General features: G+C 59.5%; 50 protein-coding genes and 1 pseudogene (1 of these 51 running past the window's edge). 30 read left to right on the plus strand and 21 right to left on the minus strand.

Features of this window, described 5'->3' with window-relative positions; translation table 11 throughout:
- Positions 1 to 1643 (plus strand): ATP-binding protein (locus GIW79_RS18560; RefSeq protein ID WP_169866684.1); only part of this gene is annotated, 1643 nt, incomplete at its 5' end.
- A 368-nt stretch (positions 1644 to 2011) separates the two neighbouring features.
- Here GIW79_RS18560 and GIW79_RS18565 read toward each other — a convergent pair.
- Positions 2012 to 2974, minus strand: coding sequence for a hypothetical protein (locus GIW79_RS18565; RefSeq protein ID WP_032902223.1), 963 nt, complete (start codon positions 2972 to 2974; stop codon positions 2012 to 2014).
- Between the two features lie 277 nt (positions 2975 to 3251).
- On the opposite strand from GIW79_RS18565, the gene GIW79_RS18570 reads away from it, so the two are divergent.
- From GIW79_RS18570 to GIW79_RS18595, 6 genes are all read left to right on the plus strand, one after another.
- Positions 3252 to 3470 (plus strand): hypothetical protein, encoded by a 219-nt coding sequence (locus GIW79_RS18570; RefSeq protein WP_032902222.1) that lies wholly within the window; start codon positions 3252 to 3254, stop codon positions 3468 to 3470.
- Positions 3471 to 4351: 881 nt separating this feature from the next.
- The gene (locus GIW79_RS18575) at positions 4352 to 5026 is read left to right on the plus strand and encodes a class I SAM-dependent DNA methyltransferase (protein ID WP_050587213.1); all 675 of its coding nucleotides are present in this window, start codon (positions 4352 to 4354) and stop codon (positions 5024 to 5026) included.
- A 13-nt stretch (positions 5027 to 5039) separates the two neighbouring features.
- Positions 5040 to 5969 carry an isopenicillin N synthase family dioxygenase gene (locus GIW79_RS18580; protein ID WP_032902221.1) on the plus strand — a complete coding sequence of 310 codons (930 nt, stop codon included), beginning with the start codon at positions 5040 to 5042 and terminating at the stop codon, positions 5967 to 5969.
- Between the two features lie 22 nt (positions 5970 to 5991).
- A complete protein-coding gene (locus GIW79_RS18585) occupies positions 5992 to 7362 on the plus strand; it encodes an NAD(P)-dependent oxidoreductase (RefSeq protein WP_081036805.1) in 1371 nt (456 codons plus the stop codon).
- Positions 7359 to 8462, plus strand: coding sequence for a mandelate racemase/muconate lactonizing enzyme family protein (locus tag GIW79_RS18590; protein WP_032902220.1), 1104 nt, complete (start codon positions 7359 to 7361; stop codon positions 8460 to 8462). Before GIW79_RS18585 ends, GIW79_RS18590 begins: the two co-directional genes overlap by 4 nt.
- A 41-nt stretch (positions 8463 to 8503) precedes the next feature.
- On the plus strand, positions 8504 to 9640 hold the full coding sequence (locus GIW79_RS18595) for an aromatic ring-hydroxylating oxygenase subunit alpha (protein WP_032902219.1): 1137 nt from the start codon (positions 8504 to 8506) through the stop codon (positions 9638 to 9640).
- Between the two features lie 312 nt (positions 9641 to 9952).
- Here the strand turns inward: GIW79_RS18595 and GIW79_RS18600 are convergent, their stop codons facing one another.
- Positions 9953 to 10939, minus strand: a complete 987-nt coding sequence (locus GIW79_RS18600; protein ID WP_232964618.1) for a LysR substrate-binding domain-containing protein — start codon at positions 10937 to 10939, stop codon at positions 9953 to 9955.
- Positions 10940 to 10948: 9 nt separating this feature from the next.
- Here GIW79_RS18600 and GIW79_RS18605 point away from each other — a divergent pair, with 9 nt between their 5' ends.
- Genes GIW79_RS18605 through GIW79_RS18620 form a run of 4 tightly spaced genes read left to right on the plus strand, consistent with a single transcriptional unit; the run spans position 10949 to position 17568 of the window.
- Positions 10949 to 11884, plus strand: coding sequence for a DMT family transporter (locus GIW79_RS18605; protein ID WP_032902217.1), 936 nt, complete (start codon positions 10949 to 10951; stop codon positions 11882 to 11884).
- Between the two features lie 37 nt (positions 11885 to 11921).
- Entirely contained in the window at positions 11922 to 16016 is a 4095-nt protein-coding gene (locus tag GIW79_RS18610) for an SDR family oxidoreductase (RefSeq protein WP_032902216.1), read from the plus strand.
- Positions 16017 to 16020: 4 nt separating this feature from the next.
- Entirely contained in the window at positions 16021 to 17028 is a 1008-nt protein-coding gene (locus tag GIW79_RS18615) for an NAD(P)-dependent alcohol dehydrogenase (RefSeq protein ID WP_032902215.1), read from the plus strand.
- Positions 17029 to 17058: 30 nt separating this feature from the next.
- Positions 17059 to 17568, plus strand: coding sequence for an adenylyl-sulfate kinase (locus GIW79_RS18620; RefSeq protein WP_232243903.1), 510 nt, complete (start codon positions 17059 to 17061; stop codon positions 17566 to 17568).
- Here GIW79_RS18620 and GIW79_RS18625 read toward each other — a convergent pair.
- Genes GIW79_RS18625 through GIW79_RS18635 form a run of 3 tightly spaced genes read right to left on the minus strand, consistent with a single transcriptional unit; the run spans position 17537 to position 20260 of the window.
- Complete coding sequence (locus GIW79_RS18625; protein ID WP_004574636.1) at positions 17537 to 18826, minus strand: ISL3-like element ISPpu12 family transposase; 1290 nt, start codon at positions 18824 to 18826, stop codon at positions 17537 to 17539. The genes GIW79_RS18620 and GIW79_RS18625 overlap by 32 nt on opposite strands.
- A 21-nt stretch (positions 18827 to 18847) precedes the next feature.
- Positions 18848 to 19360, minus strand: a complete 513-nt coding sequence (lspA, locus tag GIW79_RS18630) for a signal peptidase II (protein WP_003821921.1) — start codon at positions 19358 to 19360, stop codon at positions 18848 to 18850.
- A 3-nt stretch (positions 19361 to 19363) separates the two neighbouring features.
- Entirely contained in the window at positions 19364 to 20260 is an 897-nt protein-coding gene (locus tag GIW79_RS18635; RefSeq protein ID WP_004364974.1) for a cation transporter, read from the minus strand.
- Between the two features lie 95 nt (positions 20261 to 20355).
- On the opposite strand from GIW79_RS18635, the gene cadR reads away from it, so the two are divergent.
- From cadR to GIW79_RS18665, 6 genes are all read left to right on the plus strand, one after another.
- Positions 20356 to 20763, plus strand: coding sequence for a Cd(II)/Pb(II)-responsive transcriptional regulator (gene cadR / locus GIW79_RS18640; RefSeq protein ID WP_009403731.1), 408 nt, complete (start codon positions 20356 to 20358; stop codon positions 20761 to 20763).
- Between the two features lie 122 nt (positions 20764 to 20885).
- The gene (locus GIW79_RS18645) at positions 20886 to 21071 is read left to right on the plus strand and encodes an adenylyl-sulfate kinase (protein ID WP_232243906.1); all 186 of its coding nucleotides are present in this window, start codon (positions 20886 to 20888) and stop codon (positions 21069 to 21071) included.
- A 696-nt stretch (positions 21072 to 21767) separates the two neighbouring features.
- Positions 21768 to 22547, plus strand: a complete 780-nt coding sequence (locus GIW79_RS18650; protein ID WP_054897161.1) for a PhzF family phenazine biosynthesis protein — start codon at positions 21768 to 21770, stop codon at positions 22545 to 22547.
- 38 nt (positions 22548 to 22585) lie between these two features.
- Positions 22586 to 24415 (plus strand): gamma-glutamyltransferase, encoded by a 1830-nt coding sequence (ggt, locus tag GIW79_RS18655; protein WP_236453637.1) that lies wholly within the window; start codon positions 22586 to 22588, stop codon positions 24413 to 24415.
- A 271-nt stretch (positions 24416 to 24686) separates the two neighbouring features.
- Positions 24687 to 24929, plus strand: a complete 243-nt coding sequence (locus GIW79_RS18660) for a hypothetical protein (RefSeq protein WP_197986766.1) — start codon at positions 24687 to 24689, stop codon at positions 24927 to 24929.
- On the plus strand, positions 24916 to 25230 hold the full coding sequence (locus tag GIW79_RS18665; protein ID WP_019817027.1) for a helix-turn-helix domain-containing protein: 315 nt from the start codon (positions 24916 to 24918) through the stop codon (positions 25228 to 25230). The genes GIW79_RS18660 and GIW79_RS18665 overlap by 14 nt, the downstream gene beginning before the upstream one ends.
- A 22-nt stretch (positions 25231 to 25252) precedes the next feature.
- Here GIW79_RS18665 and ddlA read toward each other — a convergent pair whose 3' ends face one another.
- A complete protein-coding gene (gene ddlA, locus GIW79_RS18670; protein WP_054897164.1) occupies positions 25253 to 26350 on the minus strand; it encodes a D-alanine--D-alanine ligase in 1098 nt (365 codons plus the stop codon).
- Between the two features lie 162 nt (positions 26351 to 26512).
- Here ddlA and GIW79_RS18675 point away from each other — a divergent pair, with 162 nt between their 5' ends.
- Complete coding sequence (locus tag GIW79_RS18675) at positions 26513 to 27322, plus strand: AraC family transcriptional regulator (protein WP_236453640.1); 810 nt, start codon at positions 26513 to 26515, stop codon at positions 27320 to 27322.
- Positions 27323 to 27461: 139 nt separating this feature from the next.
- On the opposite strand, the gene GIW79_RS18680 is transcribed toward GIW79_RS18675, so the two are convergent.
- From GIW79_RS18680 to GIW79_RS18690, 4 genes and pseudogenes are all read right to left on the minus strand, one after another.
- On the minus strand, positions 27462 to 28037 hold the full coding sequence (locus GIW79_RS18680) for a flavin reductase family protein (protein WP_034128112.1): 576 nt from the start codon (positions 28035 to 28037) through the stop codon (positions 27462 to 27464).
- A gap of 60 nt (positions 28038 to 28097) precedes the next feature.
- Positions 28098 to 28529, minus strand: a complete 432-nt coding sequence (locus GIW79_RS29850; RefSeq protein WP_370712620.1) for a methyl-accepting chemotaxis protein — start codon at positions 28527 to 28529, stop codon at positions 28098 to 28100.
- Between the two features lie 108 nt (positions 28530 to 28637).
- Positions 28638 to 29414 (minus strand): annotated as a pseudogene (locus GIW79_RS29855) (PAS domain-containing protein); the annotation flags it as partial.
- Positions 29415 to 29510: 96 nt separating this feature from the next.
- Positions 29511 to 29843 (minus strand): DUF2790 domain-containing protein, encoded by a 333-nt coding sequence (locus GIW79_RS18690; protein WP_014716799.1) that lies wholly within the window; start codon positions 29841 to 29843, stop codon positions 29511 to 29513.
- Positions 29844 to 30069: 226 nt separating this feature from the next.
- Here GIW79_RS18690 and GIW79_RS18695 point away from each other — a divergent pair, with 226 nt between their 5' ends.
- From GIW79_RS18695 to GIW79_RS18705, 3 genes are all read left to right on the plus strand, one after another.
- On the plus strand, positions 30070 to 31389 hold the full coding sequence (locus tag GIW79_RS18695) for an OprD family porin (protein ID WP_054921782.1): 1320 nt from the start codon (positions 30070 to 30072) through the stop codon (positions 31387 to 31389).
- A gap of 337 nt (positions 31390 to 31726) precedes the next feature.
- The gene (locus GIW79_RS18700) at positions 31727 to 32401 is read left to right on the plus strand and encodes a heavy metal response regulator transcription factor (protein ID WP_060764123.1); all 675 of its coding nucleotides are present in this window, start codon (positions 31727 to 31729) and stop codon (positions 32399 to 32401) included.
- Positions 32398 to 33789: a heavy metal sensor histidine kinase gene (locus tag GIW79_RS18705; RefSeq protein WP_054897166.1), complete on the plus strand. Its 1392-nt coding sequence runs from the start codon at positions 32398 to 32400 to the stop codon at positions 33787 to 33789. Before GIW79_RS18700 ends, GIW79_RS18705 begins: the two co-directional genes overlap by 4 nt.
- Positions 33790 to 33932: 143 nt before the next feature.
- Here GIW79_RS18705 and GIW79_RS18710 read toward each other — a convergent pair whose 3' ends face one another.
- From GIW79_RS18710 to GIW79_RS18725, 4 genes are all read right to left on the minus strand, one after another.
- Complete coding sequence (locus GIW79_RS18710; protein ID WP_236453643.1) at positions 33933 to 37076, minus strand: CusA/CzcA family heavy metal efflux RND transporter; 3144 nt, start codon at positions 37074 to 37076, stop codon at positions 33933 to 33935.
- 18 nt (positions 37077 to 37094) lie between these two features.
- On the minus strand, positions 37095 to 38201 hold the full coding sequence (locus GIW79_RS18715; protein WP_236453647.1) for an efflux RND transporter periplasmic adaptor subunit: 1107 nt from the start codon (positions 38199 to 38201) through the stop codon (positions 37095 to 37097).
- 19 nt (positions 38202 to 38220) lie between these two features.
- A complete protein-coding gene (locus GIW79_RS18720) occupies positions 38221 to 39447 on the minus strand; it encodes a TolC family protein (RefSeq protein WP_054897169.1) in 1227 nt (408 codons plus the stop codon).
- A gap of 109 nt (positions 39448 to 39556) precedes the next feature.
- Complete coding sequence (locus GIW79_RS18725; protein ID WP_057977424.1) at positions 39557 to 40462, minus strand: cation diffusion facilitator family transporter; 906 nt, start codon at positions 40460 to 40462, stop codon at positions 39557 to 39559.
- A gap of 217 nt (positions 40463 to 40679) precedes the next feature.
- On the opposite strand from GIW79_RS18725, the gene GIW79_RS18730 reads away from it, so the two are divergent.
- Entirely contained in the window at positions 40680 to 42050 is a 1371-nt protein-coding gene (locus tag GIW79_RS18730) for a GntT/GntP/DsdX family permease (RefSeq protein ID WP_054921773.1), read from the plus strand.
- 3 nt (positions 42051 to 42053) lie between these two features.
- On the opposite strand, the gene GIW79_RS18735 is transcribed toward GIW79_RS18730, so the two are convergent.
- A complete protein-coding gene (locus GIW79_RS18735; protein WP_054897172.1) occupies positions 42054 to 43343 on the minus strand; it encodes an MFS transporter in 1290 nt (429 codons plus the stop codon).
- 186 nt (positions 43344 to 43529) lie between these two features.
- Here GIW79_RS18735 and GIW79_RS18740 point away from each other — a divergent pair, with 186 nt between their 5' ends.
- Positions 43530 to 44948: a short-chain fatty acid transporter gene (locus tag GIW79_RS18740; RefSeq protein ID WP_034128121.1), complete on the plus strand. Its 1419-nt coding sequence runs from the start codon at positions 43530 to 43532 to the stop codon at positions 44946 to 44948.
- A 38-nt stretch (positions 44949 to 44986) separates the two neighbouring features.
- Here GIW79_RS18740 and GIW79_RS18745 read toward each other — a convergent pair whose 3' ends face one another.
- Together GIW79_RS18745 and GIW79_RS18750 are read right to left on the minus strand one after the other, a co-directional pair.
- Positions 44987 to 45328 (minus strand): HepT-like ribonuclease domain-containing protein, encoded by a 342-nt coding sequence (locus GIW79_RS18745; RefSeq protein WP_057977427.1) that lies wholly within the window; start codon positions 45326 to 45328, stop codon positions 44987 to 44989.
- Entirely contained in the window at positions 45325 to 45615 is a 291-nt protein-coding gene (locus tag GIW79_RS18750; protein ID WP_032893707.1) for a nucleotidyltransferase family protein, read from the minus strand. The genes GIW79_RS18745 and GIW79_RS18750 overlap by 4 nt, the downstream gene beginning before the upstream one ends.
- A gap of 155 nt (positions 45616 to 45770) precedes the next feature.
- Between GIW79_RS18750 and acpA the strand changes: the two genes are divergently transcribed.
- The 3 genes from acpA (at position 45771) to GIW79_RS18765 (ending at position 49420) form a co-directional block, all read left to right on the plus strand.
- Positions 45771 to 47471 (plus strand): acid phosphatase, encoded by a 1701-nt coding sequence (acpA, locus tag GIW79_RS18755; RefSeq protein WP_236453652.1) that lies wholly within the window; start codon positions 45771 to 45773, stop codon positions 47469 to 47471.
- Positions 47472 to 47590: 119 nt separating this feature from the next.
- Positions 47591 to 48760 carry a hypothetical protein gene (locus GIW79_RS18760; protein ID WP_054897175.1) on the plus strand — a complete coding sequence of 390 codons (1170 nt, stop codon included), beginning with the start codon at positions 47591 to 47593 and terminating at the stop codon, positions 48758 to 48760.
- Positions 48761 to 48895: 135 nt separating this feature from the next.
- On the plus strand, positions 48896 to 49420 hold the full coding sequence (locus GIW79_RS18765; protein WP_034128124.1) for a hypothetical protein: 525 nt from the start codon (positions 48896 to 48898) through the stop codon (positions 49418 to 49420).
- Here GIW79_RS18765 and can read toward each other — a convergent pair.
- Positions 49417 to 50061, minus strand: a complete 645-nt coding sequence (gene can, locus GIW79_RS18770) for a carbonate dehydratase (protein ID WP_003188288.1) — start codon at positions 50059 to 50061, stop codon at positions 49417 to 49419. The genes GIW79_RS18765 and can overlap by 4 nt on opposite strands.
- A 138-nt stretch (positions 50062 to 50199) precedes the next feature.
- Between can and GIW79_RS18775 the strand changes: the two genes are divergently transcribed.
- On the plus strand, positions 50200 to 50604 hold the full coding sequence (locus tag GIW79_RS18775) for a serine kinase/phosphatase (protein WP_096144133.1): 405 nt from the start codon (positions 50200 to 50202) through the stop codon (positions 50602 to 50604).
- A 133-nt stretch (positions 50605 to 50737) separates the two neighbouring features.
- On the opposite strand, the gene rimI is transcribed toward GIW79_RS18775, so the two are convergent.
- Both rimI and GIW79_RS18785 read right to left on the minus strand, forming a co-directional pair.
- Positions 50738 to 51190, minus strand: coding sequence for a ribosomal protein S18-alanine N-acetyltransferase (gene rimI / locus GIW79_RS18780; RefSeq protein ID WP_054897177.1), 453 nt, complete (start codon positions 51188 to 51190; stop codon positions 50738 to 50740).
- Positions 51183 to 51929, minus strand: coding sequence for a hypothetical protein (locus tag GIW79_RS18785; RefSeq protein WP_060764114.1), 747 nt, complete (start codon positions 51927 to 51929; stop codon positions 51183 to 51185). Before GIW79_RS18785 ends, rimI begins: the two co-directional genes overlap by 8 nt.
- A 187-nt stretch (positions 51930 to 52116) precedes the next feature.
- On the opposite strand from GIW79_RS18785, the gene mksB reads away from it, so the two are divergent.
- Genes mksB through mksF form a run of 3 tightly spaced genes read left to right on the plus strand, consistent with a single transcriptional unit; the run spans position 52117 to position 56928 of the window.
- Positions 52117 to 53394, plus strand: a complete 1278-nt coding sequence (mksB, locus tag GIW79_RS18790) for an Mks condensin complex protein MksB (RefSeq protein ID WP_032893713.1) — start codon at positions 52117 to 52119, stop codon at positions 53392 to 53394.
- Positions 53384 to 54091: an Mks condensin complex protein MksE gene (gene mksE, locus GIW79_RS18795; RefSeq protein ID WP_054921767.1), complete on the plus strand. Its 708-nt coding sequence runs from the start codon at positions 53384 to 53386 to the stop codon at positions 54089 to 54091. The genes mksB and mksE overlap by 11 nt, the downstream gene beginning before the upstream one ends.
- Entirely contained in the window at positions 54088 to 56928 is a 2841-nt protein-coding gene (gene mksF / locus GIW79_RS18800) for an Mks condensin complex protein MksF (protein ID WP_034128127.1), read from the plus strand. Before mksE ends, mksF begins: the two co-directional genes overlap by 4 nt.
- A gap of 189 nt (positions 56929 to 57117) precedes the next feature.
- Here the strand turns inward: mksF and GIW79_RS18805 are convergent, their stop codons facing one another.
- On the minus strand, positions 57118 to 57671 hold the end of the coding sequence (locus tag GIW79_RS18805) for a PqiB family protein (protein WP_054921763.1). 1750 nt of this gene lie beyond the right edge of the window; 554 of the gene's 2304 nt are visible here — the last part of the coding sequence; the start codon falls outside the window, past its right edge; the stop codon is at positions 57118 to 57120.

The following is a 57671-nucleotide window of genomic DNA, read 5'->3' on the forward strand; positions in this document are numbered from 1 at the left end:
GTGACCGGCTGTTTCGGAACAGGCGGAAAATCGGTCACGTTGTTAGCGAAATGAGCGGTCACGCGTTAGCGAAATGGGCGGTCACGATGTACCGAAACGGGCGGTCACGATGGGCCGAAATACGCACTAATGGACGTACCTCAAAAAAACGGCGTCCGATCAAAGGCAAGAAAGGGATCGGAAAATTTGCTGGGTTGATGTCCGCTTCGGTGATGCGTCTCACCACAATGGCCCGTGGCCAACAGATTTCGTTCACGCTTGGTATTGAGGACCTTGAGTCGGCGTCCGATATTGAGCACTTGACGCTACCACTTGAGGTGAGCGAATGCAGCTTCGAAGATCATGGAACCTGCGTGACACTGACGCATCTTCGTCAAGGGCTACGTTACCCAAGTGCTGATCGACTACGCCAAGAACTGATCATGGAGTACGGTCGGCAGAAGGACTTCAAAATTATCATCAATGGTAAACCGCTGGGCATTGATGATCTTGAAGGCGAATTCACTGAGGTGCAAGGTACGTTTCCTGATGCGGGGGATGCAACTCTTCGTTTTGCCATTAGCAAAAAGAAAAGTGGTCTGAGACGCCCCGGCATTACTTTGATGGTGGAAGGAAAGGCAGTCGGTAAGCCTAGTTATTTTGGCTTGGAGAACAGTGATGAGATTCCTGCTCGTCTGCTGAGAAAGCTGTATGGCGAGGTCGAAGCTGACGGGCTGATGGACTATGTAACTGCCGGTTGGGACTCGGTAATCGAAAACAGCGAGGCTTACCTACAGATCGTCACCTTCGTGCAGGCAAATTTGGTTGAGGCTTTCCGCTCTACACACGGTATGGAAATGCGGATGGCGCATGCTCGCTTGCAAAAAGCGGTCGCCGGCCGATTGGAAAAACTGCCCCAGCACAAGCGCGAGTTTGCAGATCGAGCAATCAAGAAGGTTTTGAAAAAGTATTACGACGAACCTGCCCACAAGGTACAGGCTCTCGCATTTGTCGTTCTTGAGGCCGTAGAACGTACCGAATACCGCTCTATCATCGAGCATCTCGCTGAAGCAAATCGCGGCGATATCGTTAACCTTGCTGATGCGCTGGAGAGCTTTGGCCTTGCCGACATGGCCGTTCTGGTCGACCAAGCTAAAGCCAGACTGCAGTTCTTGGATGACTTGGAGCGCCTAGTCCGAAATGAAGGCTGCCTTGAGTCAACGGTACACAAAGCTATAGAAGTAAATCTTTGGATTTTGGGTGCTGCATTCACGATCTTTAGTTCCAATATCACTTTGAAACGGCAGATTGAGGAGCTGCTGAAACAGAAGTACTCCGGAGCGCTAGGCACGACCCGTCCAGACTTGCTGTTGAATGAAAGCCTGCTGGGGGAGTTCTTACTGATCGAGTTTAAGCGTCCCTCGCATCCTTTGAGCTTTGCGGATTACCAGCAAGCAACTCGGTATCGGCATGAGCTTACCGGGTATAGCGCTAAGCCAATAAAAATTCTAGTAATAGGAGGGCGGATTGATGGCTTCCCGACCCGAGAGCTTGAGCCTGGAGTCAGCTGCCTATTGTTTACAGATATTATTTCCACAGCACGCCGACAAATTGAATGGCAGCTTCAACGTGCACCGGGTTTTCCTGGCGCACTGCTGATGTAGGCCGTATTTTGTGGGTTTTGGACAGATTCCTGGCTCTAGCCTTCGGAATCCAGCAGCCCCGGGAGGGCTTGCCATTTTGGCTTGTGACAACACCTTAAGCATGGCCGAACGTTTCAGCCCAGGAAAACGAAGCAATTTACGGCATTGCATACCTGCATGACCGCGTGGTTTTTAAAGCCCAAAATAGAGCGCGGGCGGTACAAACATTGAATCACAACCCAACTGTATGTGCAGAATCCACAGCTGTTTTTCCGTTCATCCAGTCTGGCTATCAGAGCAAATCGGTCAACCGCTGAACTCAATACAGTCGTGCACACTGTGATGGGGGGGCACCCTCGAACACGTGAGTAGGAGGTACCTGCTCTGCGTTAGAGCAAGTAAATCTTCTCGTGCGCGCCACTCTTCCTGATTTTCGTCGTTTCGAACGCATAGTCATGTTCGTCAAAATTACACTCCGAAATAAAGTGAGTGTATTTCAAACTCTTCACGCGGGTCATGGCCTTGCTTTTACGCAGGTCCGTCGTTTTATTCTGAACATTCATTTCAGGTGAGAAGTAATTGATCAAACCGGCTTCGGCGGCGAGCACGAGATTTTCTTCCCCCAGGTTTAGATAGTCGTTAGGCTGTTTGATGGCCATGCCGTCGCGAGACGCCATCGCCTCGAATCGTGGCGTGAAGAAGTACAGATAGATTTCCGCTTCGTCCTCGCATTCTGCCTGGGCTTGCTGCACACGCTTGTGCCCGTCCATTCGGTCAGACAGCTCCATGGCCTTGCCGATGTACATGACTTCGTATTTTTCCGGAAGGTCATCGGTAACACGCAGCAGTTGATGAGCAAAGATGATATGCCTGTTTTTATCCTTGGGCGTCGGGTCCGCAGGTGTCAGGAAATGGTAGGCGATTGCCCGATCCGCGCGCTCCTTCTCCCCGCTTCCCGGCATGACGGCTGCGACCAAGGGCTCTCGCTTCAGCAGGCGCTCATACTCATCCGCGGACTTGACATATTGAATCATTGATTGCAAATGGGCCGGGGTCGGAAAGTATTTTTTATTGATAGCCGGCGCGCCATGCAGCAGTTGAGCAATGTTGACCTTGTGCGGGCGCGACAGCATGCCCTGCGAGGCATACTTAAACACGATCTGGCATTTTTTGCTTAGACAGACACTGGAAAACCGCGCTTTGCGTCGTTTGACAAGAAAATAGATTCGTCCACTTCTGAATCTATCCACTGCCTCTAGAGGTTCCTCGAATTCGCGATATAACTTTTCGGCCGTAATGAAAAACGCATCCACTAGATGAGATTTAAGAATTTTGAACGGTGGTTTTATCATGACTACTCCTTAGGCGATGTCATTCCATAACACCTGGCGCATCATACTGGATCGCCTCTGGCTTTTTTTGACGCTGAGTGACTGCCCCTGGCCGTTCACTGCTGGTCATGGTTGCGAGGGGTTGGGTCAAATCCATTACAATGGCTGGTTAGGTCGACTGCAAATGAGTCGTCAAGTCAGTGCAACTACCCAGGTGTCAGCGGATCTAGAGAAGTGGCCGCCAGCCAGCGGCGTGTTCAGCTAGTCTTCCCACACCAGTGACTCAAGGACGATCCCCATGCCAGATAACTCTGAAGCCAACATAGCCACAGCGGATGCTCTCACGCTGCTCCTGCACAACCAGCACGCCCTAGCAGCGGCCCTTGAAGAAGTGACCAAATGGATTTCAGAGAATGGAGTGGAAAGTGTCGCCGCTAACGCAATGGGGGCCATGGAAACGCTGGACAAAAATGCACGAGCCGTCACCGATGCGATTATGCGCCTACGCCTGTTATAGGCATCATCTAACGCCCGCTGCCCCTTGCAGGTACCGAAATGATTCTGCTGGATCAACCTGTAAGGAAAGTCAGTACTTATCGTGGATGGGAAGCAAGATTTTCAGATCTAATACAGGCGGGGCCAATGGAGTGCTATCTCGTGAGGTATTCCATTTGGTATCTCAATCAAAATACACAACTAATATTAACGATAATAATCAATAGGATAAATTACCGTTTCAGATTACCTTGGAAGATTGATCTGGCTTCTGCTCCACGACACGATGGTGCGTGCTGCCTAAAGGTTAGGACGAACCAGAGTCCAGCGGTTCGCTAGGGAAAATGGAATCGTCGTGCCTTGATGAACGTAAGGTGACCACAAGCTTATCCATAGCGTTCATCGTCAACGACGTCATAGACCAGCTTCGCTCTGCCCGCTTTACAGGTATGTATAGACCGGGGACATAGTGGTAAAGGATGCCCGCATCTTGCTGTCCAAAGGTCTTCGGCGGTAAAGGCAAAGGCTTTGCCATTCAGCAGAATTTTGTCCACCCAGCCCTTGTGCCTTGGCTACCAGGCTCGCCACCCGTGTGGCGCCATGATCGCCGAATAAATTAAGCAATAGCATGGGCGTGGTGCCCTGCCTGCATTAGCGTGATGATGGCTGAAGGTAAGGCGTCAAGGTACTGAGGAGTTTTCTGTCAAGGCAGGCTCATTGCTTCTTGATGATCAGCGGAAAATAAATGCAATGTATAACGAACAGTTAACTATAAGGAATAATCTGTAGGATAAGTCGTCTACCTGCTATTTACAGCGCCATAGTTGACGAATAAGAATAGCCCTCCAAGCAGCAACCACTGTTCAATTCAACCTGAAGATTAATTTTTTCGGAGAATACAGAATGGCCAGCGAAAACTACGCTATCAAAGGTGGCCGACCTTTACCGCCAACTTCCGTTAACCAGGCGCTTAACTTTGATCGTGACTATTCGCGGTTGAGGAATTATTACGAAACCTGGTCAGTCGATTATGACAACGATGTATCTGAAGAAAACTACTGCGGCCCCCGCATGCTCGGTGACCTCTTCGACTCGTTGCTCCCGGCCTCTGAAGCGCGCCGCCCCATGCGAATCATGGATGCTTGCTGCGGAACCGGTCTGGTCGGTAAAGAACTGATGCTGCGGGGATTTTCGCCTGTCGATGGTTGTGATTTATCGCCGGCCATGACTAACTTGGCGCGCGAAACCCGGGCCTATGCAACATTGTATGGTGGGGTGGATCTTACTGAACATAATCCAATGATCGCTGACAACCAGTATGACGCAACCTTTTGCTGCGGTGCATTTATCGAGGGCCATCTACCCACAGAGGCCATCCATGAGCTTATGCGAATCACAAAAAATAGCGGACTGATCCTACTGAGTACGCGCTGTACTTTTTATACAGCAGAACACTTTGACTCCCTACTGCATAAACTAACGGCCTCCAGACAACTTTCTGTATTGCCTTCGTTTATGAACGCCGCTTACTTGAACGACGTGCAAGCCCACTACTTGGCGTTTGCCGTCAACAAATAATCAGGAGTCGAACATGGATGTGCTCAATAGTATTTCCCTTGAGCGTCTTGAATCGACCCAAGCAGATTATGAAATCAGCTGTTTGCGCAAATGTTGCGTCAATGATGGATTCTTCTACCTGGCCGATCATGGCATACAGCCCTCGTTGATAGCGGATGCCTTGGACACCGCCCGCCAATTCTTCGCGCTGCCACTGTCCACCAAGAACCAGTTCTGCCAGGACCGGCAAGTGGTCATCCCCAAGACGTGCCGTGGATATGTCGATACGTTTGGCGAGACCTTGCATCCCCCCACCGGCCCGGATCGAAAGCAGCATTTCGACATGGGCCGGGAAGCGCCGGCCTGCGACTTGCCGTTTACCGGGCCGAACCTGTTGCCCAGCGAGGGTCAGGCCCCCGGCTTTGCCAAGTCCATGCTCGCTCTGCAACAAGAAGTACTGGACCGGGTAGTGCCCGCACTACTGCGCGGCTTGGCCCTATCCCTCGGGCTGGACCGTGATTTTTTCCAGGCGTTTTTTTCCAACCCGGTGCTGATCCAGCGCGCGCTGTATTACCCACCCTCGGGCAGTGGCGCGGGCAAGCACACCGACAACGGCATGTTCACCTTGCTGTTCCAGGACCCGCGAGATGCCTGCGCCCTCAGTGCCTTTTCACAAGGCCGCTGGATCGACGTTCCTTGCCGCGCCAACGAAGTGGTGGTGAATCTCGGCGATATGTTGATGAAGTGGAGCAACGGCCTGTTTACCAGTACGCCGCACCAGGTGATCCACCGTGCAAGCAGCGCCAGGGTGTCACTGCCGTTTTTTGTGTACCCGGACATTGATGCCGTGTTTACCCCGCTAGGCAGTGATCAAACGGTCGCCTGCCGGCAGGTCATGCTCGATAACTTCAATTCCATCTGGGTATCCGGCCAGGGCGCCGGCAGGGCGCGCGAGTTCGCTTGAAGCGGCCCACAGGAGAAGCGATATGCACACCGCAGAGCCAAACAAAATCGCCTTCATCGGCGTTGGAAATATGGGCCGGCCACTGGTGGAGCGTCTGCTGCTCGCCGGATACGAGGTTCAGGTGTATGACATCGACCCGACACGTGCGAGCTCCGTGATCGCTGCAGGTGCTCGCTGGAAGGCCACCCCCGCGCTGTGTGCCAGCGGTTGTGGGGTTGTCGTGACCTGCCTGCCCCTACCCCATCATGTGCTGGAAAACATGACCGGGCCGGAGGGTGCGCTGGCCGGGATGGCGGAAAATTCGGTATGGATCGATACCTCCACCACCGATTACCACAACACCCGGCATATCGCCGGACTGGCCCGACAAAAACACATCCATAGCCTTGAAGCCCCGGTCAGCAATCTGTCGCATATGGGGGTGGATTTCGCCAATGTGTGTTTCTACATCGGTGGCGACAAAATCGGTTATCAATCAAGTCACAGCGTGCTGGAGACCATGGGCCGCAAGGCATTTTATGTAGGTGAGATCGGCACCGGGCAGTCCGTCAAGTTACTGACCAACCTGCTGTTTTACGCCGCCACCGCCGTGTGGGCCGAGTTGCTGGTGCTGGCCCGGGCCAATGAGATCCCGCTGCACTGGTTCTGGGATTTCGTAAAAACCTCCCGCGGTAACTGCTTTGTCAGCAATCAGTTGACCCCGTTTATGCTCGACGCCAGCTACGACCATTCGTGCACCCTGGAGATCACGGTCAAGGACATGAGCCTCACCGAGGCGCTGGCCGATGAGTTGGGGGTGGCGATGCCCTTGGGGCGGATCATCGCTGATCGTTATCGACAGGCCGGAGCGCGGTTCGACACTCAGGACAATCACGTCAAGGTCGCAGCCTTGAGCGAACAGGAAAACAGCATTGCGCTTGCGCTGGCCGACTTCCAGGCACCCTCGCCCTACGGCGCCAATCGTAACTACCGACACAGCGGCGCTTTTACCGAGGATGCCTTCGGCCGGATCACCCCCACACTGCCGGGAACGTTCCACTCCGGCATCCGGTTTACCGACAACCAAAAGATCAAGCTGGCGACGCATCTGGTGGAATTCCTCGCCTGTATCAACCGGGTCATCCTCGGGGAGGCCGCTGAAATTGGCGGCGCCATGGGCCTGTCGCCCTCGCTGGTCACCCAGGTCGTCAACTGGAGCTGCGGCCCTAGTTGGGTGGCCGAACACATGGACAGCTACGAGCCGTGCTTCGACAGCATCGCGGTAGTCGATCAAAAACGCCATGAGCTAAAGCTGAGCGTTATCAACCGGATTTTCCAACAATCGATCCTGGATGTTGCCATCTCGCCCCGCATGGCGGGTCTTTCCGAGGCCGAGGGGGTACTTGTGCCATGAAAATAACGTCCATCAAGGTCTACCAGTTCGACGTCCCGCTCAAGGAAAAATACAGCCTCAGCGGCGGTCGCCTGCACTATGCCGCGCTGGATTCCACCGTGGTCGTGATAGGTACCGACAGCGGTTTGCTGGGGGTGGGTGAAAGCTGCCCATGGGGCGCCACCTACCTGCCGGCCTATGCCAGAGGCGTACGGGCGGGGATCGATGAACTGGCGCCCCATCTGATGGGGGAAAACCCGTTGCACCTGGACCAGATCAACGAGCGGATGGACGTGATGCTGCCCGGGCACCCGTATGTGAAAGCGGCAATTGACCTGGCGTGCTGGGACATTCTCGGCAAGCACTGCAACCTCCCGTTGTATGCCCTGCTGGGGGGTAAGTTCCAGGACTCGATTGCCTTGCAGAGCAGCATTCCCACAGACAACCCCGACCTTATGGCCACACACCTGGCGGCCGCCCGACAGCAGGGTTACCGCACCCATTCTTGCAAGGTCGGCACCGGTGTCGAAGAGGATGTAACGCGGATCAACTACCTGATTGCGCAGCGTTTGCCGGGCGAGGTGATTACGTTCGACGTCAATCGTGCCTGGACGGTGGCCGATGCCGTCGCGGTGATGAACAGCGTGCAGGATCCTACGGTGTGTTTCGAACAGCCCTGTGAGTCCATGGATCAGTGCCGCGCCGTGCGCGAGCTGACTCGTAATCCGATTATCCTTGATGAGTCTATTGTGACCCTGGCAGACCTGGCGTATGCCCAACGCCATAACATCACTCAGGTCATCGGGCTGAAAATCGGTCGGGTCGGTGGCTTGACCAAGGCCCGGCAACTGCGCGACTTCTGCATCCATCACGGAATCCAGATGAACATTGAGGACGTCGGCGGCACCTTGATTTCGGACAGCGCCGTCATGCATCTGGCCACCGCGACGCCAGCGCGTTTTCATCGCGCGAGCTGGAACTGCTGCCGGCACCACGATGTGCAATTGGCCACGGGTGGGTTCGATATTCGCCAGGGCCGCGCGTATGTACTGGACAGCCCGGGGCTGGGGCTCGAACTCGCCCCCCGGCATTTCGAATCACCGGTCGCGCAGTACAGTTGAGCGCCGCGGCCCTTTCCACCACGTTGATCCATGGAGGCTCCATGTCCAGCGCCCCATCATCCTTGCATCTGGCTCGCGGCTTCGACGCGGATCCCTTTGCATCCTTCACCTTACCCAGCGAACACTATGTGGATAGCCGGCTCTTCGAACAGGAAATGGAGCTGATTTTCTGCAAGACCTGGCAGTACGTTTGCCACGTTTCAGCCTTGGCCCAGGCCGGTGACTATTACGTCCGGGACCTGGGTCGCCAGAGTGCCCTGGTGGTCAAAGACAAGGACGGCGACTTCAAGGCATTCCACAATGTTTGCCAGCATCGTGCACACCGGCTCGTGGAGGGGAGTGGCCATGTGCCCGGGCTGTTGACCTGCCCTTACCATGCCTGGACCTATAACACCCAGGGCCAGTTGGTCAGCGCGCGAAAGTCCGAGCATCTCAAGGACTTCTGTACTGAGCAGGTGCAACTCGTGCCCATCCGGCTTGAGGTATTTTGCGGGTTTATTTTTATCAATTTCGACAGCAAATGCGCATCCATGCAAGCCCTGCTTCCCGGCCTGGAAGACTCCATAAGATCCTTTGCTCCGGCGCCGGAAAAATTGTCCCATGCGTATTCCAAGAACTACAGCGTGCAGTCCAACTGGAAAGTTTCGGTGGAAAACTATTCGGAGTGTTATCACTGCCCGATGTGCCATCCGACATTGTCCATGGCCACCCTTGATCTCAAGAGCTACCACTTGGCGATCCATGAGCATTACCACGCCCATGTCAGCCACGACAGTGGAACAAATCAAGGGTATACGATGAAGGAAACCTCACCACAGTCCCGTCAGTTTGGTGCATGGTACTTATGGCCAAACTTTTGCCTGGAGGTGTACCCAGGGGGCTATATGAATGTCCTGCACCACATCCCCATCGCAGTGGATCACACCTTGCAAGTGGTCGAATGGTTTTGCGATGCCGCCACACCCACTCGGGAAGAGCAGGAAGTCATCGATTTTGTAGCGGTTATTCGCGAAGAAGATGTGCCCCTGTGCGCTAGCGTCCAGCGGGGCTTGAGCAGTGATGGCTACCAGCAGGGACGTTTTGTCGTTGACCCGGGCCTGGGTGCTAATAGCGAACATGCCGTGCATGACATCCAGAAAAAAACCCTGGCGGCCCTTGGCCTGCTGACACCCTCTTAGGGTCTTTGAAAACGCCCCCTTGGGGTTTATGTCGAGAGCGAGGCTGCGATAGTGGTGTATCAGATGCCATAAGTACCGGCAGTGCTACCGTCGCCACCTAATAGTAATCTGGCCGTTGAGCCGTGCGCGTCTCCTTGTCGGAGCTGGCTTGCCTGAGGTGGTCGTTAATGATGACGTTGAATATCTGACACCCTGCGGTGTTCCAACTGCCGCTATCGCAAGCGAGCTCCTCAGCGAACGGTCCTGCGCTCTAGCTTTCGCTGTTAATCTGCCCTGCCTTATCAGCGAAGGACCGAACGCAGGCATTGCGCCTCAGTCACCAAAGGATGACTTCAACCAATCCAGCAACTGCCGGGCTGCCGGACGCAGGTTGGCGTCTCGCCATTTGTAGACGCTCAGAGCTTCCGGCAGATGGGTGGATTCGGCAAAGGGCCGTACCAGGTCGCCGCTGGCGAGCATTTTTTCGGTGGTCCGACGCCACCCCAATGCAAAACCGAACCCCTCGACACAAGCCTGCATCATCACTGGATAGCTGTCGAAGAATTTGTCCTTGGAGCCACCCGCCTTGATGCCGAATTCCAGCAACCAATCGTTCCAGGTGCTCCAGTCTTGCGGTACTGCAACGTGGTGCAGCAGCGGCAGGTTGGCCAAGTCCGCCAAGACCAGCGGCGTGCTGCCAAAAGAAGCGAGGTAGCGTGGGCTACATACCGGATAGATGTCATCGCTCAAGGTAAACAGCCGCGTGTGATCGCCAGAAGCCCGGCCTGAGGTCTGGATGGCGATATCAAATTTTTCAGCGGTTGCGGTGATGGGCTGGGTCGATGCGTTAAGGCGCACCTCCAGATCCGGGTACTTCCTATGCAGCGCGGGAATATTGGGCGTCAGCCAATAGAAAGCTTCGCACAACTGTGCCACTAGGACTACTTCGCTGCTTTCCCGGCCTTTTTTCAGATCTTCGGCTTGCGACGCAATACCCAGGAATGCCGTCCGAACGGCATCGCGAAATTCGACACCCGCCGCCGTCAGGAATACCGCCCGATTTCTGCGGGTAAATAACGCAACACCCAGGAATTCTTCGAGAGAACGCACCTGTTTGCTAATTGCGGCCTGGGTCAAGTTCAACTCTTCAGAGGCTTTGGAAAAGCTCTCAAGTCGCGCCGCCGCTTCAAAAGGCACAAGGCTGGACAGTGGGGGCAGTGAGCGTTTGAAATTATCCATAATTTTCAGTCCTTCTGCGTAACCATAAGTCACTTTAAATACAGCCAGTGCGCACTCAGAATCCTTAAAGCCGTTAATCAAGGAAAACTCATGTCTGGAAGCACTACGATAACCGCCACTGATAACCGACAAAGCATTCTTATCGTTGTAGGTTCGGTATTTTTGCTCTCGGTGTCAGACGCCATCATAAAGGCAACCAGTGCCGAGACTTCAATGTGGCAACTGTATGTAATCCGTTCTGTGCTGGCCTCGGGCATTCTGATGGCGCTGGTGGTTCACCTGCGCGGCGCCACGAATTTGTGGCCGCTGTCTCCCCTGTGGGTGGTGATAAGAAGCCTGCTGCTGTCGTTGATGTGGATCGCCTTTTACGGCGCACTGCCCTTCATCAGCCTGACCGTCGCCGCCTTGGCTATCTATACCACACCTCTGTTCATCGCTTTGTTCTCGGCCCTCTCCTTGAAGGAGAACGTGACCACACGCAAATGGCTGGCGATCTGCCTGGGTTTTGTCGGGGTCGTGATTACCCTGGCGCCGAGCACCGAAGACTTCAATACCTATGCGCTACTGCCTGTACTCGCCGCTATTTTATACGCCCTTGCCGTGGTGGTGACCAAGGGCAAATGTGCCGATGAGGACCCCGTACTCTTGGCGTTGGCCATGAATGTCGCGTTGCTGATCATTGGGGTGGTGGGCAGCTTGGTGGTGCTGCAGACCGGCCCGCATTTTCCGGTGGATGACGGTTTACGATTCCTGATTGGAGGCTGGTCGGCCATGGGCCAGGGCGACTGGTGGATCATGATCGTATTGGCGGTCCTGATGGTAGTCGTCAGCATCGGGCTCGCCAAAGCCTACCAAGTTGGTGAGACCTCGGTCATTGGTGCGTTTGACTACACCTACCTGATTTTTGCCATCGCCTGGGGCGCCCTGTTGTTCAACGAAATGCTGAACGGCCGAACCGCTACCGGCCTGGTCCTTATTCTGCTGTCGGGTTTCATTGTGCTGAAAAAACCCGCAGGCGAGCGCTAGACACCTCACGTGTACAGGCCCTGCCCAGGAGCTGTTTATGCTGACGTCATCTCATCTGCCCAACGTAATTCTCTGGGCCGTCTCCCGGAGCCGCTCGACCGCCTTCGAGCGGGCCGTGATGCAACATCCAGACGTGAGGGTGCTGCATGAGCAGCTGTCGGAACCCTTCCTGTTGCAGCACTTTCCCGCCAAGCATGCGCTGATCGAGCGCACCCGGCAGGCCGAACAAGGCCCCGTGGGCATCACCCGCTACAGCCAAGCGATGGACCTGCTGTGCCAACGCCCCGCTTTGCCCCTGCGACTGCAATTTGCTAAAGAGATCGCCTATTTTTTTGACTTCCAGGCCATTGATGGCGCCTGGTTGACGGGTTTCAAGCATGTCTTCCTGGTACGCCAGCCACTGGATGTCATGCAATCGCTTTATCGCGTCAGCCAGGGCGGCGGTACCACTTATTTCGATGCCGCCGAGTCGGGTTTCGATGAGCTGGCGAGCATTCATAATCTAGTACTGGAGCATTGCCCCAGCGACCAAGTGCTGTACCTGGACAGTGACGCCGACTTGATGGGGGAGACCCAAGGCACCCTGATGCGTTTCTGCGATTTTGCCGGTATCGACTATTCCCCACGACTGTTGTCATGGGAGCCGGAACAGATTGCGCAATGGCAGTTTTTCAAGGGTTGGCATGATGAGGCCGAGCGCTCATCCGGGTTCGCCCCGGTGACACACTCGGCCATGGAATTCCCTGAGATAGTGGAACAAACGGCGCGGAACAAGCAGGTGATTTATCGGTTTTTCCAGCTATCCGCCACCTGGCAACGGCTGGCTGATGCAGCGGATCACCTTAAGTGCCTGCATGAACCGATCACGACGCGACTCCAAGTCCTGTTACTGGCCCCATCCGACGAGCATCGCAGTAGCGCCCTGCAACTGGCGGCCCATCTCCCCGAAGACTATGCCCTTTGGCTGTTGGACAGCAGCGGCCAGATGCTGAACGAGGAAACCATGCGTGAACTGGCCATGTTGCAGGACGGGCCTCTGGTGCTGCTGACGACCGACGAAAATATAGCCTATTGCTCTCCCGCGCAGGCGCGTCAGCGGTTCCTGTGCCTGATGGCACCTGACACGCCATCGGCCAGGGCCCTTGACTTGCCCCTGATAGCCATCGATCCGTCCAACCCTGGCGCTCAGGCCCCGCGAATCAGTGCGCAACTGGCAACCCTTGCGCTAAATGCGAGCCTACGTAGCCGCACGCATCAAATCGCCAGCAACCGCCACGCCAGCACTGCCAGCGCGCCGGGCCTATCATGGCAGCAACACTTCTTTCGCTTACTGGACCAAGCCCCTGAGAGGTTGGTCGCGATGACACCGCATAGGCAACTGAATGCCAGGCAACTGCATGCCCATGCCACCACGCTGGCCGAACGCCTGTCGAAAGTTTGCACCCATAGCGGCTGGGTGGCTATCCGCCTGGACAAGGACCTTCCAAGCCTGATCACCATGACCGCCTGCAGCCTGCTGGGCTGGCCCTACCTCGATATTCCTCACTGGTATGGCCTGGAGGCTACCGCCAAGGCCCTGACCAACCTCCAGCCGGTGGTGGTGGTAGGTGACACCACCAGTCTCAACGACTTGCCGCCCGGTTATCGCACCCTGGTGTTCGACGAACTGGACCCCGCGCCCGCTGCCGTAACCCGACGTGCAGCTGTCGTCAATGACCTAGCTTACGGCCTGCTTACCTCCGGCACTACCGGCACGGCGAAGATTGTCACCATCGCCGAACACGGTCGCCTTGATTCCCTGGCGCTTTGGCAACAGCACATCCGCCCGGGCGACCGAGTGGGCCTCAATGCTTGGATGGCTGGATATGTCTACTACCCTATTTTCAGCGGTGCCACCGCCTGCCTGATTCCGGATGCCATGGTGTTGGATCCTCAGGCTCTACGGGCATTCGTCCAGTGGGGCCAGCTCAGCCAATTGATGATCACCCCCAGCCTGGCGGCAGGCCTGATGCAGGATGAGCCGGCGTTCAAACAAGCCTTTGCCGCAGTGCATTGCCTGTGGCTGAGCGGCGAACAACTGCCAGCGACCACGCGCCAGAATCTCGTGCGCTGCCTGCCGCATTGCCGGGTGATCGACCTGTATGGCTCGAATGAAGCCGGAGATGTCGCGTTATCCGCCCCGGACGGACATCTGCAATTTACCGCCGGAACCCAGGCCTACGTGCTAGACCCGGCCCTCGATTGCACGCCGCTGGGTGGCCACGGTGAACTGTACGTCCATACCCCAGGCCTCAGCATGGGCTACCTCAATGACGACGCGGCAAACCGCAGTGCCTTCGTGGAAAATCCAATGGCCACCGACTGCCCGACGCTGGCACACCGGCTGCTGCGCACCGGCGATATGGTGCGGCTGAGCGAGACCGGAGAGGTTTATCTGATAGGGCGTGCGACGACCCATTTGAAGGTGCGCGGTTTCAAGATCTTCAGCGCAGACGTCGAGCGGGTATTGATGACTCACTCCGAGGTACGCAGCGCGCTGGTCACTACCCGTGGCGAGGGCCAGGATATGCAACTGGTGGCCTTTATCAGCGCCCGAGACCCCGACAACCCTCCAGCTGCTGGCGCCCTGCGCCAGTGGGCAGGCCAGCACCTGCCCGCATTCAGCGTGCCACTGGGGTACTTTCTTGCCGCGTCGATTCCGGCGGGAGCGAGCCAGAAGCGTCTGGGTGCCCAAGCCCTGTTGCTGCAGCCTTTAGCACCGCTGTCGGATGACCTACCGCCGCTGACGCCGCTGCAAGTACGAGTGGCAAGGCTGTGGGCGCGCTGCATGAACCTGCAAGGGGTCACCCTGGGGCCCGATAGCGACTTTATCGATATTGGCGGCAGCTTGTTGCTGCTGGATTTGATGACGCGCATCAATCGCGCATTCGAGACGAACCTTACGATTGCCGATATCACCCGCGACTCGACGGTGGCAGGGATCAGCAGGCTGCTGGCCCATCGGCTGCAAGGTACGCCGCTGTTGGAAGTGGCCTTTTCGGTCACGGCAGAAGCCGAGCGTTATTTGGCCCGGTTGACCACGGCTGTGGCGAGCCTGCAGCAGGCGCCGCGACGCCTGGCCCGACGCACAATCATGGTCACCGGAGCGACTGGGTATCTAGGGCGCAGGGTGGTTGCCGAACTGCAACAAACAGCCGGTGTGGAGACGATCTTGTGCCTGGTCCGTGCGGATGATGCGGCCCAGGCTCAACGTCGGGTAGCCAAATTGGGATTGTCGCCCCGCACGGCTCGGGTCGAGGGCATGGCCGGGGATCTGGCGCAACCACAATTCGGCCTAGCGAGCGCGGCCTATCAGCGGCTGTGCCAAGACGTGGACTGCATCATTCATTGCGCCGCCGACGTCAACTGGCTCAAGCGCTATGAACGCCTGGCCCAGACCAACGTCGGCGGTGTGGTCGAGGTGCTCGGCCTGGCAGCCGCAAACGGGGCCGGCGTGGTGTTTGCCTCGACCCTACCGGAGCCGGTGCCATCGACCGGCTATAACCGCGCCAAGCTGGTGGCCGAACACTTGGCCATTGCGTTTTGCGAAAGCCGCGGGCTGTCCCTGAACATTCTGCGCTGTGGCGACATCAGCGCCCCCGCACATCCCGACAGTGGCGCGTCGATAAACCAGGAGGACTATGTCGGGCTACTGATTCGCAGCTGCTTGGCCCTCAATGCCTGGCCAGACGAAGCGAGCTGGTCAATGAACCTGACCCCCGTGGACTATGTCGCGCAGGTATTTACCCACACAGCGATCCACGGCCAGGCCTTGGGTTCACCGCCCGTACAGCACCTGTATAACCCTGCGGCGAACCTCAAATGGACCCAGTTATGCGCCTGGATACAGACGCTTCTGGGACCAACCCAGTATGCACCACTGCCCCTGGAACAATGGCAGGCCAGACTCAAGGAACAGGCCCCTGGCAAGGCCGTGTTGCAGCGCACGCTGTTAATCCTGCCGATGATCATTGATGACTTCAGCTACTTCAACCCTCCACCGCCGCTGCTACTTGATCATTTGGAGTGCCCGGTGATCGACGCTGAATGGACCCAACAGTACCTCACGGCACTGAACCTAACCCAGGAGTGAACCCATGACACGCACTACTAACGGCTGGGCCGCCTATGGGCCGGGCTCTCCACTGGAACCGTTCACCTACCTGCGCCCGGATCCCGGGGCCAACGAAGTGGAGATCCAGGTGACCCATTGCGGAGCCTGCACCAGCGATCTGCATTTGATTGAAGGCGATTGGGGTGAAGCTTCCCAATACCCACAGGTGTGTGGCCATGAAGTTGTGGGGCGCGTGGTGCGCACCGGGTCGGCAGTTACCCACCTTAGCCCCGACCAGCGCGTCGGCGTCGGCTGGTACAAGGGCGCCTGCCTGGCGTGCGAGTGGTGCCTCAAGGGTGAAGAGCAACACTGTGCGGCCGTGCTGCCAACCTGCAGTAACGGGCAAAAAGGCGGGTTTGCCGACTTCCTGACCTGCGACAGCCGCTTCGTGTTCTTGCTCCCCGACAACCTGCCCTCTCATGTGGCCGCGCCGCTGTTCTGCGCCGGGCAGACGGTGTTCACCGCGTTGCTACGGGGCACCCGGCCAGGCATGCGCGTGGGCGTGTTGGGCATCGGTGGGCTCGGCCACCTGGCCATCCAGTTTGCAGCCAAGTTCGGCTGCACGGTCACCGCGTTATCGAGCTCCGATAACAAGAAAGCCCAGGCATTACAGCTGGGTGCGCGCCATTTCTACACCCTGGACTTGGCCACGTTGCAGGCACAGGAAAATACCCTGGACTTCTTGCTAATCACCGCTTCCAACGACCAGGACTGGGAACGGGCCATCGCCCTGCTGCGCCCCCATGGCACCCTGTGTTTTGCCGGGATGCCCGGCCCGGTCACGCTGGACATTCCTGCCATGACCTACAAGACCTTGACCGTCAGTACCGCCAACGTCGGCGGGCGTCACGACATGCTGAAAATGCTGGAATTTGCCAGCGAACACCATGTCTGGCCGATGGTGGAGATTTTCCCGACAGAGCAGATCAACCAGGCCTTGGACGCCCTGCGCAACAACACAGTGCGCTACCGAGCGGTAATTGAATTCTGACTGTCATCCGCCCCCATGGAGATGTCTTTCATGCCCCCGTCACTGGTACTACCGTCACATCCCCTGCGTACCCCGGACCTGGTGCCCCACCCGTTTGAGATCGAACGCCAGGCCCAGTCCACCCTCAAAGGGCATCGCTCATTGCTCTTGTGGTTCACCGGTATGTCGGGGGCCGGCAAGTCGTGCATTGCCAACCGCGTGCAGGCCGGCCTGCACGGTAAGCGGCTGCACACCTGCCTGCTTGACGGCGACCGGCTACGCCAGGGCTTAACCGCCGACCTGGGCTTTGCCGATAACGACCGCAAGGAAAACATTCGGCGCACGGCCGAGGTCGGCAGGCTGATGGTAGATGCTGGGGTCATCACCCTGGTCTGCCTGATCTCGCCCTTCGAACAGGAACGCCGCATGGCCAGGGCGCTGTTCGTCCCCGGCGACTTTATTGAAATATTTGGGTATACGGATTTAATGGTTGATGGGGCACCTTCACCCCATCAATCTGATACCACCCTCAGATGGTTGATAGATCGACTCCGTAGTTGAGTTCCTCTGCGAAGTCCGGCAGTCCGTAACCGATGGTTTTCTTGTAGAAAGGAGAGACCTTCGCAGTCGGTGCCTTCTTCTTGTGCTTCGTGGTGTAGAGCATTCGTGCCCGCATCACCTCGAAGGAGTAACCGCGCCCTTCACGGTTCTTGTCCTTGGCCAGTCGGTTGATGGACTCCGTGTAAGCGTTGGTGACGGGCATGTCCGTCTCGAAGTAGGTCATGGTCTCTTCGCGCCAGTTTCCCACTGCCCTGACCAGATCGCTCCAGACTTCCTTTTGGCCCTTCGGGATGGTGGCTATCCACTCGTCCAGGGCGGCTTCTGCCTGGAGCCGTGTGGTGGCGTCCCAGATGCCGTAGAAGCGCTCCTTGTGCTCGTAGGCGGCCAGCAGTTGCGGGAACGCGCCTGTCCAGGTCTCCATGATGAGGCGCTCCCGGTCTGAGACTTCGTGAGCGCGTTTCAGCAGGATTTTCCGGTCTCCCTTGAGAGTCCGGCTCTGGGACGGTTTCAGCTCCTTTCTGAGGCCCTTGCGCACTCTCTCTAGGGCATCGTTGGCCATGCGCACCACATGGAACTTATCGACCACGATACGGGCCTGGGGCAGCACAGCCTTGACCGCTGCCCGGTAGGGGTTCCACATGTCCATGCTGACGATCTCGACCTTCTGCCGGTCTTTCAGCTTCATCAGGTAGTTGGTCACCACGTCCTGGCGGCGGGTGGCCAGCAGGTCGAGCAGGGTTCGCTCCTCAATGTTGGTCAGAATGCAGCGGTAGCGCTTGTTCAGGTATAGCTCGTCAATGCCCAGGATGCGGGGCGTCTCGAAGCGGTGCCAGCGCCCCAGGAACTCGGCGCGGGCGTTGAAGATGTCGCGCACCGTCTTCTCGTCCAGGCCGGTCTGTGCCGCCACAAAGGTGTAGGGGTGGTTGAAGGATTCCTTCTCCACGTACTCATGCAGCCGCAGTGTCATACGGAATCCGTCCACCATCTCCGGTAGCTGGGGCCTGAATGTTGTCTTGCAGGCCCGGCAGGTGTATCGGCGGCGGACCACCCAGAGAGTGACCCGCTTGCCGTGGATGGGCAGATCACGATAGGGAACGTCACGCTTGCCGAACCGTACGAACTCACCCTGCACGCCGCATTCCTCGCAGGCGATGGGATCGGGCACGTCCACCTGGAAGTGCATTTCGTCGTCGGTTGATTTGCAGCCCAGTACTTGGTATTGCGGCAGGTGAAGGATGTTGTCGGGAAGTTCGGTCATGGTGTTGTATAGGCGTAGGTGTCAGTCAGATCCATCCGACTCGGCATTGGTGTTTGCTTTTTTACCCAACAAGCTGCTGGAAACGAAAAGTAAGGCACCGAGGACAATTGCAATATCAGCCAGGTTGAAGGCCGGCCAATGCCAGTCTCGCCAATAGAAATCAAAGGAATCCACAACATAGCCGCGAAAGACCCGGTCAATCAGGTTGCCCATGGCGCCACCGAGGATAAGACTGTAAGCGATGGCTTCTCCTTTATGACGATTTTCAAGGATCAGCTTGATCAGAAAAATCGAGACCACTACCGCGATTCCGATAAAAAAGTAGCGCTGCCAGCCTCCACCATTCGCAAAAAGACTGAATGCGGCACCGGTGTTCCATAGGTGCACCCAGTTAAAGAACGGGGTCACCGAAACATACTCGCCATAGGCCATTGATTGCTGCACCAGCCACTTTACAGCCTGATCAGACGCTGCCAGCAGGCCCGATATGGACAATAGGGCATACGGCGAGAGCTTTTTGCCAATAATGAGCATTATTTAACCCTTCAACGCCAAAATGCGTCTGGCACCGTTAAGTACAATGCCCCCCGCGATGGTGCCGATAATCAGATCCGGATAATTGGAACCGGTCCACGCGACCAGGGCGCCGGCGGTGATGACCCCCAGGTTGATCACCACGTCGTTGGCCGAGAATATCCAGCTTGCCTTCATGTGCGCCCCGCCTTCCCGATGTTTGGATATGAGCAGCAGACAACTGGTATTGGCAATCAATGCGACGAATGCGATAGCCATCATCACCAGCGATTCAGGCTCACTACCGAATACAAAGCGTCTCACCACCTCTACGAGCACGCCCACAGCCAAGATCAGTTGCAGTACACCAGCAAGATGCGCGGCACGTACCTGCATTTTCACGCTATGTCCAACCGCATAAAGGGCAAGCCCGTACACCGCCGCATCGGCAAAATTGTCCAGGGATTCTCCAATCAGGCCGGTGGACCGGGCGATCAGACCGGCAGTCATTTCCACCACGAACAGAAGTGCATTGATGCCGAGCAACCAGCGCAGGGTCCCGGATTCTTGCTTAGCAGAAGCTGCCGAAAACTCGGCGGCCTTGATGGTCTCCGGATTTGCAGCGACGGTTTCCTGAAGCGAGGCGCCTAGCCCCAAGGTCTTCAGTTTCGAGGTGACGGGCTCGACCTCGCCGTCATGCACGACCTTCAGCCGGCGGTTCGACAAGTCGAAGGACAGCGCCCGAATTTCCTCAAAGCCGTTCAGGGCTAGGCGAATCATTCGTTCTTCTGATGGACAGTCCATCTTCGGCACGGCATAAACACTGACCCATCTCCCTGGCGCCTCGGAGGAGGCCTGTATATCGGTATCCGCTGCGGACGTTGCATCACCGCCACAGGCGCCACCACAGGATTTGCTCATGATACGACTCCACTTGAACAATGTTGTGGTACCATTTAAAACTATAAAGCTACTATAAGGTCAATAGAGTAAAGAATCCGTTGGGGAGGAGGCTGATGCGCATTGGTCAGTTGGCGCAGTTGGTAGGGGTCGAAACACAGACGATCCGCTTCTATGAACAGCAGGGCTTGTTGCCGCCGCCTGATCGGCAGGACAACGGTTACCGTGTCTATACCGAGAAGCATGGTGAGGGGCTGGCCTTCATCCGTCGCTGCAGAATCCTGGGCCTGTCACTGGCTGAGATTCACGAACTACAGAGCTATGAGGACGACCCTCATCAGCCTTGTACCGCCGTCAACGCCTTGCTCGATGATCACATCTCTCATGTGCGGTCGCAGATAACCGCTCTGCAAGCGCTTGAGAAACAACTCGTTTCACTGAGAGCGAGTTGCAACGATGACCGGGAAGTTGAGGCGTGTGGGGTTCTTGCTGGAATTAGCGAAGGAAACATGCACCAGCAGTAGGTGAAGCATCAACCAGATAATCCGATGAGATGCCGGTCTGTCTCACTCTCATGCAAAGGTAAGATCAACCATTTAATCCGCTTACCCAAATATTTATCGATGCGCCTCTGCATGTCCTGGAGCTGCGCGACCCCAAGGGCCTCTACGCCAAGGCACGCAAAGGCCTGATCAAGAATTTCACCGGCATTGACTCGCCCTATGAACGCCCGGAGGCCCCCGAAATTGTCATTGACAGCACAACCTCCTCAATCGAGCAGGCCGCACACACCATCGAGAGTTTCCTCAAACGCCAGCGGGTATGGGGGTAACCGTTACATCAGCAACAGGCAAGCACTACGAAACACTTGTTGTCGTCCAGGCCGGTTTCAACGGTGTGGCGGCGTCCAATAAAACCAAGCATCGGAAGCTCGTACCAATACGCTTAGCACTAACTGGTTAGCGCCGAAGCCGCAAACGACATCCCATCTGCGGAGATAGCTTGTTTGACGACTGTCGCCAACACCAAAGTCATTAAGACTTTCAGACCAAGCCCCTGAACATAGGAAGGCTCCGCATTCCTATGTTCAGGGGCTCACATCAAAATAACGATTAGCGGCTAACCATCTAATCCAACATCACCCGCAAATCCAGTTTTTCCAGCCTATTTGGCTAGTAATGCCACTCGGAGGCAATGGACGCCATGTTTTGGTAGATCAGTCCGAGGTCCGTCGTTTTGTCGAGACGCACGACATTATGCCAAGATCAGGTATGAGAGGTGCATTCGTTGAGATCCCGGCGGCATGTATGCCTATATGTATGCCAACCTGACTTAACAGCTAAAAATAATAATAAATACAGTAGGTTATGAATTTGGTTCAAATGACTGTGTAGCCACCAAGTACTAAAAACGGCTTACCGAAAGGTAGGCCGTTTTTTTATGCGCGCAAAAAACTCCCTAACTGTATTTTGACGCCCCCCTACCCCACTGTTAGTGTCCAGCCTCCCCTGAACACGGAGTGCCCCCGATGCAACTGGACATCTACCAAGTCGACGCTTTCAGCCACCATCCCTTCGGCGGCAACCCGGCAGCAGTGTGCCCGCTCACCGAGTGGCTGCCCGACGAGCAACTGCAGCAGATCGCGGCCGAGAATAATCTTTCGGAAACCGCGTTCTTTGTACCCCGTGGCGAGTTCTATGAGTTGCGCTGGCTCACGCCGGAAGTTGAGGTGGACCTGTGCGGCCATGCCACGTTGGCAGCCGCGTGGGTATTGATCCACAAATTGGCGGACGCCCCGCAGGTTCTTCGCTTTGCCACCCGTAGCGGCGAGTTGCGGGTAACGCGCAACGGCGATGAGCTGGCGATGGATTTTCCGGCAAAGAAACCCGAACGCTGCGAGCCGCCCCACGGCATGTTGAGTGCCCTGGGGCTTGAAACCGCCGAGGTGTTTGGCACCGACGACTATATTGTGCTGGTGGAGGATGAAGCGCAGGTAGCGGCCCTGGCACCGGACTTTGCGCGACTCAAGGGCCTGCCTAAACGCGGCATTGCGGTGACCGCCAAGAGCACGCGGTTTGATTTTGTCTCGCGCTGGTTCGGCCCGAATGTGGGCGTCAATGAAGACCCGGTTACCGGCTCGGCGCACACCTCGCTGGCACCGTTCTGGGCCGAGCGCCTGGGCAAGTCGCAATTGAGCGCCGAACAAGGCGGCCAGCGTAAGGGCCAGTTGCGCTGTGAACTCCAGGGTGACCGGGTGATTATTTCCGGCAAGGCCGTGCTGTACATGCAAGGCACAATTTACCTGTAAAAAACGCAGTAGCCCAAGGACCACAGCACCTTCTCAACATGAACGGAGTTCAGCGCGTGTTTTTGATTTCCCGCCGCAGCCTGACAGTCATCGCCGCAACCCTGGCCCTCGCAGCCTGCCACACGCCCGTCAACGAACAGCCTGCGGCGCCAGAGCTGGGTTCGGGCTATCGCACCGACCTGAGCACCCGCCACGCCGAGCGCCATATGGCCGCCGCCGCCAACCCACTGGCCGCTGAAGCCGGGCGTGAAATGCTGCGTCAAGGCGGCTCAGCCATTGATGCGGCGATTGCCATGCAAGCGGTATTGACTCTGGTGGAACCGCAATCGTCCGGCATCGGCGGCGGTGCATTCATCATGCTGTGGGATGGACAACAGGTGCAGGCTTATGACGGCCGTGAAACAGCACCGGCCGGGGCGACAGAGCGTCTGTTCCTGAAGGCCGACGGTACGCCGATGGCGTTCACGGATGCGCAGATTGGCGGGCGCTCGGTGGGTACGCCGGGCGTACTGCGCGCCCTGGAGATGGCGCACAAAAAGAGCGGCCACCTGCAATGGGCCAAGCTGTTCGAGCCGGCAATTCGTCTGTCGGAGCAAGGCTTTGCCATTTCCCCACGCTTGCACAGCTTGATCGCCGCTGACCGCTTTATCGCGCAATCACCCGACATGGCGGCGTACTTCCTGAATGCCGACGGCTCGCCAAAAGCCACCGGTACACGATTGAAAAACCCGGCACTGGCCGCGGTGTTCAAGCGCATCGCCAAGGAAGGGCCGGATGCGCTATACCAAGGCCCGATTGCCGATGAAATCGCACGCAAGGTACAGGGCCATCGCAATGCCGGCAGCCTGTCCCAGGCCGACCTCAAGGGCTACACCGCCAAGCAGCGCGCACCGCTGTGCACCGACTACAAACAATGGAAGGTCTGCGGCATGCCACCGCCGTCCTCGGGCGGGATTGCCGTGGCGCAGATCCTGGGGACATTGCAGGCGCTGGAAACCCGCGACCCACGCCTGGCCATCGCCCCCATGACACCGGTCAAGAGTGTTTCGCCGGCCGGGCTTGAGCCGACACCCGAGGCCGTGCACCTGCTCGCCGAAGCCGGGCGCCTGGCCTTTGCCGACCGCGCGCTGTACGTGGCCGATGCAGACTTCACCCCCGTCCCGGTCGCCGGCCTCGTCGCGCCAGGTTACCTGGCACAACGCGCCACGCTGATCGGCGAGCGCAGCATGGGCATCGCCAAGCCCGGCCAACCCGCCGGTATTCAGGTGGCGTACGCACCAGACCGCTCGCCGCTGCGCATCTCCACCTCACAGGTAGTGGCGGTGGACGACCAGGGCGGCGCCGTGTCGATGACCACCACGGTTGAAGCGGCATTCGGCTCTCACGTGATGGTCCAGGGCTTTTTGCTCAACAACCAGATGACCGACTTCTCGTTCATCCCCGCAGAAAACGGCCAGCCTGTAGCCAACCGCGTACAACCGGGCAAACGCCCACGCTCGGCCATGGCGCCGACCCTGGTGTTCGACCGCAACACGGGCGAACTGCTGGCTACCGTCGGCTCCCCCGGCGGCTCGCAGATCATCGAGTACGTGAGTAAATCCCTGGTGGCCATGCTCGACTGGAAGCTCGACCCGCAGGCGGCCATCAGCCTGCCCAACTTTGGCAGTCGCAATGGTGCTACCGAGTTGGAAACTGGGCTGTTCAGCCCGGCGCTGAAACAGGCGCTCAAGGACAAGGGCCACGCCCTGAGCGAGATCGAGATGACCAGCGGCGTGCAGGCCATCGTGCGCACGCGGGATGCCCAGGGCAAGGTGACGCTCAGTGGCGGTGCTGACCCTCGGCGTGAAGGTGAGGCGTTGGGTGATTAAGGTGTTGATCTATTCGTACAGGCTTATAAAAAAGACCTGCAACCTTACGCCTTAAATCCTACGCAGAGCGCCAGAACTCAAAGTGCCATGTCATTTTTTGCGATAGAAACCTTCTTGAGCAGCCCCTTCTCACCTGCGATTTTCTGGCCCGCCCTTTCTTGCCAGAGGCTACGTCAAAGACGTAGAATTTCGCGTGCTCACTCTCATAGAATCCCCTCTATTCAGCAGGCAATGGCCTGACTATTGGACTGAAGATGAAAAAGGTATCTTCATGGCGTTTCTCGCCAGCCATCCTGATGCTGGAAATGTCATCCCGCGCTCGGGAGGTTGCCGAAAGATACGCTGGAGCATGGAGGGCCGGGGTAAAAGTGGATCAGTGCGGGTCATCTACACCACACAACTGGAGTGCGGAGCAGTCGTCGCGCTACTGATTTATGGCAAGAGCGCCACGGAGAATATTCCGGCACATATCCTGTACAAAATCGCAAAGGAAATGAACCATGCCACTCACTGATAAAGAACTGAAGGAACGTGACGCCAAACGCAATATAGGCGAAGAACTACTCACAGCCATTCAGGATGTCAAAGCGGGACGTTACGGTGCCGTGCAGCACGTTGAGGTCACTCAGGCTGCCGAAGCAAGAAGCAAGACAGGGCTCTCACAACCCAAATTTGCCGAGCTTCTGGGCGTGTCAGTAAGAACCCTTCAAGAATGGGAGCAAGGGCGTCGCGCACCTTCCGGAGCAGCACGTTCGCTACTGCATATTGCGGCCATAAGGCCGGACGTTTTTCGCGAAGTACTCAGTAACGCCTGATCGCGTTACTGCTTCGGGCCAATCACTGGCGGTTGATCTTCAAGCCCTTGCGCCCCGCATGCCGCTCCAGCGCCAGCTCGATCAACCGGCTCACCAGCTCGCTGTAGCTCATGCCTGCCGCCTGCCACAGCTTGGGGTACATGCTGATGCGGGTAAAACCGGGCAGTGAGTTGATCTCGTTGATCAGCACTTCGCCGTCCTGCGTCAGGAACACATCCACCCGCGCCAACCCGGCGCAGCCCAACACTTCAAACGCCTCAATGGCCAGGCTGCGGATCCGCTCGCTGGCGTCATGACTGATCGCCGCCGGCACCACCACCTGGGCGGCCTGGCCATCGATGTATTTGCTGTCGTAGGAATAGAAACCACTGCTCACCACGATCTCGCCACAACCACTGGCGATGGGCTCGTCATTGCCCAGCACGGCGCATTCGATCTCACGGCCCTGGACGGCGGACTCCACCAGCACCTTCTCATCAAACCCCAACGCCAGTTCAACGGCAGCGCGGTACTCGGCTTCGCTGCCGACTTTGCTTACCCCCACCGACGAACCCTGGTTGGCGGGCTTGACGAACATCGGCACACCGAGCTTGCCAGCGGCCGTTTCAAATGAGGTGCGCGCCGCATTAGCTCGCGTAAGGGTGATGAACGGCGTGACCGCAATACCCGCGTCGCGCAGCAAGCGCTTGCTGATGTCTTTGTCCATGCACACCGCCGAGCCGAGCACGTCGGAACCGACGAAGGGCAAGTCCGCCATGCGCAGCAAGCCTTGCAGGCAACCGTCTTCACCGAGGGTGCCGTGGACAATCGGGAAGATCACATCGATGTGTTCCAGCAAGCCCTGGCCGGAGGTTTCCACCACTTGCTGGCTGGCCTTGCCGGGCACCACGGCCAATTCACGGTTGGATTGGTTGAGGGCGATGAGTGCCGGGTTTTCCTGGTTGAGCAGGAAGTTCGAGGTGTCATTAAGGTGCCAGTGACCGGCCTTGTCGATACCGATCAAAACCGGCTCGAAGCGTGAGCGATCAAGGGCATCGATAATGTTGCGCGCCGATTGCAGCGAGACCTCATGCTCAGCCGAACGGCCACCAAAAATAATCCCTACCCGCACCTTGCTCATGACCCGGCCTCACTGTTGAAAGTAAGGCTTCTTACCATGGGTGGTTAGCGATTCGCTACCCGATGTGCATTGCCCCACACCTGCACAATCGTACAAGACCCCAGCAGACAACCGGTGCAGACTCAGTTAACGTGTTTCCACTTCCTTTTGTGACAAGTCACCATGGGCAATCCCATCCACTCCCTCGACTGGCTGCACCGCGCACCCCACGCCAGTGGCCTTGACCGTATCGAGGCGTACTTTGCCGGCTTCGCCTTCGACCCTCATCGCCATGACACGTACGCCATAGGGCGCACGTTGTTCGGCGTACAGAGTTTTCATTATCGCGGCGGCACGACCCACAGCCTGCCCGGCACCACCATGGTGATCCACCCCGATGAGACCCATGACGGCCGTGCCGGCAGCGATGAAGGCTTCAAGTACCGGATGATCTATGTGGAGCCGGCGCTGATCCAGCAGATCCTCGGTGGGCAGCCGTTGCCGTTTATCCCCGGCGGCTTGTCCACCGACCCACGGCTGCACCGCGCCAGCGAAGTGTTGCTGCAAAGCCTGGATTGCCCGATTGACCCGATGCAAGAGCAAGATGCCCTGTTCAACCTGGCCCACGCGCTGAGCGCTGCGTCCGGGGCCATCATCCGCCGTAAATCCTTCGACTACTTTGCGGCCGGACGCGCCCGTGAATTCATCCACAGCGCCCTGGGCCGCAGCATCACCCTGGATGAAATTGCCGACCACGCCGGCCGCGACCGGTGGGCGTTATCGCGGGATTTTCGTTTGTTATTCGGCACCAGCCCCTACCGCTACCTGACCATGCGCCGACTGGACCTGGTGCGCCACTTGTTGGCCCAGGGCCAATCGTTGGTGGATGCGGCGATGACCGCAGGCTTCACCGACCAAAGCCACATGACCCGCCAATTTCGCAGCACCTACGGCATGCCGCCATCGCGTTGGGTGAAAATGCTCGGACGCTGAGTACTGGGTTGGAATACGTTCAAACTGTGGGAGCTGGCTTGCCTGCGATGCAGACACCTCGGTACATCAGATACACCGAGGTGATGCCATCGCAGGCAAGCCAGCTCCCACAGTTGATCTTCGTGGCTTTGCGCCTCTGTCAGAGCTGGCGCCCGACAATCGGTTGGCCAATGGCCAGGAAATTCCCGCCCGCCACATGGTGCAACGTGCGCAGTTCATCATGCCCTTCAAAATGCCAGCGGCCCTCGCTGAATACCCGCTCATCAGCATAGGCCGCGACCACTTCGCCCAGGAACAGGTCATAGGCCTGCTGATTATGCGGCTCGGGCAGCAGGCGGCATTCCAGCCAAGCCACGCAGCCTTCCAGCATCGGCGCCTCGGTGTGCTCACCGCTGAAAGTGTGCAGGCCGTAGGCTGCGAATTTGTCGGTTTCAGCACCGCGGGTATTGCCCACCGTTTGCACCAGATCAGCCTGTGCGGCACAAGGCACTTGCAGTACGAAGGTGCCGGCGCCTTCAAGTAGCTGGCGGGTCCAGGTGGCCTTGTCGAGCACCACCGCGACTTTCGGTGGTTCGAAATCCAACGGCATGGCCCAGGCAGCAGCCATGATATTGCGCTGGCCGTTGTGGGCTGCACTCACCAACACGGTCGGCCCGTGGTTGAGCAAACGGTAAGCCTTGGACAATGGGACGGGGCGACGGAACGTAGGGCTCATGGTCGATCAGCTCTGCAAGCGAGAAAAGACCTACGATACCTCAAGCACAAGCCCGACAGGTCAGCTCGACAGCTGATTGGCAAACTGCCCGACCGCACTCACTACTTTTTGCGCACCGTCCTGAATTTCGACGATCACGGTACCCGCCTCCGCCGCCAGGGCCAGGCCCTGCTCGGCTTGCGCACGACCGTCGGCCATCAAGGCCACCGCGTCGCGGGCCATGTCCTGGTTCTGGCGCACCACACCAACAATTTCCTCGGTGGCTTTGCTGGTACGTGACGCCAATTGCCGTACTTCATCGGCCACCACCGCAAAGCCACGCCCCTGCTCACCGGCACGCGCCGCTTCGATGGCGGCGTTGAGCGCCAGCAGGTTGGTTTGCTCGGCAATGCCGCTGATGGTCTTGACGATGCTGCCGATCACTTGGGACTGGGCATTCAACGCCTCGATGCCTTCACCGGCCTGTTGCATGTGCTGGGCCAGGTCGCGCATAACGTCCACGGCCTGGGTGACCACGGTGGTGCCGCGCTGGGCGCTGTCGTCGGTTTGCAAAGAGGTGCTGTAGGCAATATTGGCGGCCTCGGCCACTGCCTGCTCGCGGTTGACCTGGTCGGTAATGACCGTGGCGAACTTGACCACTTTGTACAGCCGCTCATTGGCGTCCAGCACCGGGTTGTAGGTGGCCTCCAACCACACCAGGCGGCCGTGGCTGTCCACACGTTTGAAGCGCGCGGCGACGAACTCACCGGCGTTCAGGCGCTTCCAGAACTGTTGGTATTCGGCACTGTTGTATTCCTGTGGCTCACAGAACATACGGTGATGCTTGCCTTCGATCTGCGCCAGGCTGTATCCCATGGCGCCGAGGAAGCGGTCATTGGCGGTGAGTACATGCCCCTCCAGGTCGAACTCGATCAACGCGGTGGAACGCATCAGTGCAGTGATCAGGTTTTCATGTTCACGCGAGCTCTCGATGGTGCGGGTAAGGTCGCTGGAAAAAATCGAAAACTGCTTGATGCGCCCCTCTGAACTGCGCACCGGCTGCACGATTGAGCGCAACCAGGCTTCCTTGCCATTGCCGCGCATCAGGCGTACGGCGCCGGCAAAGTGTTCGCCGCGGGCCAGCGCGTGCTTGAAGCGCAGTTGGAACTCGTCCTGGCGCACATGTGCCGGCACCAGGTCTTCGATAGCACGCCCGACAATCTCGCCCAGCGAATAAGCCAGTTCCTGCAGGAAGTTGGCATTGGCCCACTCCACACGGCCTTCAGGGTCCAGTGTCAGGCAGAGCATTTCGCTTTCCAGGCTCTCTTTCACCTGGAGCAAGCTCGACAATTCTTCGCGCAGAGCGGTCAGCTCCTGCTTCAGGCGGGTATTGAACATGGGGCACCGTTAGGCAAGTGAGGTAGGTGTACTCACTTGCATCGGCGCTGCCGGGGTTTTCTGAAGAGCGCTTGAGCCCTGGGCCGAACTATATTTTCAACCGCCATTGTTACGGCATACGCCCATGACCTGATATTCCAGGGTATTGAGCTTGCCGCTGGAGTCTTCGTAGGTCATGCGCGACGGTACGGCGTTGCACGAGCGGATCGGCGGCGTCACGTTGACGACCTTGGCAATGTCCAGGTCCATGCCATAGCGGTACGCCTGGACCTCAGGCACCGGCTTGCCTTTTTTGATGGCGTACGCGGCCATGGCTTTCTCATTGCGCTCCATCATCAGGGCAAAGGTGCGGTCCCCACCCCCTTCGGCCAGTGCGCCAAATGACAACACAGCCGTTAATACAGCCAAACCTGCTTTATAAAAGTTCATCGCGGTTTCCTCGACTGAAAAGTTCAGTGTCGAGATTAACCAACCCACCCTGACGGCAGGTTCACCAGAACATTACTTATTTGTTAGATGGTCGTTAGTTTCCAGAATTGTAATGTGCAAGCCATGCAGTTGTTATCCGCCATTTGCAACTATCAGCCAGGGCCAGATCAATAAAAACGCCCGCCTCTATAAGAAGCCGATAACTGCCATCACCGAGGAGCGCATCATGAGCATTCGTCATTACACCCTTCCCTTTTCACTGATGGCTGCACTGCCCATGGCCGCCATGGCAGTGGAGGACAAGCCCGAGGGTTTTATAGAGGGCAGCCGCATCAACGTGCTGGCACGCAACTTCTACTTCAACCGCGATGACCGCAAAGGCCAGTCCAGCCCCACTGGCAATGGTTACTCCGAAGCCTGGGCCCAGGGCTTTATTGGCAAATTCGAATCCGGTTTTACCCAGGGCACCGTGGGTTTTGGCCTGGACGCATTCGCCATGTACGGCCTCACACTTGACTCGGGCAGCGGCCGCAGCGGCGGCAAAGGCTCGTTCGGCGTGCTGCCGGTGAACAGCGACAACCAGCCGGAAAACAGCTACAGCAAAATCGGCGGCGCGGCGAAACTGCGCGTGCTGGACACCGTGATCAAGGCCGGCGACGTGTTCCCACTCACGCCGGTGGTGGCCTACGGCGACTCTCGCCTGTTGCCCGAGAGCTTTCGCGGCGTCACCCTGCAAAACACCAGCCTGGAAGGCTTGAGCCTGCAAGGCGGGCGCCTGAGCGGCATGAGCCAGCCCAGTGAAAGCGGCATGAACAAAGGCTTCGCCACCTTCTATGCGGGAAAGGTCGACTCGCCCTGGATCGCCTATTTCGGCGGTGACTACCAGCTCAACAGCCATCTGGGCTTTAGCCTGTACAGCAGCCGCTTGAAGGACGCCTGGGATCAGTACTACTTCGGCAGCAATGCCAATTACGCATTGACCGACGACGTGTCATTGTTCGGCGACTTCAACTACTACAAGGCCGTGGACGAAGGCCAGAAACGGCTCGGCGAGTTCGACAACAACATCTGGAGCGCCAGGCTCGGGGTCAAGGTCGGTGCCCACAGCGTGGCCGTGTCGCACCAGCGTAACAACGGCGACGATGACTTCGACTACCTGCGCCAATCAGACTCGATCTTCCTCAATAACTCGATCCAGTACAGCGACTTCAACGCGCCCAAGGAGCGCTCATGGATGGTGCGCTACGACCTGGACATGCAAGCGTTCGGCATTCCCGGCCTGTCGTTCATGACCCGCTACGGCAAAGGCACCGGCGCCGACTATAGCAACGCCAATGCCGTGTATATGCGCCGCGATGCAGCGGGTAACCCCTTGACCGATCAACGCCGCTGGGAACGGGATATCGAGGCCAAATACGTGGTGCAAAGTGGGCGTTTGAAGGATTTGTCCCTGCGCTTGCGCCAGGCCACCGTGCGCTCCAGTGCGTTTGAATCAGACCTGGAAGAAGTTCGTCTGATTGCCGAATACCCATTGGTCGTGCTGTAGCCCTTACATTCGCTCGCGATTAACTAACATCTGTTCACAAATAGCCAGTTATCAAAATTGTAATATTGGCCTCAGCTTCTCGTTAAGTGGAACTTTCTATACTCGCTTCAACTTATTCACCCGAGCACATTCATCTCTGAAGCTTTTGTGTAGCTCCTTTGGAAAGAGATGAATTTTTAACGCCCCGCTTGGGGCGTTTTTTTTGCCTGCGACACATGCGACCGACGGTCGCAGTTGACCCTAAAGCTACTTTAGCCTTCAGACTTTTCCCACTTCCGAAACCGCCGCCATAGGGACATGGGCGCCTTCTCTCCCCCTAATTCAAGAGGTAACCCCCATGCGTATTCTTGTGGTTGAAGACGAGCAGAAAACCGCCGACTACCTGCAACAGGGCTTGAACGAAAGTGGCTACGTGGTCGACTGCGCCGCCAATGGTATCGACGGCCTGCACCTGGCCGGGCAACACGCCTATGAACTGGTGATTCTGGACGTGAACCTGCCGGGCAAGGATGGCTGGCAAGTACTGGAACAATTGCGCCGCAACGGCACCCAGCGCGTGATGATGCTCACCGCCCGTGGCCGGCTGGCTGACAAGATCAAGGGCCTGGACATGGGCGCCGACGATTATCTGGTCAAGCCGTTCGAGTTTCCCGAACTGCTGGCCCGCGTGCGCACCTTGATGCGTCGCAGCGAGCACATTCCACAGCCGGAAGTGTTCCGCGTCTCGGACCTGGAACTGGACCCGCGCCGCCACCGCGCTTATCGCGGCACCCGGCGCATCGACCTGACCACCAAGGAGTTCGCGCTGTTGCAAGTGCTCATGCGCCAGGCCGGCGAAGTGCTGACCCGCACACAGATTATTTCCTTGGTCTGGGACATGAATTTCGACTGCGACACCAACGTGGTCGAAGTCTCCATCAGCCGCCTGCGCGCCAAGGTGGATGACCAGAGCGAGGTCAAGCTGATCCACACTATTCGCGGCGTAGGCTACGTGCTGGAAGCGCGCCCATGAAGACCGGCAGCCTGTCGATGCGCCTGGGCCTGACGGTCAGCCTGATGGGCGCGGGCCTGGTGTTGCTGCTGGCGACCCTGGCCTACTTGGCCCTCACCCATGAGCTGGAAAAACTCGCGCGAAAAAACCTGGAAAGCAAGATGGAACAGATCCAGCACAGCCTGGCCCTGGGCCTGGACGCCCATGCCATCCGCGCCCGCCCGCACTCGCTGATGGACCTGGTGATCGGCCACGACAATTTCCACCTGACCATCGTCGGCACCGCGCCCGATAACAGCGTGCTGCTGAACGTCGGCAGCAAGCCCCAGGAACCACTGCTCACCGACTTCAAGCCACGGGAAACCCTGGGCTACCTCAATTGGGTCGACAGCTACGGCAACCAGGTACTCAGTGCCTCCAGCTTGATGCGCCTGGCCAACGGTGAACGTGTGCGGGTGCTGCTGTCCCTGGACCGCATGGACGACCAGGCATTGCTCAGTGCCTACCTGCGCGCCACGCTGATTGCGCTGCCGCTACTGCTGATACTGATTGGCATGGGCGCCTGGTGGCTGGTTCAACGGGGCCTGGCGCCGTTGAAGCAGTTCAGCCAGGTGGCGGCGAAAGTCACCACCCAGGACCTCACCCATCGCTTGTCTGTGGACAACCTGCCCCACGAACTGGGTGAACTCGCCCACGGCATCAACGTGATGCTCGACCGCCTGGATGCCGGTGTGCAGCAACTCTCGCAATTCTCCGATGACCTGGCCCACGAACTGCGCGCCCCCTTGACCAACCTGATGGGCAAGGCCCAGTTGACCCTGTCGCGCCAGCGCCCGCCGCAGGAATACAAGGCGGTGCTGGAATCCAACACCGAAGAACTCGAACGCCTGGCGCGAATTGTCAGCGACATGCTGTTTCTGGCGCAGGTCAGCCATCCGGCGGCGCGGGCCTCATTCACCGAGGTGTCCCTGGCGCAGGAAGCCCAGCGGGTAATGGAGTTGTTTGCCCTGAGCGCCGAAGATAAAGGCGTCACCCTGAGCCTGCGCGGCGATGCCTGGGTGACCGGCGACCGACTGATGATCCAGCGGGCGATTTCCAACTTGCTCTCCAATGCCATTCGCCACACACCCGAGGCCTCTACCGTGTTGCTGTTGGTGGAGACCTACGAGCAGAGCGTATCGCTGTCGGTGGGCAACCCGGGGCGAGGCATTGAAGCGCACCACCTGCCGCACCTGTTCGAACGTTTCTACCGCGCCGATAGCAGTCGTACCCGCGCCGAGGGCGGCACCGGGTTGGGGTTGGCCATTGTGAAGTCGATCATGCATTTGCATCAGGGCCATGCGCATGTCACCAGCCAGCTTGGGCGTTTTACGCGGTTCAGCCTGGTGTTTCCTTCAAAGCCAGCCTAGGCCCAATGTAGGAGCGAGCTTGCTCGCGAAAAACGTCAACGATAACGCGTGTTTCCTGAATAAACGCGGCGCCTGTGGGTTTTTCGCGAGCAAGCTCGCTCCGACAGAGGGTAAGCCCGCACATTGCGGCGTTTTCACGGTTGTCAGGCGGTCTCTTCATCGCGGCGATGAGCCCATTGGTACAACGCCGGCAGCACCAGCAAGGTCAGCAAAGTCGAAGAAATAATCCCGCCAATCACCACCGTCGCCAATGGACGCTGCACTTCGGCGCCGGTGCCGGTGGCGAGTGCCATGGGGATAAACCCGAGGGACGCCACCAGCGCGGTCATCAGTACCGGGCGCAAGCGGGTCAACGCGCCTTCGTGGATCGCCACCGATAACGAGCGGCCTTCCTCGCGCAGGTTTCGGATGAACGCGATCATCACCAGGCCATTAAGCACCGCCACGCCCGACAAGGCGATAAAGCCCACACCCGCTGAAATCGACAGAGGAATATCGCGCAGCCACAAGGCCATGATCCCGCCGGTAAGCGCGAAGGGGATGCCGGTAAACACCAGCAGGCCGTCCTTGAGGTTGTTGAACATCATGAACAGCAACCCGAACACCAACAGCAACGCTACCGGCACCACGATGCGCAAGCGTTCGGAAGCCTCCTTCAACTGTTCGAACTGGCCGCCCCAGGTGGTCCAGTAACCGGCAGGGACTTTCACCTGGGTAGTGATGGCGGCTTCGGCCTCCTCGACAAACGAGCCGATATCGCGCCCGCGCACGTTGGCGCTGACGATCACCAGGCGCTTGCCGTTCTCGCGGCTGATCTGGTTGGGGCCCAGCACCAGGTCGAGGCTGGCAACCTGGGACAAGGCGATAAAGCCCAACTGCCCCGAGGTACTACTCGCCAGCGCCGGCACCGGGATCAACAGCCGTGACAAGCCGTCGATATCGGTGCGCAACGTGTCGGACAAGCGCACCACCATGTCAAAACGCCGATCACCCTCGTACAGCGTACCGGCCTGGCGCCCACCGACAGCGACGGCGATGGTGTCCTGCACATCACCCACATTCAGGCCGAAGCGAGCGGCCTTGTCGCGGTCGATATTGATGGTCAGCACCGGCAGGCCGGAGGTCTGTTCCACCTTCACTTCCGAGGCGCCGTTGAGCTTCTGCAAGGTCTCGGCGATTTCCCCGGCAGTCTGGTTGAGCACCGCCATATCATCGCCGAACACCTTCACCGCCACATCGCTGCGCACTCCGGAAATCAGCTCGTTGAAGCGCAACTGGATCGGCTGCGAGAGCTCATACACGCTGCCCGGCACAATCGCGCTGGCCCGTTGGATATCGGCGATGATTGCCTCGCGGGACTTCTTCGGGTTCGGCCATTGGTCCTTGGGTTTGAGCATCACGTAGCTGTCGGAAATATTCGGCGGCATCGGGTCGGAGGCGATTTCCGCCGTACCGGTGCGCGCAAACACCCGCTCGATTTCCGGCACTTGGGCCAGTAAGGTTTTTTCCAGTTGCTGCTGCATCTGCACTGATTGGGTCAGGCTGGTGCCAGGCACACGCAGCGCCTGTTGGGCAAAGTCACCTTCGCTGAGGCTGGGGATAAATTCACTGCCCATGCGGCTGGCGACCAACCCCGACACGACGATGGTCAGTGCGGCCAGGCCGAACACCAGGGGCCGACGCACCATCACCCAGTTGAGCACCGGGCCATACACCCGACGCGCACTGCGCATGACGAAGTTTTCTTCTTCCTTGACCTTGCCGGTGACGAACAACGCAATCGCCGCCGGTACGAAGGTCACCGACAGAATCATCGCGCCGAGCAAGGCAATCACCACGGTGAATGCCATGGGGTGGAACATCTTCCCGGCCACGCCCGTGAGAGCGAAGATCGGCAGGTACACCACCATGATGATCAACTGCCCGAAGATCAGCGCGCGTCGTGCCTCCTTGGCCGCGGCGAACACTTCGTGCAGGCGTTCACTGCGGGTCAGCAACCGGCCGTGGCGCTGCTGTGCGTGGGCCAGACGGCGGATGGCGTTCTCGACGATCACCACCGCACCGTCAACGATAATGCCGAAGTCCAGCGCGCCCAGGCTCATCAGGTTGGCGCTGACTTTGTTGGTGAACATGCCGGTGAAGGTGAACAGCATCGCCAGCGGAATCACCATCGCAGTGATCAGCGCTGCACGGATATTACCCAGGAACAGAAACAACACCGCCACCACCAGCAACGCACCTTCGAAGAGGTTTTTCTTCACCGTGGCGATGGCTTTTTCCACCAGGTTGGTGCGGTCGTAAACAGTGACCGCCACCACGCCTTCGGGCAGCGAGCGGTTGATCTCCTCAAGCTTTTTCGCCACCGCCTGGGACACGCTGCGGCTGTTCTCGCCGATCAACATGAACACCGTGCCCAGCACCACCTCACGGCCATTTTCGGTGGCGGCGCCGGTACGCAGCTCACGACCAATGTCGACCTGGGCCACATTGCGCACGCGGATCGGTGTGCCGTCCGAGGTGGTGATGACAATGTTGGCGATGTCGTCGATAGACGCCACCTGGCCCGGCGCGCGGATCAACAACTGTTCGCCGCTGCGCTCGATATAGCCGGCGCCGACGTTGGCGTTGTTGCGCTCCAGCGCCGTGACCAGATCGTTGAGGGTCAGGTTGTAAGCGGCCAGGCGCTTGGGGTCTGGCGCAATCTGATATTCCTTGGCGAAGCCGCCGATGGTATTGATCTCGGCCACGCCTGGCACGTTGCGCAGTTGCGGTTTGATGATCCAGTCCTGGATCACCCGCAGGTCGGTGGGTGTGTAGGGCGTGCCGTCATCTTTGCGCACACCGTCCTCGGCTTCGACGGTCCACAGGAAAATTTCCCCAAGGCCAGTGGAAATCGGCCCCATCGCGGTTTCGATGCCGTCAGGCAATTGCTCACGGGCCACTTGCAGCCGTTCGTTGACCAATTGGCGGGCGAAGAACAGGTCGGTGCCGTCCTTGAAAATCACCGTGACCTGGGACAAACCGGAACGCGACAGCGAACGCGTCTGCTGCAGGCCCGGCAGGCCGGCCATGGCGGTTTCGATGGGAAAGGTGACGCGCTGCTCGGTTTCCAGCGGCGAAAAACCGGCCGCCGCCGAGTTGATCTGCACCTGTACGTTGGTGATGTCAGGCACTGCGTCGATGGGCAGTTTCTGATAGCTGGCGATGCCGACACCGGCCATCAACAGCACCGCCAGCAACACGATGATGCGCTGCTCGATGGCGAATTGGATAAGGCGCTCAAACATGGGGAATCACTCGCAGGATCAATGGGCGTGTTCGGCCGAGCCTTTGCCCAGTTCGGACTTGAGGATGAAGCTGCCAGCCGTCGCCACCTGCGCGCCGGCCTCCAGGCCTTTGCGCACTTCGACGTAGCCGTTTTCACTGACGCCCAGTTCAAGATGACGGGTGATAAAGCCGTCCGCGGTACGCACAAACACCGAGGGTTTGTCCTCGACGGTCTGGACAGCGGTTTGCGGCACGGTGACCTTGGCCTGGTAGGTATCGGTGGCCACTTGCACGGCGACGAACAAGCCCGGGCGCCAGGCGTCGTCAGGGTTGGGGACCGTCACGCGCACGGTGGCGGTGCGCGTCTGCTCACCGAGCAAGTTGCCCACATAGGCCACGGTGCCCAGCACTTCGGTGCCCATTTCCGTCGAGCTGACTTTCACCGGTTTGCCCACGCGAACCTTGTTCAAGTCCTTGGGAAATACGCCGAAGGTGACCCACACCTGGGACAGATCCGAGAGGGTAAAGGCATTACTGGTTTCACTGACCACCTCGCCCACCCCCAGGTGTTTTTCCACCACCACACCGGCGAAGGGCGCACGCAGTTCATAACGATTGCCGCCGGCCAATACGGCGCTGCCGCTGAGCGCAGTCATTTTTTGCCGCGCATTGTTCAGGGCGATTTCGGTTTCTTGCAGGGTTTGCCGCGCCAGCAGGTAATCCTGTTCGGCAGAGATTTTGTCCTGCCACAACTGACGCTCGCGCTGGAAGGTGGTACGCGCCAGTTCGACCCGGCGCTCACTGGCCGCCAATTCGCTGCGCTGGTCGGAAATCTGCTGGCTGGCGATCACCGCCAACAGCTCACCCTTCTTCACCGACTGGCCCAGGTTGACCTTCACCGCCTCCACCACGCCTGCCGCACGGGGCACGATATGGGAGGTACGGTCTTCATCAAAACGCACTTCGCCCGGCAGCGTCAGCACGGTGCTGATGGCACGCGGTTGCGCCTGGGCCAACTGGATGCCGGCGGCTTGAATCTGCTGCTCGGTGAGTTCGAGCTTGCCTTCTTCTTCCTCGGCGTGGGCGAAGCCGGAAAGCATCAGGCCCAGGGCGACGGCGAGCGCCATGCCATGTTTTTTGTTCATCAGGAGACTCCAGGAAAAATCAAAAGCGGGCGAGGTCGCCGTAAATGCGTTCGATGCGTACCCAGGCCTCGGTGGCCTGGGCGGTGGCCGCAAGGTATTGGGTGCGGGCCGCGATCAAGGTGCGCTGGGCGTCGAGCACGTCGAGGAAGTTGAACTTGCCCATCTCGAAGCCACGGGTGGCGCTGTCTACCGCACTTTGTGCGGCGGGCAGGATCTGCTGGTTGAACGCGCGCACTTCGGTATTTGCCGTTTGCCATAGGTCCAGGGCCTGGCGGGTTTCGGTGCGCAGGCGCAGCTCGGCGGCGTTGCGCAGGTCGCGGGCCTGGTCGGCGCGTCGGGTGGCCGCGAGAATGTTGCCCTGGTTGCGGTTGAACAGCGGGATCGGCATCGACACGCCCACCAGGTTCACCCGTTCGCGCACACTGGCGTCGTATTGGCTGCCGATCGACACGTCCAGGTCAGGAATGCGCTGGGCTTTTTCCAGGCCCACGCTGGCTTCGTTCTGCACAATGCTGAGTTCGGCCAGGCGCAATTCGGCAGTTTGCTCAAGGCGTGCCAGCAATGGCGCGGCGGCGGGTAACGCCGGTACCGAGGTGCTTGGCGTGGCGACGGCCTGGAAGTCGGTGGCGGCGCTGCCGGTACTGGTGGCGAGGCGACGGTAGGCGTCAGTGAGGCCAATCTGTGCGCGGTTCAATTCCAGACGGATTTGCGACACCTGCACCTGGGCGCGAGTGGCTTCCACCGGCGACGACTTGCCAGCGGTGACGCGCCCATTGGCGACCACCAGGCCGCGCTCGGCAAGCGTCATGGAGCGTTGCGCCAGGTCAAGGCGTTCCTGGGCGCGCAGGGCGCCGTAGTAGCTGTCGATGACCTCGGCACGCAACTGGTTGCGACGCTGCTCCAGGGTCAGCGCGGCGGCATCCTGGGCGCGGGTGGCCACCTCGATGCGTGCACCGCGCTTGCCGCCCAGTTCAAGGGTCTGGCTGAGTTTGATGCTGGTGGTGCGGCTGTTGCGGCGGGTGTCTTCGGCGTCCCAGGAGGCCACCGGGTTGGGGATCAGGCCGGCCTGTTGCCGGCCGCCTTGGGCGATGTCGATTTCCCATTGTGCGGCCGCCAGGTCCGGGTTGTTGGCGAAGGCGGTTTGCAAGGCTGCATCGAGGGTGAGGGGTTGTGCCTGGGCGGCGTTTGCGGATATCCACACTACCAGTGCCGCCGCCCCCAACAGTGTTCTAACGAAAATTGCCATAACGAGAGTTCCACGCCCATGAAGTCGCTGAGGTTTCCCAGCGGGGGCAATGTAGCTTTCGGTACTTATCAGGGCCGTGGGCGAAAGATTACAAATCCGTTAGCCAGGCTCAGGCATGCACTTCGTCGTGATCGTCATGTTGAAAACCCTCGCCCTCGACCTGGATCGTGGCGTGGGAAATATCGAACTGTTCGTGCAGTAACTCCGTCACTCGGCTGAGGATCTGTTGCTCAGTGCCCTGGGACGCATCCGCGACCAGATGCGTACTCAGCACGTTCTTGCCACTGGTGAGGGCCCAGATATGCAGGTCGTGCACGTCCCTGACCCCCGGCACGCTGCGGATGGCCTGCTCCACCTGCTCGATGTCCACACCCTCCGGCACACCTTGCAGCAGGATGTTCATGCTCGCCTTAAGCAACGTCCAGGTGCGCGGCAATACCCAAAAGCCGATGGCGGCCGCGACCACGGAGTCAACCCAACCCCAGCCAGTGAACATGATCACCAGCGCGGCAATGATCACGCCGACGGAGCCCAGCATGTCGCTCCAGACTTCCAGGTAGGCGCCCTTGACGTTAAGGCTCTCGCCACTGGCAGCGCTGAGCAGGCGCATGGAGATCAGGTTGACCACCAGCCCCAGCAGCGCAATCACCAGCATGCCGGTGGACTGGATTTCGGCGGGCGCCTGCAGCCGCTGGTAAGCCTCGTACAAGATGTAGAACGCCACGGCGAACAGCAGTAATGCATTGAAGGCGGCCGCCAGGATCTCGAACCGCGCATAACCGAAGGTGCGCTTGCGATCTGCCGGGCGCTTGGCGACTTGGATCGCCACCAGGGAAATCGCCAGGGCCAGGGCGTCGGTCATCATGTGCGCCGCGTCCGACAACAGCGCGAGGCTGCCGGTGATAAAAGCGCCGATGACTTCGGCCAGCATGAAGCTGCCGGTCAGCCCCAGGGCGATCCATAACTTGCGTTCGTGGCCGGCGCGTACTTGGGCGTGGCTGTGTCCTGCGCTCATGAAATGTCCTCGTGGGTTGGGATGGGGCGGATCATAGAGCTATAGGCCAGATCCACTGGCATGGTTTGCAAAATTGTCATCTGAGCGCCAGAGGGTCGTTAGCTTCGGGCGCACCAAAATCGTTCATGCACGCGTTGGGGAAGATGTATCAGGTATGCTTTTCGGGCCGAAACAAAAAGAAACATATTAGCCAACCTGCTCGATAAGGAGTCCCGTCTTGGAGTTATCGACTGCCGCGTGGATGGTTCACGACACCCGCCTCATGCTCTGCGTGCTGTTGGCGATCGCCAGCATCATTGTGCTAATCAGCGCGACCAAACTGCCGCCCTTCCTGTCGATTTTGATCGGCACCTTTATCGCCGGGGTCGGCGCTGGCCTGCCGCCGGAAGAAGTGGCAAAGGCGTTCAGTAAAGGCGCCGGGGCGATTCTCGGCGAAGCCGGGATCATCATTGCCCTGGGTGCGATGCTCGGCGCGCTGATGGCCGAATCCGGCGCGGCCGACCGTATTGCCACCACGTTGCTCGGGCTGGGCAAAGGCAAGTCATTGCCCTGGGTGATGGCGTTGGTCGCCATGGTGATCGGCCTGCCGCTGTTCTTCGAAGTGGGCCTGGTGATGATGGTGCCGATCATCTTTGTGATGGCCAAGCGTTCGAACCAGCCGTTGCTGAAGATCGCCATCCCTGCACTGGCGGGCATGACCACCTTGCATGCCTTGATGCCACCTCACCCTGGGCCGCTGATTGCCGTAGGCGCATTGCACGCCGACCTGGGCCTGACCATGTTGCTGGGCTTTTGCCTGGCGGTGCCGGCAGTGATCCTGGCCGGGCCGCTGTATGGCAACTGGCTGTCCAAGCGCCTGCACGTGGATGAGCCGGCCGATATCGGCGCCTTGTTCAGCGCACCGCCCAAGGCCCCGCGCCAGCCGAGCTTCGGTGTGTCGCTGCTGATCATTCTGTTGCCGGTAATCCTGATGCTCGGCAGCACCTTGGCTAAAGTCGCGTTGGCGCCGGAAAGCACCCTCGCCCTGACCTTGAAATTCCTCGGTGAACCGCTGGTCGCCCTCGGCCTGGCCGTAATCGCCGCGGTCGTCTGCCTGGGTTGGGCGGCGGGCATGCCACGCGCCGACGTCGGCAACACCCTGCGCAAAGCCCTGGCGCCCATCGCCGTACTACTGCTGACTATCGGCGCCGGCGGCGGCCTCAAGCAAACCCTGCTGGACGCCGGCGTCAGCCAGACCATCAGCAAAGTCGCCGAAGGCGCGCACATGCCCTACCTGCTGCTGGCCTGGCTGATCGCCGTGGCCCTGCGCCAGGCCACCGGCTCGGCCACCGTCGCCACCACCACAACCGCCGGCATCCTCGCGCCGATGATGGCCGGGTTGGCGGCAACGCAAAGCTCATTGGTCGCCCTGGCCATCGGCGCCGGCTCGGTGTTCTTCTGCCACGTCAATGACGCCGGGTTCTGGATGGTGCGTGAGTACTTTGGCTTGCAGTTGAAACAGACGATCTGGGTGTGGTCGGTGTTGCAGACGATTGTTTCGGTGGTCGGGTTGGTGGGCACTTTGTTGCTCTGGCACTTCCTGACCTGATCCTCAGGCGGCCAGGCTGTGGCGTTTGCCAAACAACGCCACACTCGCCACCCCCACCGCCCCCATCACCACGCAATACCCCACGCAGATCCACGGGCTGGTCGGCATCAGCGCGATCAATAACAACGGTGTAGTACTTGCCCAGAGTGCATAGGCAATGTTGTAGGTGAAGGAAATGCCCGACACCCGCACCTGCGCCGGAAACAGCCCGACCATCACCGACGGCACCGCGCCCACCACGCCGCAACTCAGGCCCGCCACGGCGTACGCTGCTCCGAGCCACACGCCGCCGGCGATCAGGCTGGCGTACAGCAGCGCAATGCCCACCGGCAGCAACAGGCTGTAGACCAATACCGCGCGCCACGCGCCGATGCGGTCCACCAGCAGGCCGGCGAGCACGCAGCCGATATTCAGGAAGACGATGCCCAGGGCGCTGAGGGCGAAGGTGTGGCTGGGGCTCATGCCGAAGGTTTTCTGCATCATGGTCGGGGTAATGACCACCAGCACTACCACGGCAGACGTCAGCACGCAGGTAAGGATCATCGCCGGCAGCAGCACGGCGCGATGGTCGCGCAGCACGGTGCGCAAGGGCATTTCGGCGGCGGCCTGGCGACGCGCCTGCATCTCCAGGAACACCGGGGTTTCACTGAGCCAGCGGCGCAGCCATACGCCGATCACACCGAATACGCCGCCGAGCAGGAAGGGGAACCGCCAGGCGTAGTCGAGGATTTCGGCAGGGGTGAAGACTTGCGCGAGCAAGGTGGCGGTCAGCGCCCCCAGCAGGTAACCGAAGGTCAGGCCGGCCTGCAAAAACCCCAAGGCATAGCCACGATGGTGACGCGGTGCGTGCTCGGCGACGAAAGTCCAGGCGCTGGGCACTTCGCCGCCCACTGCTGCGCCTTGCAGCACGCGCAACGCCAGCAGGATCAGCGGGGCGAAATAGCCGATTTGCGCGTAGGTCGGCATGACGCCGATCAACAGGCAGGGCAAGGCCATCATCAGGATGCTCAGGCTGAAGACGCGCTTGCGCCCCAGGTGGTCGGCAAAGTGCGCCATCAGGATGCCGCCCAGTGGGCGGGCGAGGTAGCCGGTCACGAAAATGCCGAAGCTTTGCAACAGGCGCAGCCACTCGGGCATTTCCGGCGGGAAGAACAGTTGGCTGAGGGTCAGCGCAAAGAACACGAAGATAATGAAGTCGTAGATTTCCAGGGCGCCGCCGAGGGCGGCCAGGCCCAGGGTTTTGTAGTCGGAGCGGGAAAAACGCTGCGCCCGTGGGGAAAAGGTGGCAGTCATGTGCAGGCTCGGCAGGCAAACAAAATGGCGTGCAGGTTATGAGCTGAGCCCATCGATGGCAATCGTGACGGATATATTTGTTTTACTCATTGATCGTTGAAGATAACAACATTCCCAAATCAATGGCCGTAGAGGAACATGCCGTAAAACTGCCAAACCCCATAATAACTACAAGAGGAAAGACTCGTGGCCGATGCTATCGAAGACAGCCGCTATGCCCGATTTGCCCTGCGTTGCTCCAACTTCGCCGAGCGCTGGTTTCCTGACTCCTGGGTGTTTGCCGCCCTCGCCGTGATCATCGTCGCCGTCGCGACCCTGGGCATGGGCGCCGCACCGGCCGAAGCGGCCAAGGCATTTGGCGATGGGTTCTGGAGCCTGATCCCGTTCACCATGCAGATGGCCTTTGTGGTGATCGGCGGTTACGTGGTCGCCAGCTCACCGCCGGCAGTGAAGTTGATCGACCGCCTGGCGCGCATTCCCAAGAATGGCCGTTCGGCTGTGGCCTGGGTGGCGTTGATTTCCATGGTGGCGTCGTTGCTTAACTGGGGCCTGTCCCTGGTGTTCGGCGGTTTGCTGGTGCGGGCATTGGCCCGGCGCACGGATTTGCGCATGGACTACCGTGCCGCTGGCGCTGCAGCGTACCTGGGCCTGGGGGCCGTATGGGCGCTGGGGCTGTCGTCGTCGGCCGCGCAGTTGCAGGCCAACCCGGCCAGCTTGCCGCCGTCGATTCTGTCGATCACCGGCATGATCCCGTTCACCGAGACTATTTTTTTGTGGCAATCCGGCGTGCTGTTGCTGGCGCTGATCGTAGTGTCGCTGATCATCGCCTACGCCACCGCGCCTGGCCCCAACAGCGCCCGGGATGCCAAGGCCTGCGGCATTGACCCGGCCTTCAACCTGCCCAAGCCGCAGGCGCCGACGCGCCCCGGTGAATGGCTGGAACACAGCCCGTTGCTGACGATTCTGCTGGCGTCGCTGGCGGCCGGCTGGCTGTTCCATGAGTTCTCGACCAAGCCGGCGATCAGCGCCATCTCGGGGCTCAATACCTATAACTTCCTGTTCATCATGGTGGGCGCGCTGCTGCACTGGCGCCCGCGCAGCTTCCTCGATGCCGTGGCCCGTGCGGTGCCGACCACCACCGGCGTGCTGATCCAGTTCCCGCTGTACGGCTCGATTGCCGCACTGATGACGGTGGTCAAGGGCGGCGACGGCCAGACTCTGGCGCACCATATCTCGACGTTCTTCACCTCCATCGCCTCCCACGACACCTACGCCCTGCTGATGGGCGTTTACTCAGCAGTGCTGGGCTTCTTCATCCCCTCAGGTGGCGGCAAGTGGATCATCGAAGCGCCGTATGTGATGCAAGTGGCCAATGATCTGCAATACCACCTGGGCTGGGCGGTGCAGATCTACAACGCCGCCGAGGCGCTGCCGAACTTGATCAACCCGTTTTATATGTTGCCGTTGCTGGGTGTGCTGGGGCTGAAGGCGCGGGATTTGATCGGGTTTTCGTTTGTGCAGTTGCTGGTGCACACGCCGCTGGTGTTGTTTTTGCTGTGGGCGTTGGGGACGACGTTGAAGTATTTGCCGCCTGTGATGCCCTGAATAACGAGTGACCGCAACTGTTGGTAGAACAGTTGCGGTCAAGGATTTACAGGAAGGCGTGCCAATAGATCAGGTAATGCACTCTGTATCGTGTCCCAAACAACATCCAAGTTGATATCGAAGTAACCATGAGCGATTCGGTTGCGCATCGCTCGCATATTGCGCCAAGGAATATGTGAATGGCGCGCCGCGAAGTCCGGATGCTGATCCATGATTTTCGTCGACGCTTCACCAATGATGATCAGGCTCATGACCACAGCTTGTTGTGTTCGCCGGTCTTCCAAAAACTCTTCTTTGCTCAAGCCCTCTACAAAAGTGATCGCGTCAGTGGCAGCTTGCCTTATGTGCTCCAGATAATCCCCTAGCCGACTTTCCGTCATACTGGCCGGGCCTCCGCTAGCACTTTATCGCGAAACTTCAAAGGCAAGTCGCCAGGCGTAAGCAGGTCGACATTAACGCCGAGCAAGTCCTCAAGCTCGACCTGCAACCCACCGAGATCAAAGAGCGTTGTGCCCGGCGGCGCGTCTACCAGCAAATCAAGATCACTGCCTTCTTGGTCAGTCCCCATCAGTACCGACCCAAATACTCTGGGATTGGAAATACGGAAACGTCCGACCACTTCTCGTACAGCCGTTCGTTGCAGATCAAGTGCAGTTGAAGGTCTCACGACTCACCTCAGTGATGTGCATTAGAAGGGCAGTCTAGCAGCGCTTGAGCCGTGTAGACACGCCCCGCCCATCACACGCGTGTCTTTGTTCCGTCACATTCCATTGCTACCGTCCTGCGAAATATCTTGCAACATCTCGCCAAGGATTCCTCGCAATGAGTGACGAGCACAACGACCACCCTGCGCACGACTGCGCCCCCAAAACGCCGGTAGACACCAGCCGTCGGCGCTTCCTCGGCGGTGCGGCGGTGTTGGGGGTGGGGGCGACCTTGAGTGCCTGCGGCAATACCAGCGAAGCACCGAGCCCACCCGTGGCGCGGCCGCTCACGCCCCAGGAACTGGACAAGGCGCTGCGCGAGCAGGTGAAAACCGTGGTGGTGATTTATGCCGAGAACCGCAGCTTCAACAACCTGTTCGCAGATTTCCCCGGGGTGGAGAAACCGCTGTCGGCGTTAACCGCCAAGGACTTCCAGCAGCGCGACCGCGATGGCAGCGTATTGCCTGCCCTGTCACCGAGCTGGGGCGGTGTGTTGCAGGTCGGCCCACAAACGGTGGACGGGGTGACTTACCCAAGCGAAGTGCAATTCCAGCAAAACCTGCCCAACGCGCCGTTCGCCCTCAAAGGCCCGCAGGGCGAAGACCTGCCATTGAGCCTGGTGACCCGCGACCTATGGCACGTGTTCTACCAGAACCAGATGCAGATCAACGGCGGCAAGAATGATGGTTTTGTCGCCTGGGGCGATTCCGGTGGGCTGGTGATGGGCCATTACGCCCAAAGCCGTTATGCCCTGCGCCTGTGGGACGTGGCCAAGGAGTTTGTGCTGTGCGATAACTTCTTCCAGGGCGCGTTTGGTGGCTCGTTCCTTAACCACCAGTACCTGATCAGCGCCACCGCGCCGTTTTATCCCAATGCCGCGCAGTCGGTGGCCAAGGCGCAGATCGCCACGCTGCAAAGCGATGACCCCAGCGACACGCGCCTAAAGCCCTTGGACACGTCACCGGCCAGCGCCATGACCGGCCCACCACAATTCGGCCCCAGCGCACTGACACCCGATGGTTACGGCGTAAACACCCTGGCCCCACCCTACTGGCCCACCTGGATCCGCGACCCGCAAAACCCGGATTACTCCAAGCCCGACCTGCCCAATGTGCTGGTGCCGCAAACCCACGAGCATATTGGCGACAAGCTGTCGAAGAAGAACATCGACTGGGCCTGGTACGCCGGTGCGTGGCAAGCCACCCTGGAGCAGTTCAAGGACTCCGGCGGCATCCCCAAGATTCCGAATTTCCAGTACCACCACCAGCCGTTCAATTACTTCAAGCAGCAAGGGCCGCAAAACCCGGCAGAACGTGCCAGGCGTCTGCGTGACGGCGGTTTGGGCGATGAGTCAAGCACCAACCGGTTCTTCGCCGACGCCCAGGCCGGCAAGCTGCCCGCCGTGAGCTTCTACAAACCCCAGGGCAACTTGAACATGCACGCCGGTTATGCCGACGTGGCCTCGGGCGACCGCCATATCGCCCGCGCCTTGAAGGTGCTGCAAGAAAGCCCGCAGTGGAAAAACATGGTGGTGGTGGTGACCGTGGATGAAAACGGCGGCTGGTGGGACCACGTGGCGCCGCCCCAGGGTGACCGCTGGGGCCCGGGCTCGCGGGTTCCGGCGCTGGTGGTGTCGCCGTTTGCCCGCAAAGGCACGGTGGACCATACGGTGTACGACACGGCATCGATCCTGCGTTTGATCACCCGGGTGTTCCAGTTGGAAACCCTGGACGGCCTCAAGCAGCGCGATGACGCGATGATCGCGCGCGGCCAGAAACCCATGGGCGATCTGAGCAATGCCTTGCAGTTCAGCCTGTAGGGGCTTATCCAATAACGACATGCCGGGCGATTTAACACGCGATTTTCCCGGTCAGCCGCTACTGTGTGCAGGTGGGCTTCCATCCCGCGCAGACGGGCTTCGCTGACAAGGAATCGACTATGTTTAAACCGACCAGGCTGTCCTTCACCCTCGCCGCACTACTGGCGAGTGCGGTCGTACAGGCCGACATCGAGGTGCCACTGGGCAGCACGCAGCGCGTCACCCAGTTGTTCGCGTACCCCAACAACTGCAATGTGATCTGCTTCCGGCCATGGTCACTGGAGCAGACCGCCGAACACTATTTGAACCAGAGCCTGCAACGTGACGGTTACAGCCGGGCCAAGGTCAGTGTGAAGACCCACGACGGTCAGGTCACGGCGTCCTTCAGCGGCGTGCCCGACAGTTACGGCCAGCCACTGACCACGCTGCTCAATACCGCCGACCTGGCTTACCAAGGCGCCAGCCAGCTCAACAGCGATGGCAAATGGGCCTACAACTGGTACCTGTTCCTGCCGTTGGGCATGGCCCTGGAAAACCGCAAAAGCATCGAGCTGTTGCACTTCCCTCCGGATTACTCGCTGACCCAGGCCCAGGATTACCTGGAATCGGCCACCACCGACCGCTGGGCCACCTTGTTAAGCGAAAATGGCGTACCGGCCACGGAAACGCCGGCGTACCAGACCATCATCGATATCGCGCCCATCGCTGCGCCGTCCAATGCCGGCAAAGACCTGGAAACCGTCTACGGGTATTTCACCGACTACCAGACCCGCATGGTCAAGGAACTGAGCCTGCGCCCTGGCGGCGCATTACCCATGGTGGCCTTCGGCGCGCCAGTGCGTAGCTGGATCAAGCAACAATACGGGCAAACCGTGGGCGTGCTGAGCCTGGCGCAGATCAGCCCGGAGCCTGGCAAAACCGTCGCGGTATTGGGCGCCAACCACCCAAGTTACATTTGGTATGCGGCCAGCCCCGACAGCTATGACGGTGATGAACAAAAGGCTGATGACGCCGGTTTGAAAGTGATGGGCCAGGACTTGAGCGCCGCCTGCTGGCAAGCAGGCATGGGCCAGAAACCCGCCAGCGATGCGAACGTATTGCTCAAGGCCTGCCTGAACACTTGGCAAGTCACGCGCAAGGAGCAGACGTGTGAATTGTTCTACACCTCGGTGCGCCACCTGACGCCTGAGCAGGCCAACGCCAAGTGCGCCACAGCGCCTATCAAAGCGCAGTTGAAACTGTTGAGAAATGCCGCTCCCACGCCCACCGTCATAGCCCCCGCGCTTTAAGGCGAAGAAACCGTTTCTACTGTCAACTTTGACAGTAGAAACCGGATCCCACTTCGGCGAATCTAGGGCCGCGCCCATTTGCTGCAAGACTGGCCGTCACACCCGCAGGTCCATGCAGCCCCGCTCAGGAGAGTGATGAAAACTCGAGCCATGGATAAGGCTGAAACGGCTGTGAATGACTGCCTCTATCCCTTCAAGACGCTGCTCGTGGAACAGGGTTACCCCTCGACCGAGCACTTTGAGGTCAAGCAAGAGGCTGAAGGGGTTGCGGCCAGGGTCACGGCGCGCGTGGCCTTTGAGAGTCGCACGCGCATTGCTAAGGTTTCCGGTTATGCCGTGAGCGAACGGCGCCCGTACACGCTGCAACTGTCACCCCGCATCCACTTGTACGATTGTTGGCTCTGCGGCCTGTTACAGCACTCCTGCAACCCGAACGTGTTTCTAGACACGACGTACCTGGAGCTATGGACGGTGCAACCCATCGGCGCCGGCAGCTTGCTGACGCTGGATTACGCCACCACCGAAGACACACTGGCCCGGCAGTTCGCTTGCCATTGCGGCGAGCTGAACTGCCGGGGCTGGATCACCGGCAGCAAGGAGCCGCTGAACGCCGAAGGCCAGGCCTTCATGGCCTGGTGGCGTGAGCACAAACGACCTTAGGCTTCGCCCAACGGACGCAGGCGGTATTGCGGCGGCAGTTGCTCGAAGCCACTGATGGTGGTGTTCAAACTCTTCCAGCGACCGTCCTTGATGCCATAGATACAGCCATGGATCGACAGGCTCTGCCCGCGATGCCAGGCATTTTGCACAATGCTGGTGTGGCCGACGTTGGCCACCTGCTGGATCACGTTGAGCTCGCACATGCGGTCCACACGCTCTTCTTCGGTCGGCAACTGGGCCAGCACATCGCGGTTTTCGTAGTAAAGGTCGCGAATGGTGCGTAGCCAGCCGTCGATCAGGCCGAACTGGCGGTCCTGCATCGACGCACGCACGCCGCCACAGCCGTAGTGACCGGTGACGAGGATGTGTTTGACCTTGAGCACATCCACCGCGTACTGGATCACCGACAGGCAGTTGAGGTCAGTGTGCAGCACCACGTTGGCCACGTTTCGATGCACAAACAGATCACCGGGCAACATGCCGACGATCTCGTTGGCCGGTACACGGGCATCGGAGCAGCCGATCCACAGGTATTCCGGGGTCTGCTGGCGGGCGAGCTTGGCGAAGAATTCGGGATCTTCCTGTTTGATCGCGTCCGCCCAGCGTTCGTTGTTATCAAGCAGGTCTTGTAGTTCGTTCATCAGGGAAGCCTCAGGAATGATGCGCAGGTTTGTGACTGACAAGCCCTCGTCCGGGTCACGCCAGGCGCTAATTAGCTTGAATTTTTTGGCTGCCATGCCTGTCCACACACTATAAGCCCCACAGTATGAGGATTGGCCATGACTGAATCACGACGTCCCTACGGCGCAACGCAGCCGGAACCGATCGATGACAACGAAGACCGCATGGGTGAGATGCGCGAGCTGGATTTTGACGAGCAGGACCAGACTGCGGAAATCGGCGACGAGCTGCCCCGCCGTGAGCGCGACCATCTGATGCCCGACGAACGGGTGCGCGAAGCCGGGCTGACCGGCGCATCGACGGATGATCATGAATCCACCGACGACGATATGAGCCCGGAGACGCTGATCCGTGAGGACGGCGCGCGGGATGCGCAGGAGGAAGGCGAAGACAATGCCGCCGACTATGACTTGAGCGTCGTGGGAGAGAATGACATTGGTGGCGGGAATGGGTTGGATGAGGCGGAACTGGCTGATCTGGACCCGCTGAACCGCAAGCGCTGATCGATCATCACCCTATGTAGGTGTAGGAGCGAGCTTGCTCGCGAAAAACCCACCGGCGCCGCGGTCATCCAGGAAGCACGCGTTATCGTTGACGTTTTTCGCGAGCAAGCTCGCTCCTACAGCTCACGGTTGTTCAGTCGACGAGGGTGCAGGCCATCACGACTGCATCTTCGCGGCCACCCACCGCCGGGTAGTAATCCCGGCGACGGCCGATCTCGTTGAAGCCATAACGCTCATACAGGCGAAACGCGCCGGTATTGCTGTCGCGCACTTCCAGGAAGCACTCCCGGGCATTGGCCGCATAGGCACGGGACATCAGGTGCTCCAGCAAAGCAAGGCCCAAACCACGGCCCTGGTTTTCCGGCTTCACAGTAATGTTCAGCAAGTGCGCTTCATCGAGAATGATCTGCACCACCCCGTGCCCCACTTGCTGCTCGCCTTCGAACATCAGCCAGATCTGGTACTTGCCCAGCCCGTCGAGAAAAATCCCGCGGGTCCAGGGGTGGCTGAACGCCGCGTATTCGATTTTCAGCACGGCCTCGAGGTCGGCCTCGGTCATCGGGCGAAAGGATAAAGCCTCACTCATCAGTTGTTTTCCAGCGCGCCATCAGCCGGCGCATGGCTTGCCAGACATCAGCCTTACGCTGTGGCTCTTCCATTAATAATTCCAGGCCCGGCAGGGCCCACACCGAACCCAGGCCTTCAACCTGCAGCTCGCGGTACCAGGCCTCGGCGTTTGCTTCACCGGCAAACCGCACAGCGGGCAGGCCGATCAGCCACAGGCACACGCAAGGCTCGTCTTCCAGGCGTGCCGAGACAAACCCCTGGACGAAATCTCGTGCGGCCTCGGGGCCCTGGTCCATGGTGCCGCGCACCAGCAGCGGCCAGCGCACCGGCTCACCGACGATTTGCGGGCTGTCGGGCAGGCCGGCGGCGCGCAGCATGTCCTTGAGCAAAAGGTAGGCCGGGTCGCGGGACTGGAAACGTTCGCCGGTCGGCAGTTCCACCAGCAACAGGCAACGCCCGGCCCGCAGCAATTGCAGGGCAAAGCGTGGCGGCGGCACGACCGGCGCCTTGGCCACCGGCGCAGCCTCCTCCAGCACCTTGGCAGCTTTGGTCACCGGCGCAGGGCGCGGCACTTCGATCTTGGCCCGTTCGACCACCGGGCGCGTCTCAGGGGTGGGCTTGACCACCGCCACGGGCGCGGCCGCTTCTTCCCCCGACGACTCGAAAGCCTCATAAGGCTCAAGCGCCTGCAACAACTCGGGCCGCGACGGCGCGGCAAACGGCAGTTCGGTGCGGGGCAGCCAGTTGACCACCTGCATGGCGGTCAAGTAAGCGCGACGTCGGGACTCGATAAGCACAGCTCGGCCACTTGTGGATAAGTAAAGAGCGGGGATTCTACCGCTGTTCGGCAACAATCGCCCACTGCGCACTGACCGGCTGTGGATAAATCCCGCGCCTGATGCAGTACAATCGCGACTTTTAATCGCCAACCAGCCGGCCATTCCCATGATCGAACCCAAGCGAGTCCTGCGCGCCCTCGCCGAACACTGGGCCTTACTTGAGCCTCTGTGCGAACACTTCGACCAAGGCACCCTGAGCCTGGCCGAGCTGCGCGCACAGTTGGCCGCCCAACAACTGGACAGCACGCCCCAGGACATCACCAGCCTACTGGACGTGTGGATTCGCCTGGATATCCTGGTACCTGTCGCCAAGAGCCCGAACCGTTTCGAGCTCAACGCGCAGATCCACGACTTCCTCGCCTATCTTCGCAAGGAGCACCGGCTTGGCCTGTGCCTGGAAATCGAAGCCTACCTGCGCCACCTGGAGCGTCTGGCCGGTTACATCCAGGACGCCTTCGACATCCGTGACGGCCACGACCTGGCCCGGCAACTGCGCCTGCTGGATATGCGCGTGCGCGATGTGCTCAAAAAACTCGCCAACGACGAACAGGCCCTCGCCGCCGTGGCCGACCGCGCCAAGACCAGCGACCGCCAGATCCCGTTGCGCCAGCGTTACGCCGAGGTATTGGCGACCTGGGACGAATACGTCGAGCCGATGATCCAACTGGTGAACGCCGACGGCGCCTTCGAGCAAGGCGTACGCAAGGTGGAAAACGTGCTGCTGCGCATGCTCACCGAGCAACAGCGTCTTGGCCACCTGGTAGATGACGACATGCTGCTGCGCACCCATGCGCGCATCCTCGAGATGCAAACCAGCGCCCAGCTGACCTTGCGCCATGCGCGGGAGTTGCTGCTGCCGCTGCGTGAAGAAGCACGCCGGCATAACGCCGTGACTCGCGGTGCGGCGCTGGCCCTGTCGGCGATTCGCCGCAAAGGCCTGGACGCGGTGCCGCAAGCGGCGATGCCGATGTTCACCCGGCCGCAAAGCACCTTTTTGGGCAGTGCGAGCCAGGTCGAGGCCTATGTGTATGCCCTGGCCAATTTCGAACCCAAGCCGGCGCGTTTCCCCAAGGCGCACAAGTCCCACAAAGGCGAAGCCCAGCGCGCACCGCGTACGGTCAAGGAAATGCTCGAACGCTGCGAAGACGCGCTGCCGATGCCCGACCTGATGACCTGGCTGCTGGAGCAGGAACCGGACGGCGCCACCGATGAATTGCTGTACTGGTTCTCGCGCCTGTCCCGGGAAAAACGCTTCAAGCGCGAGCGCCTGGAACGTCGCGATTACCACACCCACGAGCACCAGGTCAGCCTGCGCTCCTTCGCCCTGCTCCCGGCCGGCGTCGATGCCACCGAGAATTCTGCGAGCACGCCTTATGCATCTTGATCTATCCGAACTGTCCCAGCTGGCGCCGATCTTTCGCGAGCTGTTCAAGGGTTACCACGTCAGCCGTCGCGACCCGGAGCTGTACGCGCAATTGTCGAACTTCCAGGACCAGTACCGCACGCTGTTCAAGGCCCTGGGCTTTGAGCTGGTGTGCGATACCCGCGGCTTCTATTACTTCGTGCCGGACACTGCCGTGGCTGCCGCGCAGGTGAACAAAACCGCCCAGCGCCTGGCCCTGTTCACCTTCATCATCGTCGAACACCTGGCCGACCAGGGTCGCGACCCGATTGCGGTGCTCGACGGCGGCAGCCTGGGCCGCGATGAATTGCCTTCGTTGCTGGAGAAATACCGTGACCTGTTTATCCAGGCCGAGGTACAGACCCAGGAAGAGCTCGAAGAAAAAATCATGCGCCGCATGACCCAACTGGGTTTTGCCAGCGAAGACAACGGTATCTACCGCTTCCTGCCGCCGATGCACCGCTTCCTGGATGTGTGCCTGTCGGTGCAGCAGGACCGCGACCTTGCCGCCAGCGTACACAGCGTACTGCCGCTGCCGGCACCGGTGATATTCGACGAAGACAGCGACGAGAAACTGCTGAAGACCGATGACCCGCTGGATCTGAGCGCCTTCACCGAAGAAAGCGAAGAAGATGCCCTGGCCCGTGCCATTGCCGAAGAGCAGGAGACCGACGCATGAGTAAGGAACGCTACGGCATCCGCCGCTTCGCCCTATTGAACACCGCCGGTTACAGCCTGGGCTTGTTCCCGCTGGAAGAACCGCTGTCGGTGTACGGCGCCAACAACCTGGGTAAATCCGCCTCGATCAACGCCTTGCAATTCCCGATCCTGGCACGCATGTCGGACATGAGCTTCGGCAAGTACACCCTGGAACAATCGCGGCGTTTCTACTTTGCCACCGACACCAGCTACATCCTGGTAGAAGTCTCTCTGCCCCACGGCCCGCACGTTATCGGCGTGGTCGGCCGCGGCCCGGGCGGCGGCTTTGGTCACCAGTTCTTTGCCTACGCCGGCAAGCTGGACCTTACCCACTACCAGAAAAACGACACCTGCCTGCGTCAGAAAGAGCTGTTCACCAACCTTGAGCGCGAGGGCCTGAAAGCCTACGAGCTCAAGCCCGATGAACTGCGGCGCTTGCTGGTGGGCGGGCATACGTCGGTCCCGCTGGACCTGACGCTGATTCCGCTGCGCTCCACCAGCGAGCAGAGCCTGAAGACGTTCCGCGCGCTGTTTATCAACCTGCTGCACATGCGCGAAATCACCGCGGCCAAGCTCAAGCAACTGTTCCTTGATGCCTTCGAACACAGCCTGCGTTCGGGCAGTGTCGACTACATCGCGGCCTGTGAAGAAGCCTTCCGTGATGTGCGACGCATGGAGCAGGACTACAACTCGCTGGTGGCTGCCGGCCCCTTGGTTGAAGCCCTGGCCAATGGCGTGAAACAGCGCGACGCCCTGCGCGGCAAACTGCATCGCCTGTCGCCGCTGCTGGATTCGTTGCTGGGCACCTGGTCGGACTACGCCAGTGCGCGCAAGGAAGAGCTGACCATCCAGGCCGAACACTACCGCAACGAGCAGGACGCGCTGCAAAACGACCAGCGCGGCGGCACACAGGAGCTGATGCGCCTGGAGCGGGAAATCAGTGGCATCCAGCGTTGGTTGGGCGAGTTGTCGGTGCTCAAGCACCGCTTTGCCCTGGTGGATGACGTCAAGATGCTGGAGCAGCAATTGCTCGCCGCCAAGGATGCCCACGATGAACTGGCGGGCGCCTTGGCGCAGTCGCGACAGTTCAGCGCCGAGGACTTGGAAGAACGCCTGCGCGACCTGGAAAAGCGCTTGAAGTCGGTCAAGCAGCAGCTCGATCACGCGGACAACAACAGCTACGCCAAGCTGCGCGAAGAATTTTCGCAGCAGGATGTCGAGCGCCTGATGCGCCTGTTCAACAGCTCGCTGTTCAGCTTGCCGCTGGGCGAACATGGCATCACGCTGGACGAGGACGGCCAGTGGGTCAAATCCCTGGAGCAGATTCTCGATGGCTTCAAGGGCGAGCGCTTTGAGGTGCCGGGGCTGTCCATCGACATCTCGCACATCGAGCCGCCGGCACTGCAAGCCCTGGCGGATCGCGCCGCGTTGCGTGACCAGAAAGAGCGCCTGGAAAAAGAGCTCAAGCAACTGAAAACCCAGCAGGCCGTGGCGTCCGACCGCGCCGCAAGCAAGACCCAGACCGAAGCGCTGTACCAGCAGGTACTGGATGCCCAAAAGGCCCTGGAAGACTTCCGCCGCACCCAGACCCTGAGCGCCGAAGAAGGCGAGAAGCTGGAAAACCTGGCGCAGATGGAAGCGGCCCAGGACGAGTTGAAGCGTTCCAGCGATGCCTTTACCGAGCGCGTCCAGCAACTGTCGGCCAAGCTGCAACTGGTCGGCCGTCAGATCGGCGATATGGAAGCCAAGCAACGCACGCTGGATGACGCGTTGCGCCGTCGTCAGCTGTTGCCGGCGGACCTGCCGTTCGGCACGCCGTTCATGGACCCGGTCGACGACTCCATGGACAACCTGCTGCCGCTGCTCAATGACTATCAGGACAGCTGGCAGGGTTTGCTGCGCGCCGATGGCCAGATCGAAGCGCTGTACGCCCAGGTGCGTCTCAAGGGCGTGGCCAAGTTCGACAGTGAGGATGATGTCGAGCGTCGTCTGCAACTGCTGATCAACGCCTATGCGCACCGTACCGACGAGGCGCTGACCCTCGGCAAGGCGCGCCGTGCAGCGGTCACCGACATCGCCCGTACCCTGCGCAACATCCGTAGTGACTACGACAGCCTGGAACACCAGTTGGCGCTGTTCAACCGTGAGATCAACAAGCGCCAGGTCTCCAACCTGCAAAGCTTCCGCATCGTACTGGCGCCGAACAAGGAAGCGCTCAAGCATATCGACCAGATCATCCACAGTGCCGGTCAGTATGAAGAAGGCGAGACCCTCTCGGTGTTCGACCTCAGCCAGAGCGCCGAACAGGACAACAAGAACGAAGAAGCCAAGGAATACCTGGCTCGCCTGGTCGCCGCCAACCATAACCAGTTGGGCCTCAAGGACTTGTTCGAATTGGCGTTCGAAATCACCAAGGTCAACGGCCAGCCGGTGATCCATACCGACATCGACGGCGCTGCGTCCAACGGCACTACCATGACCATCAAGGCGCTGACCAACATGTACTTGTTGCTGCACCTGATGGACCGCGACCAGGCCGGTCGCGTGCGCTTGCCGTACTACCTCGATGAAGCGGCAGACATCGATGAGAAGAACCAGGCAGCACTGCTGGAAACCAGCCTGCAATTGGGCTTTGTACCGATCCTGGCGAGTGTGAAGCCGCAGGTGTCCGCCCAGGTGGCGATTGACCTGGAGGGCGGCAGCGGGCCGAACGGGATCTACATTGATGAGGCGGACTGGAAGTACATCCGTCGCCATGATGTGGTGAAGGCGACGATGAATGTGCAGGCGGACGAGCCGGAGCTGGATGAAGTCTGACGGGCTGTACTGAAAGGCAAAAAGGCCGCGATCTTTTGGGATCGCGGCCTTTTTTTTTCGGCTTGGGATTTGCGGTGTGCTTGTGGGCCTCATCGCGGGCAAGCCCGGCTCCCACAGTTGGAATGCATACTTGCTGAAAATGCATATCCCTGTGGGAGCAGGGCTTGCCCGCGATAGCCGCGCCTCGGTTTATTTACCGAGTGGAATCTTAGGCGCCCAGGTCAGCCATTCATCCTCAAACTTGTCGAACAACGGGAACGTCTGCTGCGGCCGTGCCGGGTTGCCCATGCGCTCGCCATCCGGCGTGGCAAAGGCGATGCCGCCGGCCACCAGCGTTTCAAGGGACTCGGTACGCACGGTCGCGCCCTTGAACAAGCCGAAGTCGAGGCCAAAGCCGCTGGTGTTCCAGAAGCGGCTGCCACTGCGTACCAGAGGTGCGTACTTGGGCTCGATCAGGATGTGCACCAACACACGGTCGGCGGTCTGGCCCAGCTCATAGCCGGTGACTTTGCCGACCGTCACTTCACGGTAGGTGACCGGTACCCCTTCCTTCAACGAACCACGGCGGGCGGCGCTGAGTGTGAGGCTCAGGCCAGCTTCCTGATGCACGGTTTCAGGCGGCTGGGTCAGGGCGACAAAGCTCTTCTGCGGGCCGGCGTTTTTCGCGGCCGGTTGCACCTCGATGTATTGGCCAGTGACCAGGGTCTCCAGGTTAGCCGTCTTCATCAGCCCCAGTTCCGGCT

This window comes from Pseudomonas sp. PA-7-1E (assembly GCF_021605325.1).
Taxonomy (GTDB): domain Bacteria; phylum Pseudomonadota; class Gammaproteobacteria; order Pseudomonadales; family Pseudomonadaceae; genus Aquipseudomonas; species Aquipseudomonas fluorescens_BV.

What these genes read in the sequence shown, in the direction of transcription:
- GIW79_RS18565 (WP_032902223.1), bottom strand. Translation starts at nt 2,974, where the DNA reads ATGATAAAACCACCGTTCAAAATTCTTAAATCTCATCTAGTGGATGCG.
- GIW79_RS18570 (WP_032902222.1), top strand. Translation starts at nt 3,252, where the DNA reads ATGCCAGATAACTCTGAAGCCAACATAGCCACAGCGGATGCTCTCACG.
- GIW79_RS18575 (WP_050587213.1), top strand. Translation starts at nt 4,352, where the DNA reads ATGGCCAGCGAAAACTACGCTATCAAAGGTGGCCGACCTTTACCGCCA.
- GIW79_RS18580 (WP_032902221.1), top strand. Translation starts at nt 5,040, where the DNA reads ATGGATGTGCTCAATAGTATTTCCCTTGAGCGTCTTGAATCGACCCAA.
- GIW79_RS18585 (WP_081036805.1), top strand. Translation starts at nt 5,992, where the DNA reads ATGCACACCGCAGAGCCAAACAAAATCGCCTTCATCGGCGTTGGAAAT.
- GIW79_RS18590 (WP_032902220.1), top strand. Translation starts at nt 7,359, where the DNA reads ATGAAAATAACGTCCATCAAGGTCTACCAGTTCGACGTCCCGCTCAAG.
- GIW79_RS18595 (WP_032902219.1), top strand. Translation starts at nt 8,504, where the DNA reads ATGTCCAGCGCCCCATCATCCTTGCATCTGGCTCGCGGCTTCGACGCG.
- GIW79_RS18605 (WP_032902217.1), top strand. Translation starts at nt 10,949, where the DNA reads ATGTCTGGAAGCACTACGATAACCGCCACTGATAACCGACAAAGCATT.
- GIW79_RS18610 (WP_032902216.1), top strand. Translation starts at nt 11,922, where the DNA reads ATGCTGACGTCATCTCATCTGCCCAACGTAATTCTCTGGGCCGTCTCC.
- GIW79_RS18615 (WP_032902215.1), top strand. Translation starts at nt 16,021, where the DNA reads ATGACACGCACTACTAACGGCTGGGCCGCCTATGGGCCGGGCTCTCCA.
- GIW79_RS18620 (WP_232243903.1), top strand. Translation starts at nt 17,059, where the DNA reads ATGCCCCCGTCACTGGTACTACCGTCACATCCCCTGCGTACCCCGGAC.
- GIW79_RS18625 (WP_004574636.1), bottom strand. Translation starts at nt 18,826, where the DNA reads ATGACCGAACTTCCCGACAACATCCTTCACCTGCCGCAATACCAAGTA.
- lspA (WP_003821921.1), bottom strand. Translation starts at nt 19,360, where the DNA reads ATGCTCATTATTGGCAAAAAGCTCTCGCCGTATGCCCTATTGTCCATA.
- GIW79_RS18635 (WP_004364974.1), bottom strand. Translation starts at nt 20,260, where the DNA reads ATGAGCAAATCCTGTGGTGGCGCCTGTGGCGGTGATGCAACGTCCGCA.
- cadR (WP_009403731.1), top strand. Translation starts at nt 20,356, where the DNA reads ATGCGCATTGGTCAGTTGGCGCAGTTGGTAGGGGTCGAAACACAGACG.
- GIW79_RS18650 (WP_054897161.1), top strand. Translation starts at nt 21,768, where the DNA reads ATGCAACTGGACATCTACCAAGTCGACGCTTTCAGCCACCATCCCTTC.
- ggt (WP_236453637.1), top strand. Translation starts at nt 22,586, where the DNA reads ATGAACGGAGTTCAGCGCGTGTTTTTGATTTCCCGCCGCAGCCTGACA.
- GIW79_RS18660 (WP_197986766.1), top strand. Translation starts at nt 24,687, where the DNA reads ATGGCGTTTCTCGCCAGCCATCCTGATGCTGGAAATGTCATCCCGCGC.
- GIW79_RS18665 (WP_019817027.1), top strand. Translation starts at nt 24,916, where the DNA reads ATGCCACTCACTGATAAAGAACTGAAGGAACGTGACGCCAAACGCAAT.
- ddlA (WP_054897164.1), bottom strand. Translation starts at nt 26,350, where the DNA reads ATGAGCAAGGTGCGGGTAGGGATTATTTTTGGTGGCCGTTCGGCTGAG.
- GIW79_RS18675 (WP_236453640.1), top strand. Translation starts at nt 26,513, where the DNA reads ATGGGCAATCCCATCCACTCCCTCGACTGGCTGCACCGCGCACCCCAC.
- GIW79_RS18680 (WP_034128112.1), bottom strand. Translation starts at nt 28,037, where the DNA reads ATGAGCCCTACGTTCCGTCGCCCCGTCCCATTGTCCAAGGCTTACCGT.
- GIW79_RS29850 (WP_370712620.1), bottom strand. Translation starts at nt 28,529, where the DNA reads ATGCGCGACCTGGCCCAGCACATGCAACAGGCCGGTGAAGGCATCGAG.
- GIW79_RS18690 (WP_014716799.1), bottom strand. Translation starts at nt 29,843, where the DNA reads ATGAACTTTTATAAAGCAGGTTTGGCTGTATTAACGGCTGTGTTGTCA.
- GIW79_RS18695 (WP_054921782.1), top strand. Translation starts at nt 30,070, where the DNA reads ATGAGCATTCGTCATTACACCCTTCCCTTTTCACTGATGGCTGCACTG.
- GIW79_RS18700 (WP_060764123.1), top strand. Translation starts at nt 31,727, where the DNA reads ATGCGTATTCTTGTGGTTGAAGACGAGCAGAAAACCGCCGACTACCTG.
- GIW79_RS18705 (WP_054897166.1), top strand. Translation starts at nt 32,398, where the DNA reads ATGAAGACCGGCAGCCTGTCGATGCGCCTGGGCCTGACGGTCAGCCTG.
- GIW79_RS18710 (WP_236453643.1), bottom strand. Translation starts at nt 37,076, where the DNA reads ATGTTTGAGCGCCTTATCCAATTCGCCATCGAGCAGCGCATCATCGTG.
- GIW79_RS18715 (WP_236453647.1), bottom strand. Translation starts at nt 38,201, where the DNA reads ATGAACAAAAAACATGGCATGGCGCTCGCCGTCGCCCTGGGCCTGATG.
- GIW79_RS18720 (WP_054897169.1), bottom strand. Translation starts at nt 39,447, where the DNA reads ATGGCAATTTTCGTTAGAACACTGTTGGGGGCGGCGGCACTGGTAGTG.
- GIW79_RS18725 (WP_057977424.1), bottom strand. Translation starts at nt 40,462, where the DNA reads ATGAGCGCAGGACACAGCCACGCCCAAGTACGCGCCGGCCACGAACGC.
- GIW79_RS18735 (WP_054897172.1), bottom strand. Translation starts at nt 43,343, where the DNA reads ATGACTGCCACCTTTTCCCCACGGGCGCAGCGTTTTTCCCGCTCCGAC.
- GIW79_RS18745 (WP_057977427.1), bottom strand. Translation starts at nt 45,328, where the DNA reads ATGACGGAAAGTCGGCTAGGGGATTATCTGGAGCACATAAGGCAAGCT.
- acpA (WP_236453652.1), top strand. Translation starts at nt 45,771, where the DNA reads ATGAGTGACGAGCACAACGACCACCCTGCGCACGACTGCGCCCCCAAA.
- GIW79_RS18760 (WP_054897175.1), top strand. Translation starts at nt 47,591, where the DNA reads ATGTTTAAACCGACCAGGCTGTCCTTCACCCTCGCCGCACTACTGGCG.
- GIW79_RS18765 (WP_034128124.1), top strand. Translation starts at nt 48,896, where the DNA reads ATGAAAACTCGAGCCATGGATAAGGCTGAAACGGCTGTGAATGACTGC.
- can (WP_003188288.1), bottom strand. Translation starts at nt 50,061, where the DNA reads ATGAACGAACTACAAGACCTGCTTGATAACAACGAACGCTGGGCGGAC.
- GIW79_RS18775 (WP_096144133.1), top strand. Translation starts at nt 50,200, where the DNA reads ATGACTGAATCACGACGTCCCTACGGCGCAACGCAGCCGGAACCGATC.
- rimI (WP_054897177.1), bottom strand. Translation starts at nt 51,190, where the DNA reads ATGAGTGAGGCTTTATCCTTTCGCCCGATGACCGAGGCCGACCTCGAG.
- GIW79_RS18785 (WP_060764114.1), bottom strand. Translation starts at nt 51,929, where the DNA reads ATGCAGGTGGTCAACTGGCTGCCCCGCACCGAACTGCCGTTTGCCGCG.
- mksB (WP_032893713.1), top strand. Translation starts at nt 52,117, where the DNA reads ATGATCGAACCCAAGCGAGTCCTGCGCGCCCTCGCCGAACACTGGGCC.
- mksE (WP_054921767.1), top strand. Translation starts at nt 53,384, where the DNA reads ATGCATCTTGATCTATCCGAACTGTCCCAGCTGGCGCCGATCTTTCGC.
- mksF (WP_034128127.1), top strand. Translation starts at nt 54,088, where the DNA reads ATGAGTAAGGAACGCTACGGCATCCGCCGCTTCGCCCTATTGAACACC.